The sequence below is a fragment of the Halomonas sp. YLGW01 genome (genome assembly GCF_014840935.1).
Taxonomy (GTDB): Bacteria; Pseudomonadota; Gammaproteobacteria; order Pseudomonadales; family Halomonadaceae; genus Onishia.
In genome coordinates, this window is record NZ_CP062005.1 from 2147215 (window position 1) to 2203255 (window position 56041).

The window sequence follows — 56041 nt, forward strand, 5'->3', positions numbered from 1 at the left end:
GATCTGGTGATCGGCGTGGGTGGCTGCGTGGCCAGCCAGGAAGGCGAGGCACTGCGCAAGCGGGCGCCCCACGTCGACATGGTGTTCGGTCCCCAGACCCTGCACCGCCTGCCGACCATGCTCGATACACGCAACAAGAGCGCCGAGCCGATTTCGGTGGTCGACGTGACCTTCCCGGAAATCGAGAAGTTCGATCACCTGCCCAAGCCCACCTCTGACGGCGCCACCGCCTTCGTCTCGATCATGGAAGGCTGCTCCAAGTACTGCACCTTCTGCGTGGTGCCCTACACCCGCGGCGAGGAGGTCTCGCGGCCCTTCGAGTCGGTGATGGACGAGGTCATTCACCTGGCCGATCAGGGCGTGCGCGAAATCAACCTGCTGGGGCAGAACGTCAACGCCTACCGCGGCGAGAACCAGCTCGGCGACGAGATCGACCTGGCCGAGCTGATCGCCTGCGTGGCCGCCGTCGAGGGCATCGACCGCATCCGCTTCACCACCTCCCACCCGGTGGAGTTCTCGGATTCGCTGATCGAGGCCTATGGCGAGATCCCGGAACTGGTCAGCCACCTGCACCTGCCCGTTCAGGCCGGCTCGGATCGCGTCCTGGCCGCCATGAAACGCGGTCACACGGTCGAGGAATACGTCGACAAGCTCGAACGCATCCGCGCCCTGCGACCGGAGATCAGCTTCTCCTCGGACTTCATCATCGGCTTCCCTGGCGAGACCGAGGCCGACTTCGAGGCCACCATGGACCTGATCCATCGCATCGGCTTCGATCATTCCTTCAGCTTCGTCTATTCGGCCCGGCCGGGGACTCCCGCCACCGAACTCGACGACGAGACCCCTGAGTCGGTCAAGAAGGAGCGACTGGCGATCCTTCAGGAGCGCCTCAACCAGAACGTGATGCAGATCAGCCGCCGCATGGTGGGCAACGTCGAGCGCATCCTGGTCACCGGCTTCTCGCCCCGGGACCCGGGCCAGCTGACCGGCCGCACCGAGAACAACCGGGTGGTCAACTTCCGCGCCCCCAACCCGGCCGAACTGATCGGCCACTTTGTAGACGTGGAAATCACCGAGGCCCTGCCCAACTCGCTGCGCGCCGAGCTGGCCTCCCCCGCCTGCTACTGAGCCCGCATCCTCCTTCCGGCGCCCCCCGATCTCGCTCGGGGGCGCCGCGAGCATTGCCCCCGGGTCATCCCGGGCAGTAAGCTGCCGTCATCCTTCTCCAACGCATGGGATCCTCACGACTTGAGCCAGACAACCTCTCAGGCCAATCGCATCATCACCCTGACCCTCGAGCCCAATGACCCGCGGCGCCTGGCCAACCTGAGCGGCCAGCGTGACGAACACCTCAAGCTGATCGAGGAGCGCCTGGGGGTGACCCTGCGCAACCGCGGCAACAGCTTCCAGCTGGCCGGCCCCGCGGCACGCGCCAAGGCCGCCGCCAACGTCCTCGAGCGCCTCTATCGCGAGACCGAAGCCAGCGACCTCACGCCGGACATGGTGCATCTCTTCCTGCAGGAATCGGGCCTCGAGGCCATCGAGGAAGACGAGGACGGCATCGGCGACGGTGACCTGCTGCTGCGCACCCCCAAGGCCCTGATCAAGCCCCGCGGTCAGAACCAGCAGAGCTATGTCGCGAGCATTCGCGCCCATGACATCAACTTCGGCATCGGCCCGGCCGGTACCGGCAAGACCTATCTCGCCGTCGCGGCCGCGGTGGAGGCCCTCAATCGCCAGGAAGTGCGCCGCATCCTGCTGGTTCGCCCCGCAGTCGAGGCCGGCGAGAAGCTGGGCTTCCTGCCCGGCGACCTGGCACAGAAGATCGATCCCTACCTGCGCCCGCTATACGACGCCCTCTACGAGATGATCGGCTTCGAGCAGGTCAATAAGCTGATCGAGCGCCAGGTGATCGAGATCGCCCCGCTGGCCTACATGCGCGGTCGCACCCTGAACAATGCCTACATCATCCTCGACGAGAGCCAGAACACCACCCGCGAGCAGATGAAGATGTTCCTGACCCGCATCGGCTTCGGCTCGACCGCCGTGATCACCGGCGACGTGACTCAGGTCGACCTGCCGAAGGGCCAGAGCTCGGGGCTGATTCAGGTGCTCGACGTGCTCAAGGATACCCAGGGCATCGGCGTCACCCATTTTGCCGCCAAGGACGTGGTGCGCCATCCGCTGGTCCAGCGCATCATCGAGGCCTACGATCACTTCGAGGCCGAGCAGGAAGCCGCCGAACGCCAGCGTCGCGATGAACGCGAGGCCCGTCGTGAGGCACAGGCCGAGGAACGCCAGGCGCGTCAAAGCCAGAATCAGAGCCCTGCAAACTCCGGGGAGTCATCATGATCAGTGAACCTCCGCCAGTCACCGTCGATCGCCAGGTCGCCCTAGAGGCGGCCGATGCCATCGCGGTGCTGCCCTCCCAGGTCGACCTCGAGTGCTGGATCAGCGCGGTGCTCGACCAGCATGAAGACGAAACGCGTCAGGAGCTGACGGTGCGTTTCGTCGAGGCCGACGAGAGCCAGACCCTCAATCGCGATTATCGTGATCGCGATCGCCCGACCAATGTGTTGTCCTTTCCCTTCGAATCGCCGCCGGGCCTGACGCTTCCGCTGCTCGGCGACCTGGTCATCTGTCATGCCGTGGTGGCCCGCGAGGCCCGCGAACAGGACAAGCCACTGGCGGCTCACTACGCTCATATGGTGATTCATGGCACCTTGCATCTGCTGGGTCATGACCATATCGAGGAGGAGGAAGCCGAGCGTATGGAGGCCCTCGAACGGCAGATCCTCTCAGGCTTCAATATTCCAGACCCCTATGCGGCCGACCGCCATCTCGACCTTGGTTCCGAGGAAAAGAGACCCCACGCATGAGTGAAGATCGATCGAGTAGCCAGGCCAACAAGTCCTGGTTCGAAAAACTGTTCACCGCCTTCAGTTCCGACGCCGACGAGCCCAGTTCCCGCGATGAGCTGCGAGAGTTCCTGCGCGAGGCCGGCCCGCGGCTCCGCCTCGACCAGGACGCCCTGACCATCATCGAGGGCGCCCTGCAGATCAGCGATCAGCAGGTGCGCGAGGTGATGATTCCCCGCTCCCAGGTCACCGCCATCGCGGCCGATCAGCCGCCGGAGGACTACCTGCCGGTGATCCTCGAGACCGGCCACTCCCGCTACCCGGTGGTCGGCGAGAACCTCGACGAGGTCAAGGGCCTGTTGCTGGTCAAGGACCTGCTGCCGCTGATCAGCAAGAGTCAGGAGAATCGCGACAGCTTCGATCTCACCCACATCCTGCGCCCGGCCATGTTCGTGCCGGAGTCCAAGCGTCTGAACAGCCTGCTCAAGGAGTTCCGCGAGACGCACAATCACATGGCCGTGGTGGTCGACGAGTACGGCGGCACCGCGGGCATCGTGACCATCGAGGACATCCTCGAGCAGATCGTCGGCGATATCGAGGACGAGCACGATACCGACGAGGAAGAAGACATCCGCGACCTGGGGGACGGCAGCTATGCGATCCGCGCCCTGACCCCGATCGAGGACTTCAACGAGCGCTTCGCCACCGACTTCTCCGACGAAGAATTCGACACCCTCGGCGGTCTGGTGATGCAGAGCTTCGGCCATCTTCCTCGTCGCGGCGAGTTCGCCGAGCTCGGTAACTGGCGCTTCACGGTGCTTAACGCCGACAACCGCCGCATCCGCCTTTTGCAGGCCGAGCAGGCCGACCGACAACACGCTGAGGCGAGTCACGCCTGACGGATCGCCCGCCCGATCCTCAAGGACGCTGCATGGACGCCACAAGAGAGCAATGATGAGTGAACGACGCCTGAGTCCGGCGCTCGGCTACTTGGCCGCGCTACTCGCCGGTGGACTGACGACCCTGTCCGCCGCCCCCTTCGCCCTGTGGTGGCTGGGTCCGGTCGCGGTGGGCCTTGTGTACCTGGGCATCCAGGCCCTGACACCGGGCCAGGCGGCCCTCAGGGGCTGGAGCTACGGCCTGGGCCTCTTCGGCAGCGGCGCCTCCTGGGTCTATGTCTCGATTCATGATTACGGCTACACCAGCATGCCGCTGGCGGTATTGCTCACCGCCCTGTTCGTCGCCGCCATGGCGCTCTTCCCCGCCGTGACCCTCTGGCTCTATCGGCGCCTTGCCGGGCCCCGCCTGGCGGCCCTCAGCTTCGCCGGGGCCTGGGTGCTCGGGGAGGTGCTGCGCACCTACCTGTTCACCGGCTTCCCCTGGCTGCTGATCGGCACCTCCCAGGTGGACTCTCCCCTGGCGGCCTGGGCGCCGGTCGGCGGTGTCTATCTGCTGTCGCTGATCACCGCCCTGACCGGCACCCTGGGCGTCGAGGCGCTGCGTCGCCGCCTGGCACCGGCGGCGATCATCGCCGGCTTGTGGCTGATCCCCCTGGCGCTGCCCGGACAGTGGACACGCCCCGCGGAGGCCCCCACCCAGGTGGCGATGCTGCAGGGCAACCTGCCCCAGCTGACCAAGTGGAGCGCAGAGGGGCAGCGTCAGGCTTGGAACACCTACAGCACCATGACCGTCGAGGTGGCGGAGGGCACAGACCTGATCGTCTGGCCCGAGGCGGCCCTGCCGATGTTCGAGGACCAGGCCCGGCCACTGCTCGAGCGTGTCCAGGCTGGCCTCGCACCGGAGACCGCGCTGCTGACCGGCATCCTGCAGCGCGACGCGGGCGGCTATTTCAACAGCGTGATCGGCGTCGGCGCCGCCAGCGGACAGTATCGCAAGGCGCACCTGGTGCCCTTCGGCGAATACCTGCCGCTGGAGCCCCTGCTGAGCGGCCTGATCGCCTTCTTCGACCTGCCGGCCCCGGCGATGACGCCGGCCCAAAAAGACCAGGCGCCGATCCAGGCCGCCGGCCTCACGATCGGCAGCGCCATCTGCTACGAGATCGTCTATGCCGACCTGGTGGCAGCCCGGGCCCGGAACGCCGACATCCTGCTGACGGTGTCCAATGACACCTGGTTCGGTGATTCCCTGGGGCCGTTGCAGCACCTGCAGATGGCCAGACTCAGGGCCCTGGAGAACGGCCGCTACGTGATGCGCGCGACCAGCAACGGCGTCACTGCCATCATCGATGACAAGGGACGCATCACCGCTCAGGCGCCCCAGTTCACCGCTACCGCCCTGACTGGCGAGGTGCGTGCGATGCAGGGCAGTACCCCCTTCACCCGCACCGGCAGCTGGCCGGTCTGGCTCCTCGCCACCCTGCTCGTGTTGCCGGGGCTTGCCCTCTCGCGGCGGCGACGCCTGGCGACCTGAGCCCGCCGCGCTCCGTGAACCGCTGACACCCGTCGGACACTGCCCCAGAACACAAGGAGGCCCGCCTATGGCGGGCCTCGTGGTGTCAGGCATAGAACCCTGACAGGGGCTCACTGTCAGGGCTCACTGTCAGGGCTCACTATCAGGGCTCACTATCAGGGCTCAGGTGCCCACTTGAGGCTCAGGAGCCTGCCTCCTCCTTCGGCGCCACCTGCCCCAGCACCTCGGGGATGGTCTGACACACATAGCGTCCCGGCGCCGGCTCGAGAATCGGCAATTCTCCCTCCCCGGGCTGGCGCGCCGGCACCATCTTCTCGGCATCCGCATAGCCGTTGTCGGTCATCCAGGCCTGCCAGTGCGGCCACCAGGAGCCTTCATTGAAGGTGGCGCCGTCAAGCCAGGCCTCCGGCTCCGGCGGCAGGTCGTCATTGGTCCAGAACCCGTACTTGTTCTTGTGCGGCGGATTGACGATACCGGCGATGTGCCCGGATCCCCCCAGCACGAAGGTGACCGGCCCCTTGGGCAACTGGGTGCCGCCATAGGTGCTGTTCCACTTGGCGATGTGATCCTCGCGGGTGGACACGAAATAGCTCGGCGTGGAGATCTTGCGCAGGTCGATCTTGACCCCGTCCAGCTCGATCCCGCCGGGCTCGATCAGGCGGTTCTCCAGGTACATGTTGCGCAGGTACCAGCCATGAGTCCCCGCCGGCAGGTTGGTGCCGTCGGTGTTCCAGTACAGCAGATCGAAGGGCGCCGGCTGCTCGCCCTTAAGGTAGTTGCTGATATAGAACGACCAGAATAGGTCGTTCTCGCGCAACAGGTTGAACGAGAAGGCCATCACCCGGCCATCCAGGTAGCCGTCGGCTTCCAGCTGTCGCTCGATGCCCTGCAAGACCGGCTCGTTGAGGAAGACGCCGATCTCGCCGGGATCGCGGAAGTCCTGCAGGGTGGCCATGTAGGTCACCGAGCGCACCTTGCGCCCGCGGCGCGTGCTGGTCAGATAGGCCACCGTCGAAGCGGTCAGGGTACCGCCGATGCAGTAGCTCAGCAGGTTGACCGATTTCTCGCCACAGGCCTGCTCGATGGCGCTCATCGCCTCGATGGGGCCGAGCTGCATGTAGTCGGCCCAGGTCATATCCCGCTGCTCGGGACCGGGATTGCGCCAGGAAATCAGGAAGACGGTGTGGCCTTGATCGACCAGCCACTTCACCAGGGAGTTGTCCTGGCGCAGATCGAGAATGTAGTACTTGTTGATCCAGGGCGGCACGATCAGCAATGGCGTCTTGAAGGACTGCTCGGTGCTCGGGGTGTACTGGATCAGCTGCATCAGCTCGTTCTCGAAGACCACCGCGCCCGGCGTCACGGCCACGTTCTCGCCGATCGTGAAGGCGCTGCGATCGGTCATCTTGACGTTGATGCCTTCCGCCGAGTTGGCCAGGTCCTCGCGCAGCTGCGCCAGCCCCTCGATCAGGTTCTGGCCCTTGGTCTCCATGGTCAGACGCATCACCTCCGGGTTGGTCGAGGCGAAGTTCGAGGGCGAGATGGCACTCAGGTACTGACGGGCATAGAACTCCAGGTTGCGCCTCTGGGACGCGGGCAGGTTATCGAGGTTGCCGACCATGTCCTCGACCAAGCGCGAGAACAGCAAGTACTGCTCCAGGAGCCCTCGGTAGAAGGGCTCCTTCCGCCAGGCTTCGTCCTTGAAGCGTCGATCGTGACGGCCCGGCTCGATCAGCGGCTCGGTCTCCTCGCCGGCCAGGTCTCGCCACCCCTGCTGCCAGAGCTGCATCTGATCCTGGGCGAGGCGCAGCTGGGCATTGACGAGCGCCTCGGGATCGCTGATCAGGGCCTCGACGCCGGCGCGAAAGCTCTCGCGCATGTCATCGTAGATGCACTTGCCGGCCTCTCCGGGCAGCATCCGCGCCAGCATGTCCTGCATCAGCACCTGATATTCCTGACCAATCACTTCTAGCTGCTCGGTCCATTCCTGAAGTTCGGACGCCGACTGCGTTTGAAAACCTGACTGCATTGCTCACTCCTGTGATCGAAGCCCTGCGTGATTCCACACCTGCTGGTCAATCCCTTTGCCACCCAAGGCCCTGGCATCACCCGCATCTCGGGGTCTCCTGCATGCCTCATGCCCGGTGATCGAGAAAGGTGGCCGTCCTCGCTGCCATTCTTGTATCACATACGCTGCTTCATACACGCTGTCTCAAACACGCCAATGCCCGGAAGACGCAGGGCGTGTTCCGGACATGGGCGACACGAGGTCCAGCGGGGAGACCTCTTCTGCCAGCGGGTTCAGGAGGTCTTGCGTCCGCCTGTGCCGCCAGTCTTGCTGGATGTGGTGCTCTTGGCACTGGCCGAAGCACCGCGCTTGCTCGTCGCGCTGGAAGACGGCTTGGCTGCCTCCTTCGGCGCCTGTGCAGTGGCTTGTGTGGCCTGCGTAGCCTGTTGAGCGGCCTGCTCGGTGGCGGCAGCCATCCTTTCACTGGCCGCCTGCGTCGCCGAGGTGGCCTGCTGGCCGGCCGTCTCGGAGATGTCGGTCAGAACCTTCTCCATCTCGCGCTTGAACTCGAGACTCAACTCGGTCATCGCCTCGGCGTCCTTGAGCAACTGGGTGGAGAGCTCGTTCATCATCTCCGTCTGGCGGGTGCCGAAGTCGCGCATGGCCTCGGGATCCTTGACCTCGCTGGCATCCCGCAACCGTTCGGTGCCCAACTGACTGTAACGCTTCATGGACTCGAGCTGGAACTGGGTCAGCTTCTCCATGTTGTCGAGCATCAGGCCATTAATCTTGCGCATCGGTGCGAAGAAGCCCTCGGCCTGCTCCGTGAACTCGGTGAACGTCTTGTCCTGCATGGCTTCATCCTCCATGGGTCATCGGGGTGGGCGCACGCCCTGATTGCTGCACTGCACAAAGCGTAGTCCTGGACGCGCGCCCATGCAATAGGCCGCACTACTTCTTGCGATGCGACCGGGAACTAGCGCTGGCTGGCTCGTCGGCCGCCTTGCCCGTATCGGCCGTGTTGCTCCCTTCACTCCCTTCACTCTCATCACTTCCACGGGGCTTGCTGGAGGCCGCCTGAGCCTGACGCAGCATGTCGAGCATCATCTGCTGATAGTTGCCGAAGCTGGTCATGCTCTGAGAGAGGTTTTCCTGGAAATTGCCCTTGAGCGAGTCCTGGAAAGCGGGGGGCATGAAGGGGGTCTTGAGGAAGGGCTGGAGCAGGCTCATGGGATCATAGCCCTCGGCACCGGCGTCCATCTGTTGCTGGATGCGAGACATCAGCTCATTGTGGAACGCCTCCACATCGGGCAGGCCCAGAGACTGGCGGAATTCGGCAGGCGTGAGGTCAAACTCGAGATGAATCTTCATGGACATAGCCAGACTGAGGAATTTCATCTCAGTCTAGCAGCCAAGGGGCCGCCATGCGGCCCCCGCCCCCTCAACGCAGGTGAGGGGTGTCGACAGTGACGTCGAGGTTCTGCGCCCGGTGACGCAGCAGATGATCGATCAGCGTCAGCGCCATCATGGCCTCGGCGATCGGGGTGGCGCGAATCCCCACACAGGGATCATGGCGTCCCTTGGTCACCACCTCCACCGGTGCACCGTGCACATCGATGGAGCGCCCCGGCAGGGTGATGCTGGAGGTCGGCTTGAGGGCCAGGTGCGCAATCAACGGCTGGCCCGAGGAAATCCCGCCCAACACGCCGCCGGCATGGTTGGAGAGGAAACCCTCAGGGGTCATCTCGTCGCGATGCTCGCTGCCCCGCTGGGCGATGGCCGCGAAGCCATCGCCGATCTCCACACCCTTGACCGCATTGATGCTCATCAGGCCATGCGCGAGTTCGGCATCCAGGCGATCGAAGACCGGCTCACCGAGCCCGGCCGGAACGCCCTCGGCCACCACGGTAATCTTGGCACCCACCGAGTCCTGATCACGACGAAGCTGATCCATGTAGGCTTCAAGCTCCGGCACCCGGTCGGGGTCGGGGCAGAAGAAGGCGTTTTGCTCGACCGATGCCCAGTCCTTGAACTCCATGGTCAGTGGGCCGAGCTGGCTCATGTAACCGCGCACGCTGATGCCCTGCGCCGCCAGATACGCCTTGGCAATGGCCCCGGCGGCCACGCGCATGGCGGTCTCCCGGGCGCTGGAACGCCCACCGCCCCGGTAGTCGCGGCGACCGTACTTGTGGTGGTAGGTGTAGTCGGCGTGAGCCGGACGGAACTGATCCTTGATCTTCGAGTAGTCCTTGGAGCGCTGATCGGTGTTCTCGATCATCAGGCCGATGGCGGTGCCGGTGGTGACGCCCTCGAAGACCCCGGACAGGATCCGTACCTGATCCGGCTCACGACGCTGGGTGGTGTGGCGCGAGGTGCCCGGCCGGCGGCGATCGAGATCGCGCTGCAGGTCGGCCTCGCTCAAGGGGATGCCCGGCGGGCAGCCGTCGACGATGGCCCCCAGCGCGGGGCCGTGGCTCTCGCCGAAGGTGGTAACAGTAAACAGCTTGCCGAAGGTATTACCGGACATTGACGTTCCTCAAGGCTCTGGTATCAGCGGTTCAGGCGAAGAATGCGGCATAGGCGTCGAGTTCCTGGGCGGTCAGCACGAAGACGCCCTGCCCCCCGCGCTCGAACTCCAGCCACAGGAAAGGCACCTCCGGGAAGGCCGCCTCGAGGTGGCGATCGGAGTTGCCGACCTCGACGATCAGCACGCCCTCGTCGGTGAGCAGGCCCCTGGCCTCGCGCAGGATGCGACGCACGATATCCAGGCCGTCATCACCGGCACCCAGCGCCAGCGCCGGCTCGTGGCCGAACTCGGCCGGCATGGTGGCGAGGTCCCGGGCATCCACGTAGGGCGGGTTGGAGACGATCAGGTCATAGCGCTGGCCGCCCAGACCGTCGAAGACATCGGAGGCCACGGCCCGCACCCGCGCACCGACGTCATGGCGGGTGATATTGGCCTTGGCCACCTCGAGGGCATCGGCGCTGATATCGGCCAGGTCGACCTCGGCGGTCGGCAGGTTAAGGGCGGTGGCGATGCCGATGCAGCCCGAGCCGCAGCACAGATCCAGCACCCGGGCCGGCGGCTCCTCGGGGAACCAGGCGGCGAAACCATGCTCGATCAGTTCGGCAATCGGTGAGCGAGGAATCAGCACCCGTTCATCGACATTGAACGGCAGGCCCGCGAAGAAGGCCTCACCGAGCAGGTAGGGCAACGGCCGGCGCGTCTCGATGCGCGCACGCACCAGCCCGACGATGCGCCGACGCTCCATGGGCAGCAGCCGCGCCTCGAGCACGGAAGGATCCACGTCCCAGGGCAGGTGCAGGGCACCCAGTGTCAACGCCACTGCCTCGTCCCAGGGCGAGGCGGTGCCATGGCCGAAGAACAGGCCATGGACATGAAATTCGCTGGTCGCCCAGCGCAGGCAGTCGCGCAGGGTATACAGGCCCTCGGCGATCTCGCGATCATCGAGAGTCAGGGTCGAGTCGGCATCGGGTCGGGAAGCGGCCACGCGTCGTCCTGTGATTGGTCGAATGGAGAGTCAGCCTAGAATTGTACCCGGCCCGCCGCCCGGTTCACAGTCGCCACCAAGCCGCTATACTGAGCCGTCATTTACCCATTCGACATAATCCACGGGGAGCAACATGAGTCAGCGCCGCGGCCACCCGGACGACGACGAGGTTTCGCTGTTTCGCCAGGCCCTGGCCGAGGCGGGCGTCAAGCCGATGCGCTCGAATCGGGCCGACCCGGGCAAGCCCCGGGAGCGTCGCCGAGAGGCCCTGGCCGAACGCCGCGCCGCGGCCCTCGAGGCCGACAGCTACCAGCTCAGCAGCCGGACCAGCGACGGTCGGGTCGAACCGGTACGCCCCTCCGAATGGCTCGACTTCACCGTCCCCGACCTGCCCCAGCGCACCCGCAGCCAACTGAAACGCGGGGCCATTGCCTGGGAAGCGGGCCTCGACCTGCACGGCTACACCGTCGACGAGGCCCGTGCCGAGCTCGAGAGCTTCCTCGCCGAAGCCCAGGCCCAACGCGCCCGCTGCGTGCTGGTCGTCCATGGCAAGGCACGCAGCGCCAGCGGGCCCGACGCTTATCCAGTGATCAAGAGCCACGTCAATGCCTGGCTACGGGAATGGCCGAGCGTGCTGGCCTTCTGCTCGGCACGGGAACTGGACGGCGGCAGCGGCGCCGTCTACGTGCTGCTGCGCCGCCGCGAGGGTCGCTAGGAGCCGGTGGGCTCGCCAGGCTCGGGAGTCTCCGACGACGATTCCAAAATGCCCTCGGGGCCAGCCCCGGCCGCCGGCGTGACCACGGGCGTCTCGACCGCCCCGAGGCGCCGAGCGCTCGCCCGGTTCGATGCGGGGCCCTCGAAACGCTCGATGGCTTGTTCCGCCAGATGATGACCCAGCTGGATCAAGGCCTCGGCACGATGAAACTCGTAGGCCCCACAAACCGTCTTGGGAATCTCGATCAGCACGTCCGGTGGATAGCCCGCCACCTTGTACTTGGCAAGTGCCGCCTGGGTGATATCGAAAGAGGCCAACATCATGTCGAGCTTGCCCCAGGCACGCTGGCTGGCGGCCTGAGGAGTCTGGGCCTCCTCGCCGTCCTCAGTGCCGTTGCCATTCCCGTTACCGAAGCCTGTGTTGAACAGGCGCTGAGCCCGGCCACGCACCCCGTCTACCCAGCCGGCAAAGCCCCGCCCCTCGGCTTCCAGGGCTTCTTCACGCGCCAGCTCCTCGGCCAGCTCCTCGGCGGGCAACAGCTCTTCCAGGGTGACCGGGCGCGGGCTGTGAGCCGTGGCGTTGACCGCCACCACCAGATCGGCCTGCGCCGAGACGGTGGGAATGATCGGCAGGGGGTTCATCAGGCCACCATCGACCAGCACCTGATCGCCGACATGCACCGGAGTGATGATACCGGGCACGGCGATGGAGGCCCGGATCGCCTGCAGCAGCGAGCCGCTCTGGAACCACACCTCGCGCTGACGCACCAGATCGGTGGCCACGGTGGTCACCGGCACCGGCAGATCCTCGATGCGCGTCTCGCCGATCAGGCTGGCGAGCTTGCTCATCACCTTGTTAGCCCGCATCGCGCCCATCGGGCTCCAGGTCACATCGACCAGCTTGAGCACATCGAAATAATCCAGCTGGCACACCCAGTCACGGTAGGCGGAGAGCTTGCCGGCGGCATGGATCCCCCCCACCAGCGCTCCCATCGAGCAGCCCGAGATGGCCACTATCTCATAGCCCCGAGCCTCGAGCTCTTCGATCACGCCGATATGGGCATAGCCCCGCGCCCCGCCGCTGCCCAGTACCAGAGCGACCCGCTTGCCTAGTTTTGCCTTGCCGTTCATCGCGCCCCTCCTGGCCAGGACTGTCCCCGGCCACTCACTGCTCGACCCTCATGCAAGCGGCCATCTGCCACCATTGTGCGATGCTTACGGCCACCTCGGCCAGCGCCTCGCGCTCGAGGTGAAGGTGATGACCGCCCGGCAAAACCCGGCGCTCGAGTCCCGCCAACGTCGCCCGCGCCTGTCGGGCGCTCGCACGCTCGCCAAGGATGCCCTTTTCGCCCTCGATCAACAGCGTGGGCGCCTGGATCGCGGCGATCAGGCCCTCCACCTGCTCGGGACAGAAGCGCACCAGCGAGGGACGCATCAGGCGGCCATCGGTTCGCAACCGGACGTGACCATCGTCCAACCGCTCGAGATTCCGCTCGACCAGCGGCCAGGCCGTCTCGGTATCGATGGGCGTCACGCCACCCGCGACCCGGGCGGCGACGGCACTCTCGATATCAGCATAGCGTGGCGACGGCGAGCTGCGCCGGCGATGGCTCAGCAACCCCTTGCGCAGCTGCAGCGCGGTGTCCCGTCCCGGTGTGCTCAGGGTCCCCAGGCCGTCGATCAGCATCAGCCGCTCGACTCGCTCGGGAAGGGCCGCGGCCAGCAGACAGGCCACCCCGGCCCCCATGGAGTGCGACAGCAGCGGCGCCGACTCGAGCTTGAGACTCGCCATGGCATCGAGGACATCATGGCAGTAGTCCCAGATGGCATAGTCGACGCCCGGGGGGTGGCGCCGTGAGTGACCATGGCCCGCGAAATCCAGCGCCACGATACGAATGCCGAGCGTCTCGACCAGCAAGGGCGCCAGGCGGGAAAAGCTCGCTGCGTTATCGAGCCAGCCGTGCAGGGCCAGCCAGGTCGGCGCCTCGGGCTCGCCCCAGGCCAGGGCCGCCAGGCGGCCTTCATCCAGGTGCAGTTCGGTCGGGCTCATCAGCAAGGCTCCAGCAGACGGTCGAGGGTGGCACACAGGGCCCGCCGACAGGCCTCGGGGTGCTCCATGGGAAACATATGGCCGCCAGGCACCAGCGTGATCGGAATACCATGGCGGCGGAGCCGGCGACAACGACGAGCGGTCAGCAGATCCGACTCGCGGCCGGCCAGCAGGACCAGCGGCACCTCGAGCCGCCCGGGCAGGTCACGCAGATGATCGGGCAGGTGACGGAAGATCGCCACCTCGGTGTCGGGGGAAAAGGCCAGGGCCACCCCGCCCTCGTTTCGTTGTGTTGCAGCGCCAGCAAGGTAGTCATCGAAGGCCTCGGTGGTGAACTGTTGAAACAGCCCCTTGCGCCGCAGATCCTGGCGCATCGCCTCGCGATCCGGCCAGTACGCCCGGCGACCCCGGCTACGCCCCGCCGGGGTGACCCGGTCGACCAGCCCGGTCCGCTTGGCGAATTTCATGGCCAATGCATCCAGCCCCAGCATCAACGGCGGATCCAGGGCGACCACGCAGCGAAAGCGCTCGGGCGCCTTCTCGGCGGCCATCGCCATCAGCACCCCGCCCATCGAATGCCCGACCCCGATCACCGGCTCGCCATCGTCGGGCAGCCTTGCCAGCAGCTCGTCCCGCAGCGCTAGCCAGTTGCGTCCCACCGGAAAACGCGGGTGATGACCGAGCTGCTCGAGGGCAGAGACGGCGAACCGCTCGTTCAGTGGCGCCAGCAGGCTTTCATAGCTGCGCCCGGTGAAGCCATTGGCATGGGCAAAGACCAGCGGCGGCTTGGCGACCACATCATCCGGCCGACCGAGTGAGGCTGCATCGGCTGGAACAGCATCTTGTCGCTGGGGCATGGCATCATCCTGGTCAGTGGCAACTAGCAAGCTAACGGCTTACCATCCTAATCTACCCGCAGCGGGGTCAATTTAAAACGGATGTTTGATTTCCCGACATCCCTTCGTCCTGCCAGCTCGGCAGAGCGGTCCTGCAGCCCAACAGCCTTTTTTGGAGATCCTCTTGTCCCAGCCGCGCCCTCCTCGAGACACTCGCCTGCGCAACGCCCTCTTCTTCGCCGCCGTGATCGCGGCGATCGCCGTCGGTCGATGGCTGGCGGCCTAGGGAGCGTATCGCGCATGAACCTTCTCGCGGTCTTCCAGCACACCCTCAACGTCACCCTGCCGGTGTTCGCCATGGTCTTCATCGGCATCGGCCTCAAGCGCGGTGGCTGGATCGATCCAGCCTTCGTCTCCACCGCCTCGGCACTGGTGTTCAAGGCCACCATGCCGACCCTCGTATTCATGAGCATCGTCCAGGCCGACCTCGAGACAAGCCTGAACCCGAGCATGCTGGGCTACTTCGCCCTGGCCACCCTGGCCAGCTTCGCCCTGGCCTGGGCCTGGGCCCACTTCCGCGTGGGCCGCGCGGATCGTGGGGTCTATATCCAGGGGGCCTTTCGCGGCAACTGCGCCATCGTCGGACTGGCCCTGGCGGCCAGCATGTATGGCGACTACGGCCTCTCGGCCGGCGGGCTACTTCTGGGAGTGGTGATCATCAGCTACAACGCCCTGTCGGTGGTCGCACTCACCACCTTTCAGGATGGCCAAGCGACGAACTGGCGCAGCATCCTTGGGCAAGTCGCCAGGAACCCGCTGATTCTCGCCGTGGTAGCGGCCCTGCCGGTGGCGCTATCGGACGTGGCGCTGCCGGCCTGGCTGCTGACGACCGGCGACTACTTCGCCTCCCTCACCCTGCCGCTGGCCCTGATCTGCGTGGGAGCGACGCTTTCCGTGAAGGCCCTGCGCAACGACAGCACCACCGCCACCAGCGCCAGCCTGATGAAGATGGTGGTGCTGCCGATACTGGCGACGGCCGGCGCCTGGTTGGCCGGTTTCTCGGGCCGTGAGCTGGGGGTGATGTTCCTGTTCTTCTCAAGCCCCACCGCTGCGGCAAGCTTCGTGATGGTCAAGGCGATGAACGGCAATGCGCGGCTCGCCGCCAACATCATCGCCATCAGCACCCTGCTCGCCAGCCTGACCGTCACCGGCGGCGTGTTCGGCCTGCGCGTGGCCGGGCTGATCTAGCCTGGCTGATGAAGACGGCCCTACTGGGCCTCGCCCGCCCCCTCGGCGTCGGCCCGGATCACCACCTCGAACTGTTCGATCCCGCCACCCTCGCCGAAGGCCTCCTTTGGCATGGGGTTGGCGTGGGCGCGCTTGAAGTCGTCACTGCCGACCCAGGCGCGAAAGGCGTCCTGGCTCTCCCACTCGGTCTCCACCACATAGGGTGCCTGGTTGCCCTGAGGTCGCAACACCCGCATGGCCAGGAAGCCGGGCTGCTTGTCGATCTCGCCGGCCCGGGTGCGGAATCGGGCCTCGAACTCCTGCTCGAAGCCCGGGGCCACGTGAATGCGGTTGTTGACCATGAACGTCATGGGCGCTCCTGGGGGAATAAGTGAGGGAAAATGACGGGGAATAGGGGTGGCGTAGATGAGGCGCCGCTGGCGGGCGGCGCGCAGGATCAGACGCTCTGGCGAGCACACTATCGAGAGTGTCAGTGTCGCCCGGGCGCGTCGAGGCTGATGAAGCGGGCACAGCCGGCGGCGAAGACGTCGCTCTCGAGCCGGGCGATCGCCGCGGTGGGAAACCCCAACCCCGGCGCTCGCGGCCCATCGGTGAGCTGCGCCGTCAGCACGCCGACCAGGGGCATGTGGCTGACCAGCAGCAGCGGTCCCGGGGTCTGTTCCTGGGTTTCGATCAGCCAGTCGAGGATCGGTCCGACCGGGTCGTCCGGGGTGATGATCGGCAGCGTCTCGACCACGACGCCCAGGCGGTCGGCCATCAGCGTCGCGGTCTCCTGGGCGCGTCGATAGGGGCTGGCCAGCACCCGCGGGGTGGCCAGTTCTTCATCGGCGAGGCGTTGCGCCAGCCAGTCGGCCATGGCAGCTCCCTCACGGCGGCCCTCTTCGGTGAGTGCACGCTCGGCATCCGGGCGGCCGGGGGCGGCCTGGCCATGTCGCATGATCCACAGAGTCTCGTGCATCTTTTTTATTCCTCCAGGCGCCAGGCCTCTTTGACGTCCTCGCGGGACAGGGTGAACTCGACGTCGCTGCTCTGCTCGCCCTGCATCAGCATCTTGGCCATGTCGCGGGCCGGCACCTGATTGAACAGCACCTGATAGAGCCCCTCGGCCAGCGGCATGTAGACGCCCTCCTCCGAAGCCTTGTCGTGCACCAGTCGCACGGTATTGACGCCCTCGGCGACCTGCCCCAGGGCATCGACGGCCTCCTCCAGGGTCCTGCCCTCGCCGAGAGCATAGCCGACCCGATAGTTGCGGGAGAGCTTCGACGAGCAGGTGACGATCAAGTCGCCGACGCCGGAAAGCCCCAGAAAAGTCATGGGATTGGCTCCCAGGTGCACGGCGAAGCGGCTCATTTCGGCCAGGGCGCGCGTCATCAGCATGCTGCGGGTGTTCTCCCCCATGCCCAGCGCCGCGGCCATGCCGGCGGCGATGGCATAGATGTTCTTCAGGGCCCCGCCCAGCTCGACGCCGAAGCGGTCATTGTTGGCATAGACCCGAAAATAGGCACAGCCCAGCACGCTCTGCACGCGAGCCCGGGTCAGGGGGTCGTCGCTTGCGATCACGGTGGCGGTCAGCTGCTTGTCGGCGACCTCAGAGGCGAGGTTGGGGCCGGAGATCACCCCCAGATGCGGGAAGCCGGTCTCCTCCTCGAGGACCTCGCTCATCAGCTTGAAGCCCTCGGCCTCGATGCCCTTGGTGGTGCTGACGAGGATCTGCTCCGGAGACAACCAGGGACGCGCCTGACGCACCACCGACCGGAAGGCCTTGGAGGGAATCGCCACCAGCACCAGCGTGGCACCGGTGAGCACCTCCTCCATGTCGGTGGAGGCCGTGACGGCCGGATTGATGGCGTAGTCCGGCAGGTAGTGGCTGTTGCGATGGTCACGGTTGATCTCGTCCGCCAATTCGGCATCCCGCAACCACTGGTGAACCTGGGCCCCATTATCGGCGGCGATGCTGGCAAGCGCCGTTCCGAAGCTGCCGCCGCCGAGCACCGCGACCTTCAAGCGATCATCTGACATTCTCGATCCATTGACGAGTGATAGATCCGCTCATTGTAACGAAAAGCGGAGAGGCCGAAATGCCTCTCCGCTCGGGAGCTATTTGGCCGGGGCACGCTGTCGAGACACCCTGCCCCACTTGGCTCAGTCGATCATCGGCACCAGGGTGTCGATGCTGGACCGGGCATCGCCAAACAGCATGCGCGTATTCTCCTTGAAGAACAGCGGGTTCTCGATGCCGGAGTAGCCGGTACCCTGGCCGCGCTTGCAGACGAAGACCTGCTTGGCCTCCCAGACCTTGAGCACCGGCATGCCGGCGATGGGGCTCGCGGGATCCTCCTGGGCCGCCGGATTGACGATGTCGTTGGAGCCGATGACGATCACCACGTCGGTCTCGGCGAAGTCATCATTGATCTCGTCCATTTCCATCACGATGTCATAGGGCACCCGCGCCTCGGCGAGCAGCACGTTCATGTGCCCCGGCAGTCGCCCCGCCACCGGATGGATACCGAAGCGTACGTTCTTGCCGGCACTGCGCAGCTTGCGGGTCAGCTCGCTGACCGCATTCTGCGCCTGGGCCACCGCCATGCCATAGCCCGGCACGATGATCACACTGTCGGCATCGTTCAGCGCGCTGGCGACACCGCCGGTATCAATGGCCACCTGTTCGCCCTCGATCTCGGCCGCCTCGCCCTGGCTGCCACCGAAGCCGCCCAGGATCACGTTGACGAAGTTGCGGTTCATCGCCTTGCACATGATGTAGGAGAGGATGGCCCCCGAGGAGCCCACCAGGGCGCCGGTGACGATCAGCAGATCATTGGAGAGCGTGAAACCGATGGCCGCCGCCGCCCAACCGGAGTAGCTGTTGAGCATGGACACCACCACCGGCATGTCGGCGCCGCCGATGCCCATGATCAGGTGCCAGCCGACGAAGAATGCCAGCAGCGCCAGCAGCAGCAGGGTCCAGAAGCCGGCACCGTTCAGGTAGGCGATGGCCAGCACCAGCGACAGAATCGCCGCCCCGGCATTCAGCCAGTGACCGCCCGGGAACTGGCGCGGCTTGCCATCGATCTTGCCGGCGAGCTTGCCGAAGGCGATCACCGAGCCGGTGAAGGTCACCGCGCCGATGAAGACCCCGAGCACCACCTCGACCTGCAGGAAGGTCAGCTCGGCGGGCGTCTTGTGCGCCAGGGTGGCGGCGAAGGCGGAAAACCCCTCAGTGCCGGACTCCGCGAGCCGCGCGGCCAGTACCCGGCGTCGCTCCAGATCGGCGTTCCAGCCGACGAAGACGGCCGCCAGGCCGACGAAGGAGTGCAGCGCCGCCACCAGCTGCGGCATCTCGGTCATCTCGACCTTCCTGGCCACCACGGTGCCGATAGCGGCACCGATCAGCATCATTGGGATCAGCCAGCCATAACCGCCGATGCCCGGGCCGAACATGGTGGCAGCCACTGCCAATGCCATGCCGACGATGCCATACCACACCGCCCGCTTGGCCTTTTCCTGATTGCTCAAGCCCCCCAGCGAGAGGATGAACAGGACACTTGCCGCGATCGCCGCGGCAGAAACGAACTCTTGACCCAGCATTTCGACTCTCCGCGATTCAGGATTTCTGGAACATGGCCAGCATCCGGCGTGTCACCAGGAAGCCACCCACGATATTGATGGACGCGATCAGCACCGAAATCCCGGCCAGCAGCCCCACCAGCCAGTTGCCCGAGCCGACCTGCAGCACGGCGCCGAGGATGATGATGCCGGAGATGGCATTGGTCACCGCCATCAGCGGGGTATGCAGCGAGTGGCTGACGTTCCAGATCACCTGGAAACCGACGAAGCAGGCCAGCACGAAGACGATGAAATGCTGCATGAAGGAGGCCGGCGCCACCTGGCCGAGCAACCACATCAGCACCCCGCCTGCCGCGAGCAGGCCGACCTGACGCTTGGTCTGGGCGACGAAGGCGGCATGCTCGGCGGCCTTCTTCTCCTCGTGGGTGGGCTCCTTCTCCTTCGGCTTGGGCTTGGCCGCGCCGATCGCCTTCACCTTGGGCGGCGGTGGCGGGAAGGTAATTTCCCCCCCGTGGGTCACGGTGGCGCCACGGATCACGTCGTCTTCCATGTCATGATCGATCACGCCGTCCTTCTCGGGGGTCAGATCGGTCAGCATGTGGCGAATGTTGGTGGCATAAAGCAGCGAGGACTGTGTCGCCATCCGCGACGGGAAGTCGGTATAGCCGACCACGATCACGCCGTTGTCGGTGACGATGCGCTGATCGGGTACGGTCAGATCGCAGTTGCCGCCCTTCTCCGCGGCCAGGTCGACGATCACCGAGCCGGGCTTCATGGCCTTCACCATGTCCTCGAGCCACAGCTTGGGCGCCGGCTTGCCGGGAATCAGCGCGGTGGTAATGACGATGTCCACCTCAGGGGCCTGTTCGCGGAAGCACTCAAGCTGCTTCTCGCGGAACTCGGGGCTAGAGGGCGCCGCATAACCGCCGCTCTCGGCACCATCCTGACTGTCCTCGAAGTCGAGAAACAGGAACTCGGCGCCCATGGACTCGATCTGCTCGGCCACTTCGGGCCGCACGTCGAAGGCCCGCACCACGGCCCCGAGGCTGGTCGCCGTGCCGATGGCGGCGAGCCCCGCCACGCCGGCACCGACCACCAGCACCTTGGCCGGCGGCACCTTGCCCGCGGCGGTGACCTGGCCAGTGAAGAAGCGGCCAAACTGGTTGCCGGCCTCGATCACCGCCCGATAGCCGGCGATGTTGGCGGTACTCGACAGGGCATCCATCTTCTGGGCCCGCGAGATGCGCGGCACCATGTCCATGGCGACGACGGTCGCACCCTGAGAACGACAGCGCTCCAGCAGCGCCTCATTCTGGGCCGGCCAGAAGAACGAAATCAGTGTCTGGCCGTCATGCAGCCGATCGGCTTCCTCGTCCGTGGGCTCGCGCACCTTGATCACGGTGTCGGCCTGCGCCCAGAGCGCCTCGGCATCCTCGACCACGCGCACGCCGGCCTCGCGATAGGCCGCATCGGCGAAGCCCGCGGCCACGCCGGCTCCGGCCTCGACCAGGCACTCGTGGCCGAGTTTCTGGATCTGCTGCGCGCTCTCGGGGGTCAGCGCGACGCGCGCTTCCCCCGGGGCCCGCTCCTTGGGTGCTCCGATCTTCACTCTATGCCTCCCTGTCGCGACGCTCGTCGCGAAGTTGGCCGCCATGCTGGGGCGGGAATGAATCGATGTCAGCAGGAATCACCGGCGCTAACGCCCAAGGACGTACGGACGCTGTTGATTCACTGCCAGTTCGCAATCTTTTTAGGAAGCAACAAAAATGCCAGGGATTGCAAGAAAAAACCTTTATAAAGAGATAGTTATGCCATATATAACATCACTGTTATATTTCATTCGACATTTAAGCCACTGATAAATAACGAAAAGCTCACCACTCCAAACCTCGCTAAATCATTATGAATGCCATAACAAAAGCCTTATTGCCGATCTAGCACTGACAGTTGGCACCGCTAACCGACGTGCCTAAGCAACTGCCTTCGGCCTCATCAGAACTGCTGTACCACCTCCCGCGTCGAGGCAATACGCGCGTAATGACTGCCCAGCAGCGCCAGGCTGAACCGCTGGACGTCATCGGCAGACCAGCGGCGCCCTTCATCATCATCGAGCGGAAAACTCGCACAGGCGTCGGCGACCACCACCACCCCGAAGTCGAGGCAATGGGCATGGCGCGCGGCCGTGGAGACGGCATGACCGGTGGCGACACCGGCCACCACCAGCCGCGACACGCCGTGGCGGCGCAACCAGGTGTCGAGGTCGGTGCCAATGAAGGGGCTCTCGACGTGCTTGGTGACGACACGCTCCCCGGCCAGGGGCATGGCGCAGGCCTTGAAATCGGCCCCGGCATGGCCGGAGCGATAGGGGGAGCCGGGGGTATGGGAGAAGTGACGCACGTGAACGATGTGTCCATTACCGCCGCGCCAGCAGGTCAGCAGCTCATCGAGCCGGTCATCGAGGGCCGGGTTGCTGTGCGCGCCGTGAAGATCGACGTCATCGATGGCCTGCTGGATATCGATCAGCAACAGGGCCGCTGCATCGTCCCTGGCGTCACAGAGACGCAACCGTGCATTGCTTGACTGGCGCACCATGACCACCTCCGTCGACTGCCCTGAACTGAACAGCCCGGAACTGAAGTGCTCTGGACCGCATTGCCCCCTGCAAGCATAGATGCTCGCACGCCAGGTCGCCCTGCAATGCAGCATGAGGCTCTCAACGCTCTGGCCATGATGACCATCGAAACGACGACGCCTCCCACGGCACCAGGCCGGGGAAGGCGTCTTCCAAGGGGACAGCGTCTGAACGCTGAGGCAGGACCTGAACGCTGCCTGCAGGCAGCACAGGCTATCGGCTATCAGGTCAGCCGATCCGATCAGGCAGGCGTATCGCCGACATGGCGACGAATTCGCTCGGCATTGGTGCGCAGCAGCGACAGCAACACGTCCTGGTAGTCGGGGCGGGTGGCGTAATCGTCCAGGGTGGCAATCAACGCCTCCGGAGACACGTCGCCTTCGTCGGCCAGCTGCGCCCGACGCGAGCGCAGTTCAGCATAGGCGCCATGGGTGTTCAGGTTCTTGAGATAGGCGCGCACGGCCTCCTGAACACTGTCGAAGGACTGGTAGCGGCCGCTGCTGGCCCGCATGCCGAAGAGGTTGTTGTTCTGACGCGCCAGACGCGAGGTGCCCCAGCCGGATTCCTCCACGGCCTGCACCGCGACCATCTCCAGCGGCAGCGGTGCGACGCGCTTGAGCAAGGCCTGGCTGATCTCGCCCGGCACGCAGTCCAGCGCATACTCCACGCACAGGGCCGCCACCCGCTCACGTTCGGCAGCATTCAAGGGCGCCTTCCGCTCGTTCAGCGCCAGCAGCCACTCGCGGCGGGCGGCCAGGCGCGAATTCTCGACCTCGACGATCGGCACCAGCACCTCGAGGAAGGCATCCTTGCGCTGTGGCCCCGCCGGCCACTGGCGAAGATCCGGCAGCCGAGCGTCCGAGGCCGGCAGCTCGACGCCGGCCTCATCCGGCGCCACGGGGTGAGAGACCGCCATCGGCGGCATGGCCACGACGCCCAGACTCAGGATCAGCAGCGCCGCCGGCCAGGGCCGACGACGCTGGAACGACGATAGGAAAGACGAAGGTAACAGGTAGCGCATCATCAGGACTCCGCTAATGCTCGATCAAGACCGCCGTTCCACGACGGTCCTTGAACACGGTGCCCCTTTGCAACGTCCGGGGCACTACGAAAGGGCCATGGCAAGACGTGTCCGACCAGGCCCGGTGACACTTTGCGGGCAAGCCTATCAGGCATTGGCCGAATCACCGAGAATTATTGCACTGCACAAAATAAAAAACCCTGCCAGGCGGACCTGGCAGGGTTGGCGATGACTCACCACGCGCGTAACAGGTACGCGCGATCAGCACATGGCGCTCAAGCCATCAGCAGCGCATTGAGGCGCTTGACGTAGGCGGCCGGATCATCGAGATGACCGCCCTCGGCGATGATCGCCTGGTCGAGCAGGATGCGCGACAGATCGCTGAAGGCCTCGCCTTCGGCGCCTTCCAGACGACCGACCAGCGCATGCTCGGGGTTGAGCTCGAGGATCGGCTTGACCTCCGGCATCGGCTGGCCGGCGGCCTCCATGATACGACGCATCTGGAAGCCCATCTCGTGTTCCGGCAGCACCACGCAGGCCGGGGAGTCGGTCAGGCGATGGGTGACCTTGACCTCCTGAACCTCTTCGCCCAGGGCCTCCTTGACGCGCTTGACCAGGTCTTCCTTGGACTTGGCGGTCTCTTCCTGTGCCTTCTTCTCGTCCTCGTCCTCGATCTCGCCCAGATCCAGTTCGCCCTTGGCGACGTCGACCATGGACTTGCCGTCGAACTCGGTGAGGTGGCTCATCAGCCACTCGTCGATGCGATCGGAGAGCAGCAGGACCTCGATACCCTTCTTGCGGAAGATCTCGAGATGCGGGCTGTGCTTGGCCGCATTGAAGCTATCGGCCACGATGTAGTAGATCTTCTGCTGGCCTTCCTTCATGCGCTCGACGTAGGCCGCCAGCGACTGATCCTGGGTCGCGCTGTCGGTGTGGGTCGAGGCGAAGCGCAGCAGTGCGGCGATCTTGTCGCGGTTGGCATGATCCTCGGCCGGGCCTTCCTTCAGCACCGTGCCGAAGGTGTTCCAGAAGGTCTGGTACTGCTCGTCGTCCTTGGCCAGCTTCTTGAGCATGTCCAGGCCACGCTTGGTCAGAGCCGCCTTCATCTTGTCGACCTGCGGGTCCTGCTGCAGCAGTTCGCGGGACACGTTCAGCGACAGGTCCTTGGAATCCACCACGCCCTTGATGAAGCGCAGGTACAGCGGCAGGAACTGCTCGGCGTCATCCATGATGAAGACGCGCTGCACGTAGAGCTTAAGGCCACGGGCTCCATCGCGCTCGTACAGATCGAAGGGCGCGCGGCCCGGCACGTACAGAAGGCTGGTGTAGTCGAGCTTGCCCTCGACCCGGTTATGGCTCCAGGTCAGCGGGTCGCTGAAGTCATGGGAGACATGCTTGTAGAACGCCTTGTACTCATCGTCGCTGATCTCGGCCTTGGGGCGCACCCACATCGCCGTCGCCTCGTTGACGGTCTCCCAGGTGGTGACCTCGCTACCTTCGACCTCATTGCCCTCGTCGTCCTTGGCGGTCTCGGTCTTGGGCATGCGCACCGGCACTTCGATGTGATCGGAGTACTTGCGCACCAGGTTCTGGAGGCGGAAGTCGTCGGCGTATTCCTGGGCGTCTTCCTTGAGATGCAGGACGATCTCGGTGCCACGCACCTCGCGGTCGATATCGGCGATGGTAAATTCGCCCTCGCCCTTGGAGCGCCACTCGACGCCGGCATCATGGGGCTGGTCGGCACGGCGGGTGCGAACACTCACCTCATCGGCGACGATGAAGCCGGAATAAAAGCCGACGCCGAACTGGCCGATCAGGCGCGCGTCCTTCTGCTGCTCGCCGGAGAGCTGCTTGAGGAAGTCGGCGGTACCGCTCTTGGCGATGGTGCCGAGGTTCTGGATCACCTCGTCGCGGCTCATGCCGATGCCGTTGTCGCGCACGGTCACGGTGCCGGCCTTGGCATCATGCTCGATCTCGACACGCAGTTCGCTGTCACCTTCGTAGAGCGCATCGTTGTCCAGGGCCTGATAGCGCAGCTTGTCGCAGGCATCGGCGGCGTTGGAAATCAGCTCACGCAGGAAGATCTCCCGGTTGGAGTACAGGGAGTGAATCATCAGATTCAGCAGCTGCTTGACTTCGGTCTGGAAGCCCAGGGTTTCTTCATGGGTGACGGTAGACATGTAACGAGTCCCTCATCGATCTCAGCATTGGGAGCGGTTGCCTAGGGCAACGCGCCGGTATCAGGTGACGTGACCGAGATATGGGGCTCTGGATGGGCTTTTCAAGCCTGCCGAATCAACTGGATGGCATCGATTCGACAAATCAGGCAAGGCGACGCTGAATCATGTGGTGTCCAGTCGATGGCTAATCACCACGACCGGCGCGCCAGGCGTGATAAGGCGCCAGGTGACGATCGACCCGGGTCAGCAGCCAACCGACGATCAGGGCATCGTCAGCAAGCCCCAGCAGCAGGACGACATCGGGGATCAGGTCCAGCGGCGACAGCAGGTAACCCAGCGCCGCGGCCATGAAGCCGATCGCCGCCCAGGGCACCGGCCGATAGCGCCCCGTCAGCACATCCCCAAGCATCGGCAAGAACGTTTTAAGCGCGCGGCCGATCCGCGCAAGCGACCGACCGCGCCGGCCCAGCCACCCCCTGCCTGATGGTGATCCTGCCATGTTGCTCTCCCCCATTGCCCCGTTTGCACTTACCGACGTCCAAGACGCGATGGTGAATCCTCACGACCAGTATACCCGGCCTATTACTCCGCCTGAGTTTCAGAACCTGTCGGAAGCTGGCGACACTACTCAACGGCCTATGCATCGGCGAAGATGGACTCAAGTGGCACGACTCAGGAGATTCTCGAATGCGACGCCCTTTTCCCTTCCGGCATTGGCCGGTACTGCTGGCAAGCCTGGCACTGAGCCTGCCACTGAGTCTGTCCGTCGACACCGCAAAGGCGGATGCGAATCAGGATAGCGCCATGCGCGAGGCCCTGGCCGCGGCCAGGGCGCAGGAATTCTCGCGCATCGATGAGACGGCCCTCGATGGCCATGTTCTCGAAGGCTACGTGGACTACCACCGCCTGCTCGCCCGCCTGCCCGATGCGCCGGCATCGCAGGTGCAGGCCTTCCTCACCCGTCACGACGACTCGCCGCTGGCCGACTGGATGCGCGGCGAAGCGATCAGCCGCTACGGCGAGGCCGGTCGCTTTGAAAGCCTGCGCGAGATCGCCGACGGCGAGCCCCGCGGCACCCCCCGCCGCTGCTACTACTATACCGCCCTGCTCGATACCCGGCCTCGGGACGCCGCCGAGGGTGGCCGCGCGCTGTGGCGCGTTGGTCGCTCCCAACCCGAGGCCTGTGACCCGCTGTTTCGCACCCTTCGCGAGCGCGGCGAGATCGGGGCCCTCGAGATCTGGGAGCGCCTGACGCTCGCCTGGCAGGCCGGCGAGACCGGCATGGTGAGCTACCTCGGCCGTCAGCTGGGCAGCGCCTGGCAACCCGGGCTCGATGCCCTCGAGCGCTTGCAACAGGACTTCTCGGCGATCACTCAGGTGCCGACGTCGATCGGTCCCGAGGGGCGCGGCACCAGCGCGCTCTTTGCCGCCGCCATGCACGGCTTCACCCGTGCCGATACCGAGGCGGCCCTGGAAGCCTGGCGCAAGGTCGCCCCGCATGTCGCACTCGGTGCCGCCGAGCGCCATGCCATCGAGCACGACCTGGTCTTCTACTCCCTGGTCCGGGAGATCGACAACAACCGGGGCTGGGTGGATGCCACCCTGCCCGGCCTTCAGGACACCGACCTGCTGGAACTCAGGGTGCGCACCGCCTTGGCCGAAAGCGACTGGTCCGGCGTCATCGACTGGGTGCATCGGCTGCCGGACGCACCGCGCCGCGAGGCCCGCTGGCAGTACTGGGTGGGCCGCGCCCTCGAGCAGCTCGGCAACCCCAGCGGAGCCACCCAGGAATTCCAGGCCGCCGCCGGTGAGCGCAGCTTCTTCGGTTTCGCCGCCGCCGACCGCCTCGAGGTTCCCTATGCGCTGAACCTGGAGCGGGTCAGCTACAACGCGGCTTACCGCGAGCGCATCGCCGAGTGGCCGGTGGTACAACGCACCGAGGCCCTGATTCGCATCGGCGAGCCGGGGCTTGCCAACAGCGAGTGGTTTGCTGCCGCGCGGCGCGCCGATGAGGCCAAGGCCAAGGCCCTCGCCGACTACGCCGCCTACCGGGGCTGGCACGCGCGAGCGGTGCAGACCACGATTGCTGCCGGCCTGTGGGATGCCCTCGACTGGCGCTTCCCCGAGGCCTATCGCGATGACTTCATGCACTGGGGCAACCGCCATGGGACTGACCCCTACCTGCTGATGGCCATCGCCCGCCGCGAGAGCGCCTACAATCCGACGGTGGTCTCCCCTGCCGGTGCCCGTGGCCTGATGCAGCTGATGCCGGCCACCGCCCGCGAAGTCAGTCGTCGATTGGGGCTCGAGGACCCCGGCCCCTATGGCGTGCTGAACCCCGAGACCAACATCCAGCTGGGCAGTCGCTATATCCAGGACATGATCGCCCGCTACCGGGGCAACCGGCTGGCCGCCACCGCCGCCTACAACGCCGGCCCGAATCGCGTCGACCGCTGGCTCGAGGATGCCCCGCGGGAGTTTGACCTCTTCGTGGAGAGCATTCCCTTCCACGAGACCCGCCAGTACGTCCAGGCGGTGATGGCCTACCGGGTGATCTTCGAAAGCCTCGCCCAGGGCGGCGAGACGCAGGAGGTGGCCCTGCTGACTGCCGCGGAGCGCGGCGGGCGCTACGATACCTCGCTGCTCGCCCGGCAATAGACCGCGTGCCGAGCGCGCCCTCGGCACGCCAGACCCGACAAGTCTGACCCGAGAAGTCAGAACGACAAGCCAGACACACCACGGGCCCGCTCTGGCGGGCCCGTGGTGTGTCTGGGCTGGCTGATAGGTCGTTCGACGCGTCAGACGGGACGCTGAGACAGCGCCAGCTTGAGGCCAAAGGCCACCATCACCGCCCCGGTGGCACCGTCCAGGGTGCGGGACACGGCTCGCCGGGCCAGCCAGTGACCGGCCCGGCCGAGCATCACCGCGATGCCGATCTGCCACAGGTTGGCGATCAGGAAGTGCACCCCGGCGAGCCACAACGACTTGGCCAGCGCCGGATCGCCCGGGGCGATGAACTGAGGCAGAAAGGCCATGTAGAAGACCACCGTCTTGGGGTTGAGCACATTGGACAGGAAGCCCTCGCGCAGCGGCACCCAGCGCGACACCGATTGCCGCTCGACCGCGCAGCCCGCCACCGGCAGAGGCGTGCCCCGGCGGGCGCTCGCTAGACTCTGCAGGCCAAGCCATATCAGATAGGCCGCCCCGGCGAGCTTGAGCGCCGAGAAGGCCCAGGCCGACTGCAGCAGGATGACCGAGATACCAAGCGCCGAGACAGTGGCGTGCACGAAGAGTCCGGCACAGATGGCCAGACTGGTCAGCACCCCGTCACTAAGGCCACCGCGGGTGGTGTTGCGAATCACCAGCAGGGTATCCACCCCGGGACTGATCGTCAGCAGGGTGATGGCGACCAGAAAGGGCCAGAACTGGGCATCGAAGAACATGGGCGGCGGGCCTCCTTGCCGGGCGGGATCACCCTTGAAGGGCGAATGGACTGTGGCCGGGGCATGCCCGGCCACGGATCAGTTGAAGATGCCGCGCTTGGCATGCTTCATCGAGATCTGGTCGTTGAGGGTCCAGAAATCATAGAGCACGCCCAGCAGGAAGAACCCGCCGGTCAGCAGGTAGAGGATGCCGGTCAGCCACTTGCCCATGTAGAAGCGATGCAGGCCGAACACGCCGAGGAAGGTCAGCAGCACCCAGGCCAGCGAGTAGTTGACCGGGCCGGCCTGATAGCGGAAGTCGGCCTCCCGATCCATGCTCGGAATGAGAAACAGGTCGATCAGCCAGCCGATACCCAAGAGGCCCAGGGTGAAGAACCAGATGGTGCCGGTCACCGGCTTGCCATAGTAGAAACGATGGGCGCCGAGGAAACCGAAGATCCACAGCAGGTAGCCGATCAGCTTGCTGTGGGTGTCGCTGGGCGCGCTGCTCAGTGATGCCATGTCAGATACCTCGTCAGAATGCGAAACATGTAACCCGCCGATCGCCGGCGCCAGGCGCCGGCGTCGAGACTCAGATGACGCCCAGCTCGCGCAGGCGCTCCTTGAGGTAGCTGTCGGCGGTGTGACGCTCTGACAGCACCACTTCCGGCCGCGGGTGCAGGAACAGCGGCAGGGACAGACGCGACTGGAAGCGCGCGGGACCACTGGGATTGACCACGCGGTGGGACGTCGAGGGGAAGTGCCCACCCGAGGCCTCCTGGAGCATGTCGCCGACGTTGATGATCAGCTGGCCCGGATCGCAGGGAACCGCCAGCCACTCGCCCTCGCGGGTCTTCACCTCGAGCCCGGGCTCGTTGGCCGCCGGCAGCACGGTGATCAGGTTGATGTCCTCATGGGCGGCGGCACGCACCGCGCCGGGCACCTCGTCGCCGGCCAGCGGCGGATAGTGCAGGACCCGCAGCAGGGTCTGACCGCTCTCGGCGATCATCCGCGACAGCGGCTCCCGATAGTGGCTGGCCACCTCGGGCGGTGTCTCGGCTTCGATCCAGCCAAGCAGAGTCGAGGCCAACTCTTCCGCTCGACGATAATACTCCATGATGTCGTCGGCCAGGGCCTCGGGCAGCCGGCCCCAAGGATAGACGTGATAGTACTCCTTCAGGTCCTTGACCGTGCGACCCTTGGCGGTCTCGGACACCTCGGGCGGGAAGTAGCCATCCTGGCGCTCGGGGTCGAAGCGAAAATCATGCTTCTCCTCTCCCTGGAAGAAGTCGTGCCATTGGCGATAGATGGATTCCACCAGCTCGGCGGAAATCGGGTGATTGCGCAACACCCCGAATCCCGTCTCTCGCAGCGAGGCGACGAAGCGTTGGGGGGCGTCGGCGGCGGTGAAATCGACGTTCTGGACGGGCATGGTAATTCCATCTAAAGTGATTTTGCGGGCATTCAGGCATGCCGTTCAGCGGGTATATTGACCCAACTCGGCTGCCGATGCATCTCCGCAACGTGGGTGGGTGTATGGGTATGTTGCAAGTTGTTTGCCGTGGACTGATTCCTTCGACATTCTCCCTTTGCGCGTCTTCCTCACACGCCCCGCGTATTGAAGGGGGTCATGTCGGGCTTGGTCCGACACCCCCGGCATCATCATTACGTCAGGTAAGGAAAATCAAAAATGGCAACTGGCACTGTCAAGTGGTTCAACGACACCAAGGGCTTCGGCTTTATCTCTCCGGATGACGGCGGCGACGACCTCTTCGCCCATTTCTCCGAGATCCAGGCCGAGGGCTTCAAGTCCCTACAGGACGGGCAGAAGGTGAGCTTCGACGTCACCCAGGGCAAGAAGGGCCTCCAGGCCGCCAACATCAAGCCCGTCAGCTAACGACGCGCCTGCCCCTCGCCAGTTGCTTGCACTGCACCTCGGCAGACGGCAGCAGAGGGTTCGCAGCATCGGGGGCTCAGGTTCCCGATGACTGAACAAGGGTCCACGCGAGTGGACCCTTTCCTTTAGACGCTGGCCTCCGTTCTCACCCTCGAAAGCCATCGTTCATGACGATCAGGGCTGCTCGAGGGCCTCGCCGGCATCATGCAGCATGTCCTCCGGCGTCTTGCTCTCAGCCTCCTTGAACTGCTGATCGATCTCCTGCTGAGCCTCCTCGAACCGGCGCTCGGTCTCGGCCATGAAGGCCTCGATCTCAGACTCGCTGGTCTCTCCCGGCGCCACGTCCAGGTTTTCGCCCTCATTGAGCATAGCGTCGATCTCGGCGCCAGACGGCGCAGCGGGGGTCGCGGCGTCGCCTGGGTCGGTCATCGGCTCACCAGACATGGCTTCACCGGACATGGATTCGCCGGTCAGCGGCTCATCAAGCATGGACGGCTGCACGTCTTGGGTATCGTCACTTGTCGCGTCTTCGCTTGCAGCGTCGACCATCCCGGTCGAGACCGACGCGCTGTCTGCCGCCTCATCCTCGGCGCCTACCGGCGCGCTCGCGGACTGTGCCCCGGTGGCCGCGGCGCTGTCATCACCACTCGCCTCGACACTCGCTTCAGCGCCGCTCTCGACCGGCTCGCCGCTGGGCTGGTCGGCGCCCGCCACCTCGGCGGGCGCCGGCTCGTCGCCATTGCCACATCCGGCCAGCCCCAGGCTCATCACCAAGACCAGCAGCAGGGACCTGTATGGCGTCTTCATCATCTTCAACGTCCTCTCATCGTAGTGTGGGGGCATTCCAGCAAAGGGCAGGAACCGGCGCAAGGCGCCAACTCATTCGCGGGCTCACTTCCCAATATCCTCGGCCCAGACCTCGGGGTGACGGGCGATAAAGGTCTCCATCAGGGTGCGGCACTGAGCATCATCACGCACCTCAAGCTCGACGCCAGCCTGACGCAGTGCGTCCTCGGCCCCGAGGAAGGTCCGGTTCTCACCGATCACGACCTTGGGAATGCCATACAGCTGAATGGCTCCGCTGCACATCGGACAGGGCGAGAGGGTGGTATAGAGCACCGACTCTCGATAGACTGCTGCCGGCTGGCGCCCGGCATTCTCGAGCGCATCCATCTCGCCATGAAGCACCACGCTACCGCACTGCTGGCGCTGGTTGTGGCCGCGACCGATGATGGTCCCCCGATGCACCAACACCGAGCCGATCGGCACCCCGCCTTCCTCGAGTCCCAAGCGTGCCTCGTCGATCGCCGCCTGCATGAAATCGTCCATCGTCTCTCTCTCTTGAGGCTGAGTGGGCATATCGTCGGACACGCTCAGGTCGCGAACAGCTGGCCGTCGATATCGCGAAACGCCTTGAACTCCAGCGCATTACCGCTGGGGTCATAGAAGAACATGGTCGCCTGCTCGCCTGGCTGTCCCTGGAAGCGCACATAGGGTTCGATCTCGAAGCGCACTCCGGCCCCGGTCAGACGGTCGACCAGCGCCTCCCAATCGGCCATCTGCAGGACCACGCCGAAATGCGGCACCGGCACCCCATGGCCATCCACCGCATTGTGATGGCGCTGCGGGGTCATCTCCGGGTTGAGATGGCAGACGAACTGATGGCCGAAGAGGTTGAAATCGATCCAGGTATCGCTGGATCGCCCCTCGGGACAGCCCAGCAGATCGCCATAGAAACCACGCGCCTCATCGAGGTCGCGCACCTGCACGGCCAGGTGGAAAGGGGTCAGCATCGGACAGCGCTCCTTGTTGTCATCACCAGTTGTCATAACCAGTTGTCATAACCAGTTGTCATCATGGGCTCGGCGCCGCGGGCGTCAGCAATGGACAGTCACGCGGAGCCAGCAGGTCGATGGCGCCCGGCGTCAGGCCCACCTCAAGATGTGCCAGGCGATGGGGTTCACCATCCAGGGTCAGGGTCAGCGGCTGATCGGCCATCACGCGAATCCGGTCGGCCTGCCAGTATTCCACGTAGTCTCCGCTTGCAGGGAGACGTCTCAGCTCGGCTAGCATCTGGCGCATCCCGGCAAGCGAGGAGAACTGCCGAACCGCCAGCACCTCCAGCAGGCCATCGTCGAGACGGGCCAGCGGACTCAGGCGCTGCCCTCCCCCCGCCTGGGCACCGTTGCCGATGGCCAGCAGGAAGAGCTCTCGATGGCCCTCGCCCCCCGGCCAGCTCAGCCGGGCCGGGCAGGGCCGAAAGCGCCAGGCCTTGAGCGCCCCCATCAGCGAATAGGCACCACCGCCGAGCAGACGCTTGAGGGTCTTGGGGGTGGAGGCCGTGATCTCGGCGCCGAAGCCTGCCGACAGCATGTTGAGAAAGTGATGCTCTCCGAGCCGCAGCACGTCCACGGGATGCGGAGTGGCGTCGAGCGAAAGCGAAAGCGCGGCCTCCAGGTCCTCGGGAATGCCAAGGCCCGTGGCCAGGTCATTGGCGGTGCCCATAGGCAGCACGCCCAGGGCGGGACGGGCCTCTCGGGACAGTCGCATCAGGCCATTGACGGCCTCGTTGACGGTGCCATCGCCACCGGCTACCAGCAGCCGAGATACCCCGTCCGCCCCCGCCTGGCGGGCGAATTTCCCGGCATCACCAGCTTCCCAGGTTACCAGGACCTCGAGCCGGGCTCCCTGCTGGCGTGCCGTTTCCACCGCCTGGCGCAAGACCGGCGATTGAGCCGATTTGCCGTTGACCAGCAGGCGTAATAAAGGGGAATCAGAATTCATGGGGCTCATCTTACACCGTCGCCATGGCTGGCGGCGACGCATGGAGAGCTCAAAAGGTTGGCAAAGGCCAGCCAATAGGAAACCATGGCGTGGCATCGACTGCTGCGCCGGATGACCGCCCTTCCCCGGCCCCGGACAAGGACGTAACGACGAGGAGACATCATGATCGAGCCGGCCTTTCTGCTGGTCGCATTTCTCGGAGGGCTCGGCGCCGTCGCGCTGAGACTTCCACCCTTGGTCGGCTTTCTGGCCGGGGGCTTCACGCTCAATGCGCTGGGCTACCAAGAGACGCCCCTGCTGACCACCCTCGCCAACGTCGGTGTGACCCTGCTGCTGTTCACCATCGGCCTCAAGCTCGATGTGCGCACCCTGCTGCGCCGCGAGGTCTGGGCCGGCGCGTCCTTGCACCTGGCCGGCTCGACGCTACTGCTGGGCGGCGCCCTGGGGCTGTTCGGGCTGGTCGGTTTCACGCTGCTGGACGGGGTCCCCTGGCAGACACTGGCGCTGCTCGGTTTCGCCCTGTCGTTCTCCAGCACCGTCTTCGTGATCAAGGTACTCGACAAGCGCAGCGAGACCCAGACCGCCTATGGGCGCCTGGCGATCGGCGTGCTGATCATGCAGGACATCTTCGCGGTGGTGTTCCTGACCGCCTCCACCGGCGAGTTGCCGAGTCCCTGGGCGCTGTCATTGCTGCTGCTGATTCCTGCCGCTCCACTACTGCAGCGACTGCTCGACCACATGGGACACGGCGAGATGCAGATGCTCTGCGGCATGCTGATGGCACTGGTGCTTGGCTATGGCCTCTTCGATGCCATGGGGATCAAGGGCGACCTGGGGGCCCTGATCGTGGGCCTGCTGCTGGCACCCCATCCGGCCGCCCAGAATTTGGCTCGCTCGATGTTCAGCCTCAAGGAACTGCTGCTGGTGGGCTTCTTCCTGACCATTGGCATGACTGCCATGCCCGATCTCGAGATGCTGGGCCTGGCGCTGCTGCTGGTGTTGGTGATCCCCCTCAAGGCCCTGCTCTATCAGCTGACCTTCATGGCTTTCAGGCTGCGCCTGCGCACCTCGGTGCTGGCCTCGCTGGGGCTCGCCAATTACTCGGAGTTCGGGCTGATCGTCGGCGCCCTCGCGGTGGGCCAGGGCTGGCTCGATGAGAAGTGGCTGGTGGTGATGTCGCTGGCGGTGGCGATCAGCTTCGTGCTGGCCTCTCTGCTCAACGGCGCCAGCGAGACCCTGTATCGCCGCTTCGCCGACCTGCTGCCCGAGCGTCTGACCGAGGAGCTGGATGGCGTCGAGCATGCCATCGAGGTCGGCAATGCCGAGGCCGTGGTCATGGGCATGGGACGCATCGGGCGCAGCACCTACAAGCGGCTGCAGAAGCAGTACGGCCTCAAGGTGCTGGGCATCGACAGCAACCCCCACAGCGTCAAGCGCCTCCAGGAGGAGGGCTATCACCTGGTGGAAGGCGATGCCCTGGACTCGGACTTCTGGGACAAGCTGATGATGTCACCGACCCTGAAGCTGGTGGTGCTGGCCATGCCGCACCATGCGGGTAATCTCTTCGCCCTCAAGCAACTGCACGACCGGGACGAGTTCAGGGGCCAGATCACCGCCATCGTCGAGTACCCCGACGAGATCAAGCCGATTCAGGCCCTGGGTGCCAACGCCGTCTATCACATCTATGACGAGGCCGGCCGGGCACTGGCCGACAGCGCCGCCAAGGAGGCCGGCCTGATCACCGATGTCGATCAGCTGGGTTGACTCACCCTGCCCGACCAACAAAACGGGCCGCCCATGGGGCGACCCGTTTGTAACTGGCGCGATCTGTCAGGCCATGACCGGCATCGCCGACAACGACGCCGATCGAGGCGTCACTCGGCCAGCGCCTTTTCGATCACCTCGAAGACGTTGGGCGAGAGCTTCTCGGCGCGGATGCGCTCGAGCTCGGCCTTCATCAGCTCCTGACGCGCCTCGTCGAAGCGCTGCCAGCGGGTCAGCGGCGTGATCAGGCGCGCGGCGATTTCCGGATTGAGCCGGTTGAGCTCGATCACCACATCGGCCAACAGCCGATAGCCGGCGCCGTCGATGCGGTGGAAGTTGACCCGGTTGCTGGCGAAGGCGCCGATCAGCGCACGCACCTTGTTCGGGTTCTTCAGCGAGAACGCCGGATGCTCCATCAGGAACTTGACGCGCTCCAGGGCATCGGCCTGGGGCCTGGTCACCTGGATGCTGAACCACTGATCCATCACCAGCGGATCGTGCGCCCACTTCTCGCCGAAGGCACGCAGTGCCGGGTCGGCCAGGTCGTTCCGCGAGCTGTGGGTCAGCAGCGTCAGGGCCGCGCGCACGTCGGTCATGTTGTGATCGGCATCGAACTGCGCCTGAGCGAGGGCCAGCGCCTCCTCGTCCTCGATCGCGACCAGGTACGACAGCGCCACGTTCTTGAGGCTGCGCGCGGCGATCTGCTCGGGCTCCGGTGCATAAGGCGCGTCGAGCCGGTTGGCACGGTACACCGCCATGAACTCGTCACGCAGGGCAAGCGCCAGCGACTGCTTGACGAAGGTACGGGCGGCATGGATGGCATCCACATCGACGACCGGCTGCTGCTCGGCGATGTAGGCCTCCGACGGCAGGGTCAGCATCTCGGCGAGCACGGCCTTGTCGTCGGTCTCCCCGGTCAGCAGGGTGCGGAAGGCGTCCGTGACGCGCACGTCCATGACCTTCTCGACCCCGTTACGATGCGCCGCGATCAGGTCATCGAGGGCCAGCATGGCCAGGCGCTGGCCGGCATCCCAGCGGTTGAAGCCATCGGAATCCTGCTGCAGCAGGAAGGCCAGGTCTTCGCGGCTATAGGGAAAGCGCAGCTTGACCGGCGCCGAGAAACCGCGCAGCAGCGACGGCACCGGGGCCTCGGCCAGCTCGGTGAAGACGAAGTGCTGCTCGTGCTCGCGCAGGTGAATCACGGTGTCGGTGCCCACCGCCTCACCATCGAGGGTCATCTTGAGATCCTGGCCGGACTTGGTGCCGACCAGTCCCAGGCGGATCGGGATATGCAGCGCGACCTTGTCCGGCTGTCCCGGGGTCGGCGCCGTGCGCTGACGCAGGATCAGGTGGTACTCGGCCTTGGCATAATCGTACTCACCGTGGGCGTCGATCTCCGGTGTCCCGGCCTGGGAGTACCAATGCATGAACTGGGTCAGGTCGAGGCCCGATACTTCGCTCATGCAGCCGACGAAGTCCTCGATGGTGGCCGCCTGACCGTCGAGGCGCTCAAAATACAGATCCGAGCCGCGGCGGAACAGCTCCCAGCCCAGCAGGTTCTGCAGCATGCGCACCACTTCCGCACCCTTCTCGTAGATGGTCAGGGTATAGAAGTTGCCGATCTCGATGTAGTGATCGGGGCGGATCGGGTGGGCGGTCGGCCCGGCATCCTCGGCGAACTGGGCGGTGCGGAACATCGACACATCCTCGATGCGCTTGACCGGCGCCGAGTTGGTATCCGCCGAGAAGCTCTGGTCACGGAATACCGTGAAGCCTTCCTTGAGGGAGAGCTGGAACCAATCGCGGCAGGTCACGCGGTTGCCCGACCAGTTGTGGAAGTACTCGTGGGCGACGATGCTCTCGACGCGCTGGAAGGCCGCATCGGTGGCGGTATGCGGGTGAGTCAGCACCGCCGCCGAGTTGAAGATGTTGAGCCCCTTGTTCTCCATGGCGCCCATGTTGAAGTCATTGACCGCCACGATCATGAACAGGTCAAGATCATACTCGCGCCCATAGGTCTCCTCGTCCCACTTCATGGCACGCTTCAGGGAGGCCATGGCGTGGTCGGTCTTGGACAGGTTCTCTTCCTCGACCCAGACCTGCAGGGTGACATCGCGGCCGCTCTGGGTGGTGAAGTGATCCTCGACCTTCTTCAGATCGCCGGCCACCAGGGCGAACAGGTAGCTGGGCTTGGGATGCGGATCTTCCCAGGTCACGAAGTGACGATCACCGGGTAGCTCACCGGATTCCACCGGGTTGCCGTTGGACAGCAGCACCGGCAGGGTCGCCCGGTCACCGATCACCGTGGTCGAGAAGGTCGCCATCACATCCGGGCGATCCGGGTAGAAGGTGATGCGACGGAAGCCTTCCGCCTCGCACTGGGTACAGAACATGCCGCTGGACTGATAGAGCCCCTCCAGCGCGGTGTTGGCCGCCGGGTCGATCTCGACCTCGGTGTCGAGCAGGAAGCGGGCCGGCACCCGGTGCACGGTCAGCGAGACATCATCCTGTGCGTATTCGTCCGCGTCGAGCTCCTCGCCGTCGACGGCGATGCGCTTCAAGGCGAGCTGTTCGCCATCGAGCACCAGCGGCAGGTCACCGGCCTCCCGATGGGCAGGGTGACGCTCCAGGTGCAGACGCGCCGAGACGCGGGTCGCGGAGGACGCCAGATCGAACTTCAGCTCGGTATGAGTGACGCGATAGGCGGGCGGTTGGTAGTCATGCAGGTAGGTCGGCTGCATCGCAGACATCGAGGAAGGCTCCTGTTCTGTAATCGCCGATCATTGTACGGCGCCAGCGGCAACCAGCTCAAAGTCGGCGGGAAATCGGGGGCATGACCCGGGGCGACAGGGTCGGCGAGATAATGGTGTAGACCGGGATCGCCTCGCGAGGGGCGGGGCGGGTGCCGATCCAGAGCGCGAGGCCCAGCAGCGAGACGATGACGCAAAGCTTGATGACGCCGGAGAGCGGGCTGATGACCAGCGCGCCGATCGAGAAGACCAACATCAGCATCGCCAGTCGCTTGGCATGGCGGGGAATCGCCCGCTGACGCTCCCAGGCCGTCAAGGGCGGACCGAAGCGAGGGTGTCGTCGGATCCAGGCGGCGAAGCGCGGCGAGCCCTTGGAGCCGGCCCACACCGCGACCAGCATGAAGCAGGTCGTCGGCATCAGCGGCAGGAAGGCGCCGATCACACCGAGCCCGAAGCTCGCCAGCGCCAGCAGGCGATAGGCGATGCGGCGCGCAGTGGATCGAGACATGTCCGGGCTCCTGCTCACGGTCGAATACGGGCAACTAGCCAAAGCTTAGCAGCGATGCCCTTATTGAACCCGATCGGCGCCGGGAACGGAAATCGCCTGGCTCTATGTGCCATCTGGCCACACTCAATGGGACACCCGGGCGGTCAGCGACGATTCGGCTCGAGGACGCCGCCCGGTCGTGACCGTCATTGGTCAGTCGCGGAAGTTATTGTACTGCAGCGCCAGATCCGGGCCCTGCTCGCTCTTCAGCAGGGCGATGACCTGCTGCAGGTCATCGCGCTTCTTGCCGGTGACGCGCACCTTGTCACCCTGAATCTGGGCCTGGACCTTGAGCTTGGCATCCTTGATCTGCTTGACGATGGCCTTGCAGTCCGGCTGCTCGAGTCCCTGCTTCAGCTTGACCTCTTGGCGTGCCTTGACGCCGCCGAGCTCCGGCTCCTGCTCGTCCATGCAGCGGGCATCGATGCCGCGGGCAATCAGCTTGGCGCGCAGCACGTCGATCATCTGCTTTAGCTGGAAATCGGCCTGCGCCTCGAGGGACACGGTGTCGTCGTTGAGGGTGAAACTGGCGTCGACGCCGCGGAAGTCGAAGCGGGTCTGCACCTCGCGGTTGGCCTGATCCACGGCATTCGTGGCTTCGTGCTTATCGAACTCGGAAACGATATCGAAGGAGGGCATGAGAGCATCCTGGCGATGAAGGAAAGGAGTGCGATTCTAGAGCACCGAGACGGGCATTTCACCCGTCTCTCGACCGCTTCAGCCGTTGGCCACCAGCATCGGCGAGGCGATCAGCGACTTCTCCATCTGCCAGGCCGCGCAACCATCCGCGTAGTAGTCATCGAGCCAGCGCCGCAGCCCGAAGCCCATGCGCCGATAGAGTGCGCGAGCGCGTCGGTTATCGGCACGCACCTCAAGGGTCAACCACTCGCAGCTACGATCTCGCGCCTCGCTTTCCAGCGTATCCAGCAGGCGCCGCCCGACTCCCTGCCCCTGGATCTCGGGATGCACGCAGAAGGAATAGAGCCTGGCCGCACGGCTGTTGCGACGCAGCAGCAGGGTCGCATAGCCCACCAGGCGCTGCGCTTCATCCTCGGCTACCCAGGTGAGGGCGTGAGCCCGGCTCAGCAGATGAGCCAACTGCCGGCGGCTGAAGTGATCGGTCTCGAAACAGAGCTGTTCGAGCTGGCAGAGTGCGGCGAGGTCACCCGGCTGAGCCGGGCGCAACAGGGCGGTCATGTCGAAGAATGCCTTGAGTATGTGAGGGAGATTTTGCGACGCATGTAACCCAGTGTCACCGCCTTGGATGATGAATTTATTTCACCATCTACGCATATTGTCTTGATCCACTTGCACGCGCATGCTGACCGCAAGAAATTACCTTTGGCCGTGCTCAAGGAGAGCCTGCCCATGCCCCTGCAAATCGTCGTCGACCGTCTTGCCGACTGGCGGCCCTACTTCCCAAGCGATGACCTGATCACGGCAGATGACTACCTGGCCGAGGCGCAACCGGCTCAGGCTCAGGCCCCGGAACAGGAACAAGAACAGGAACAGGGCGCGGCCACCCATGTCATCAATCTGTCCGCTGAGCTCGACTACCTGGAGAGCGGCTACTACGTGTCGCTGCTCGCCCAGGCACGCGGCCAGCGAGTGCTGCCAAGCGTCGAGACCCTCAATCAGCTGTCGCGCAAGGCACTAATCGATCTGCAGCTCGAGGCCCTGAGCCCTCTGCTCAACGACCTGGCGCGTCGTGGCTCGCTGAACGGCGACAGTGTGACCCTGCGCGTGTTGTTCGGTGAGTGCCTGCATCCGGCGCTGTCAAAGCTGGCTCGCAAGCTCTTCGAACGTCTGCCCTGCCCGCTGCTTGAAGCGCGCTTCACGCGCCGCCAGGATCTGTGGCGACTGTCACGGCTCAAGCCATTGCGCCTCACCGCGCTCGCAGGCGACGAACAGGACCTGTTCGCCAGCGCCCTGAACCGGCACTCGCGCAAGGTCTGGCGCACTCCCAAGGCGCGCCGGCGCTATCGTTTCGACCTGGCGGTGCTGATCGACCCGCAGGAGGCCCTGCCCCCCAGTAACCGCGGTGCGCTCAAGGAGTTCATCCGCGCCGGGCGCAGACTGGGCATCGATGTCTCGCTGATCACCAAACGCGATGCGGGTCGCCTGGCCGAGTTCGATGGGCTTTTCATCCGTGAGACCACGAGCCTCGATCATCATACCTACCGCATGGCACGACGCGCCGAGCATGAGGGGCTGGTGGTCATCGACGACCCGCGCTCGATCCTTCGCTGCACCAACAAGGTGTATCTGCACACCCTGCTGCGCACCCGCGGCATCGCCACTCCCGACGGCATTTTGCTGAATCGTCATGACCTGCCCCAATTGGCCGAGAAGACCGCAGGGCTAAGCTTCCCGATGGTGCTCAAGGTCCCCGATGGGTCTTTCTCCCGGGGCATCGTCAAGATCACCTCCGCGGAGGCGCTATTGACCGAGGCCGAACGGCTTTTCGCCTCTTCGGCCCTGCTGTTGCTGCAGGAATGGCTGCCCACCGACTTCGATTGGCGAATCGGCGTGCTCGACGGCCAGCCCCTGTTTGCCAGCCGCTATTATATGGCCCGCGGTCACTGGCAGATCTATGACCATTCCAAGGGCAAGACCAGAAGCGGCGGTTTCAGCACTCACGCGCCCGAAGACGTGCCCGCCGCCGTCATCAAGGCGGCGCTCAAGGCGACCCGTCTGATCGGCAACGGCCTCTACGGCGTCGACCTGAAGCAGGTCGGCGACCGAGTGGTGGTGATCGAGATCAACGACAACCCCAATATCGATGCCGGCGTGGAAGACGCCTTGCTGGGACGTTCCCTCTATGACCGCATCCTCGCGGTGTTCCTGGAACGCATGGAGGCCAGCCGACGCCTCGGCGGGTGAGGCATCGGCTGCTAGGATGGGCGCCTTCTGATCATGGACCGCCCGCTCAAGGCCCGTCTTAAGGAAAGTCCCCCATGACCGACACCCCCTCTGCCCAGACGCTCCTGCGTGATTACCTGACACAGGTTGCCCGCAGGGGCCAGCCCGTGACCTACCGCCATGCCTGTAACGCCCTGGGGATCACCCCGCCTGGCATGATTCAGACCCTGGCACGGCTACTGGAAGACAGCATGCGTGATGACGCCAGGGCCGGTCGCCCCTTCCTGGCCGCACTGGTGGTCAGCCAGTCACGGGAGCGCCGCGACCTGCCGGCCCCGGGCTTCTTCGCGACCGCCCGTGCGCTCGGTCGTCTCGACGACGAGGCGGCAGCCGAAGTCGATCAGACAGCGACCCTGGACACGGCTCGGCGGTTCCACGAGCAGGAACTGGCGGCCGTGCGCACCACCTATGGCTGATATTCGATCCTATGACTGATACCGGACAGAGAGCCTGACACTCGGCTGGCTGCCTGCTAGCAGCAAGGACCTCGTCCTGCCACCTGATTCCCCTGTCTCGGCAGGGGGAGTCAACTCATATTGTGGAAGCCGAACGGGGTGGCTATACCGAAGGGTGGAATCCCTCCCCTGCTGCTTGATCGAAAGAGGCTGCCCCATGTCGCTCGCTTCCTCGCCTCCTCAGACACACGCCTTGTTCCCGATCGCGCCCCGCTCCCCGCAACGTCCCGGGCATCTCCTGGCAGGACTCTGGCTGCTCGGCGCCCTGTTGACCTTCGGCCTGGGCCCCGCCGCGGCACAGGTCGAGCCGCCGACGCTGACCATCGGCACGGCAAGTCCCAGCGGGGTCTACTATCGCACCGGCCGCGCCATCTGCCGCGTGATCGAGGTGCCCTGCCTGGCGGTGGGAACAGGAGGCTCGGTGGCCAACCTCGAGGCCGTTCGCGAGGGGCGTTTACCGATGGCCCTGGCGCAGTCCGACGCCCAGTACCGGGCCGTGAAGGGGCTGGAAGAATTTGCAGGTGCAGGCCCCGACACGGATCTGCGGTCAGTCTTTTCCCTGCACAGCGAACCCTTCACCCTGGTGGTACGCCGCCGCGCCGGTATCGACCGCTTTCAGGACCTGCCCGGCCATGCCATCAACCTGGGCAACCCGGGGTCGGGGCAGCGTGGCACTATGGAGGTGGTCATGGACACCGTCGGCTGGACGCGGAGCGACTTCGCCCAGGCCAGCGGCCTGCCCGCCGACCAGCAGGCCTTCGAACTCTGCCACGGTAACATCGAGGCCATGGTCTATACCGTGGGCCACCCCAACCGCAGCGTCGGCAACGCGATTCGCCTCTGCGATGCCCGCATCATCGGTGTCGAGGGTGACGTCATCGAGGCATTGCTGGCTGCACACCCCTACTATTCTCGAGCCACCATCCCGGCCGGCCTCTACGGCCCCGACCAGCCGGCGATTGCCACCTTCGGCGTGCGCGCCACCCTGATCGCCTCACGCGACACCGACCCCGGCCTGGTCTATGACACCGTCAAGGCCGTCTTCGAGCACCTTCCCCGCTTCAAGGATCATCATCCCGCTTTCGCGGAACTCACGCCGACGCTCATGATTCAGGAGGGGCTCAGCGCTCCGCTGCACGAGGGCGCCCTGCGCTACTACCGCGAGCAGGGCTGGCTCGACTGACTCAGAGGCTCGGGCCCGGGTTCAGAAGAACCGGTTCAGAAGAATCGGTTCAGATGAATCGGCGGTTCCAAGGCTTCAGGCGCATCAGGGGATCAGTACCGCCGCCCCACTGAGCCGGCCGTGGCGCAAGTCGGCGAGGGCCCGATTGGCCTCACTCAAGGGATAGGCCGTGGTTTCGGTGTGGATCGGCACTAGGGGGGCGAGACGCAGAAATTCCACGCCGTCGCGCCTGGTCAGGTTGGCCACCGAACGCAAGCAGCGCTCCTCCCACAGCAGGCGATAGGGAAAGCACGGGATGTCCGACATGTGGATGCCACCGCAGACCACCGTACCGCCCGGTCTGACTCGCGAAAGCGCCAGCGGCACCAGTTCGCCGACCGGGGCGAAGATGATCGCGGCATCCAGCGACGCGGGGGGCTCCTGGTCGCTGTCCCCCGCCCAGCAGGCCCCCAGGCGCCGGGCGAAGGCCTGGGCTTCCTGGTCACCGGCTCGCGTGAAGGCATAGACGGCGACGCCCCGGGCAACGGCCAGCTGGGCGAGGATATGCGCCGCGGCACCGAAACCGTAAAGACCCAGGTGACGGATGCCCTCGCCGGCGAGCCGATAGGCCCGGTAACCGATCAGCCCGGCACACAGCAGCGGTGCCGCGGCCTCGGGCGCGTAGCCGGTGATAGGAAAGCAGAAATTCGCGTCGGCCACGCAGTACTCGGCGTAGCCGCCGTCGCGGGTATAGCCGGTGAACTCGGCCCGGGGACAGAGGTTCTCGCGACCGGCCAGGCAGGCCTCGCAGGCGCCACAGGTCCAGCCAAGCCAGGGCACGCCGAGCCGCTCCCCCAGCGCGAAGCGCGTCACGCCCGGGCCAAGCGCCGTCACCTCGCCGACGATCTCGTGGCCCGGCACCAGCGGCAGCTTGGGGTCGGGCAGCTCGCCATCGACGATGTGCAGGTCGGTACGACACACCGCACAGGCCAACACCCGAAGCTGCACCTCACCGGGGCCCGGCAATGGCCGCGGCAGGCGCCGCGCCACCAGAGACTCGCCCGGACGCACCAGGCACATCGCCGACATCGTCTCACTGTGGTCTGTGGTCTTCGCCATCGCCTCTGCCTCCGCTTCCGACACCCCGCTCCCAGATAGCCGCCGCGTCACGCATGACAGGCGCTCCATCATGACAGCGACACCTCACAGCATAGCCCGGCGGTGGCTAGCTCACGGTCAAGGTGACTCGGCAATAGGACAGGAACGAAAGGCAGAAGGCAGGGCCCCCGAACCACGTCAGCCGGCCGCCGCTGCATGTGCAGATCGACGGCCGGCGCGGCTGGGGCCAGACGGGCTCAGGCGAGTTCGACTTCGTAGCCAGTAAACTTGCGCAGGTTGATGACGCCGGTATCGAGGATCAGGTACTGCCCCTTCAGCCCCATCAGGGTGCCGGCGACCTCGGGGGTCTTGTCGAAGTTGTGGGAGACGATCTTGCGGGGAAACTCGAGCACCGGGTAATCGAGGCTGACCGGCGCATCATCCAGAACGCGAATGGCGTCATCGCCGAAACGCTCGCGCAGGTTGGCAAGCCCACCCTCGAGCCTGGCCAGCAGCCGGTCACGCTCACCGATGAGATCCATCGGCTCGACATCGCCCTTGAGCATGGCACGCCAGTTGGTGCGATCGCTGACCTCTTCCTTGAACAGCATCTCCACGAAGCCCGACTGCTGACGCGTCTGGACCTCGAGAATCGGCAGCGCCTGGATGGCGCCCTGATCGAGCCAGCGGGTCGGCACCTGGGTACGCCGGGTAATGCCAACCTTCAACCCGGACGAGTTGGCCAGGTAGACCACGTGGGGCTGGAAGCAGTGACGTTCGGCCCACGCAGGCTCACGGCAGGTGCCGGCGAAGAAGTGGCAAGTCTCGGGCTTCATGATGCAGGTATCGCAGCTGGCCAGGCGCTTGAAGCAGGGGTAACAGTGGCCCTGGGCGAAGCTCTTCTTGGTTGCACGGCCGCAATGGGTGCAGGCGATGGCGCCGGTCCAGGTGAGCCGCAGTGGCTGGCCCAGGCGCTCATTAAGAGGCAGGCGCGCCTCGTCGAGACACAGCGCGTAGTCTGCCGGCTCCCCCGTCGCTCCGGGGGCAATGGCCATCTTGCTCAGACAGCCGCGGGCGGCGGTGTCGATCAGTTCACCCACGTGAGGGTTTCCTCGCCGTCGCTGCCACGCTCATCGCCACTCTCACCGCCACCGTCGCTGCCGCAGCCCGAGCGATCCAGATAGCCGACCCGCTGGTCGGGCGCCACGCCATGTTCGGCCTCATACTTGATCACGGCCTCGAGGCACAGCTCGACCTGCTCGGCGGTGAGCACCCGGCCATCGGGCCATTTGCGCAGGGACACCGCCTGCTTGAGGCTGTCATAGATGGCCGGCGTCATCTGCTCCACCATCCTGTCGAAGGTCATCTCGCTCATCTCAATCTTCCTGTTGTGACATAGGGAGTGCCATCACCATCGCGTCAGGCCCTGCGGGCACGGCGCGCATCATACCAGCCCAGCACCAGGCCCACGACCAGACCACCCAGGTGAGCCTCGTTGGCCACGTTGCCGAAGCCCACCAGCCCGGCCAGGTCGGTCATGGTGAAGACCATCCAGCCCAGCATGAACACCACCAGCATCTGGGGCACGAAGAAGCCACTGTGCGGTGCCCAACGCGACATCAGCCATACATAGCCGAGCAGCGCATAGACCACCCCGGACATGCCACCGAACAGCACGGTGCCGGTGGCGTACTGAGCCAGGTTGCCAGCGATGGCGCTGATCAGGGTGAGGGACAGCATGACGCCGGCGCCGCGCAACGCCTCGACCTGACGGCCGAAGTACCATACCCACAGCAGGTTGAAGATCAGATGCATCCAACCGAAGTGCAAAAGCGCCGGGGAGAACAGCCGCCACAGCTGCCCCGAGCCCAAAGTGTCGGCCAGGGTACCGAGGCTCAGGCTGCCGCCCGCCACGGCCACCGGCACGATGGTCAGCATGGCCACCACGATGTCGCCGAGCAGGCCCATCAGGGCAAACACCAGCAGGCAGACCGCCAGCAGGCTGGCGGTCACCGGTGCCAGGGCGAAGGGACGCGTCAGCGGTGAGGCCGAGAGCCTGCTCCTGGCGGCGTGACCGGCAGGCATCAATGCCTCGCCGCGCTGCCAACGTTCCAGTAGCCGGGTGAGCTCGTCGAACTGGGCGGGATCCGCCAACCACAGGGTGTAGCCGTCCTCGTCCTCGGTGAAGCGATGGCCGATGCGGTGAGCCCACAGGGCCTGGCGCAGGGCTCGGGTATCGGTGTCTCGGGGCAGCATGAGCACCTTCAACATGCAGGGTTCCTTATCATGCCGATGGAGAATGGGGGGCGTCGATACGCCACGAAAGGCGCCATCAGGCCAGTGTAACGGAATCCACAAAGAAAAATCCGGCGGAGGGGGCCGCCGGACAAAAGCAAGGGATCATTCAAGGGAACAACCTTGAGATACACCTCACGGGAAGAAGTTCATGCGCGTTGCCTAAAATAATGTAGCACTTTGTCAATAAAACGTAACAAAACGTTCGTCCGCCGCTATTCAATCGAAATCGATCTCCCAGGGCCTTGGCATGGCCTGCTCGTCCTGGGGCACCCTGAGCCAGACGAAGTGATTGGCGTCCAGGCGCGCCTCGCCGCTCCAGCGGTAGGCCACCAGGCGGCCGAACTTGACGGCGCTGTAGTCGAGACAGGCCACGTTGGGCGCCGGCAACGCCGGGATGCCCTCGCACCAGTAGTGGCCGATGAAGAGCGGCGGCTCCTCGGGGCCGTAGTAGCTCAGGCGGGCGCGTTCGCCGTCGCTCAGCGGGCGAAGCTCCAGATCGCCGGGCAAGTTATCCGGCTGAAAGACCACATCGCCATAGGTCTGCGGATAGCGCGCCCAGAAGTGGGTCCGGAAGCTGCGGCGCCTGAAGCCGTCTCCGGAATGAATCTCCAGGTTATCGGGCAGGGTGAGGTGGCTCCCGCGAGTCAGCCGATCCATGATCGCGAAGGCCTTAGTGCCGTGGACCGCCGACTCGCGCAGGAAGGCATCGTCCATGCACCCGTCAGGGTGATCCTCGCGAAAGGTGTCGATCAGGGCCTGGTCCCAACAGGCGTGGACCACCCGCAGGCCGTCCCGCTCGAGGAACAGCGGGATCTGCATGAACCAGGCAAGGGTATCGTCCCACTCGTTCAGATAATCGCGGTACTGCTCGAGGGTGTCCTTGATGATGCGGTTATGACGCGGCGTATGGGCACGCAGGAAGCCGCCCTCGGGGTCGCGGCGGCAATAGGCCAGGGCGTTGTACTCATGATTGCCCATGACGATATGCGCCTCACCGGCCTCGACCATGCGCCGAGCGATGGTCACCGCCAGGCGGATGCGGGGGCCACGATCGATCAGGTCGCCAAGGAAGATCACCCGCCGTCGGGGATGACGATAGACGCCCCGCCGACGGTGATAGCCGAGCTTCTCGAGGAGCGCCGCCAGGGTAGCGCCGCAGCCGTGCACGTCACCGATCAGATCATAGCCTTCGATGCCATCGCTCAGGGTCATTTCAATCCCCCAGCCGGCTGCTCCAGCCGAGCTTGCTGCGACAGACCTCGTAGAAGTTATGACCCAAGGGATGCACCAATTTCAGGCGCTGGGGCTTCCTGCGCACATAAAGGATGTCGTCGGGCTTGGACACCACACGGGTCTGACCGTCGCAGCTGACGTGGGGGTAGGCTTCGTTGGTCTCGCCGATATGAATGCGGATCTCGGCGCCCGCATCGACCACGATGGGCCGGCTCGACAGGGTATGGGGAAACATCGGCACCAGGGTGATGGCATCGATGCTGGGGTGCACGATGGGCCCCCCGCCGGAGAGTGCGTAGGCGGTAGAGCCGGTGGGGGTGGCGATGATCAGGCCATCGCTGCGCTGACTGTAGACGAACTGGCCATCGATGAAGAGCTCGAACTCGATCATGCGCACCGCCTTGCCGGGATGCATCACCACGTCGTTGAGCGCCTCGGCACTCCCGACCAGGGCATCGCTGCGATAGACCTCGGCATCGAGCAGGAAGCGCTCCTCGATGGTGTAGCGCCCGGCCAGCACCTCGCCAACCTTGTCCTCGAGCTCACTGGGCGAGATATCGGTCAGAAAGCCCAGCCGGCCACGATTGACCCCGAGCACCGGGGTACCGCTCTGGCACAGCGCTCGCGCCGCGCCGAGCAGACTGCCATCACCGCCGACCACGATCACCAGGTCGCATATCTCACCGAGCATCGGCCGGCTGGCTACCTGCTGGCCGTGATCCAGCATCACTGTGGCGGTGCGATCCTCGAGGATGACGTGATAGCCGCCTTCATCGAGGAAACGGATCAGTCGCTTGAGGGTATCCACCACCTTGGCACTACCCATGCGGCCGATCAGGCCGATGTTCTTGAAGGTTGTCATGCGCACTCCCGCCTCAACGAGCCGCCATTATGCGGACTCCCGGCGGGAGCGGCAAACCAGCCCACGGAACACCCTCAAGCCAGCGGCGAGACCGGCAGGCGGCGACGGCGCACCCACCATTCGTTGATGGCGAGCGAGGCCAGGATAATGGCACCGCCCAACGCCAGGCGCGACAGATCGGCATCCCGGTTCCAGAGCACCAGGTTGACCACCAGCCCCGCCGGCACCAGGGCGTTGTTCATGATCGCGAGTGCCCCGGCATCGACCTTGGTTGCGCCCTTGTTCCACAGGAAGTAGCCGAGCCCCGAGGCGACCAGGCCCAGCCAGGCCAGCACGCCCCACTGCAGGCCAGTGGTGGGCAGCTTGCCGGGGTTGCCGAACAGGGTGAAGGCCACCACCACCAGCGCCAGCGCCCCCAAGTAGAACCAGCCGAAGATGCTGTACTGAGGCACCCCGTCATTCAGGCGAACGGCCAGATGGCGGTAGGCGACCTGCCCCAGCGCGAAGCACAGGTTGGCCCCCTGCACCACCAGGAAACCGAGCCAGAAGCCACTATCCACGCCCTGATAGCGGATCACCGCGGCTCCGGCCACGGCAAGCGCCGCACTGAGCAGGTAGAATGGCGTGAAACGTCCGGCCAGGGCATCGTCGATCAGGGTCACGTAGAGCGGCGTGAAAATGGTGAACAGCAGCACCTCCGGCACCGACAACAACAGAAACGACTGATAGAAGAAGATGTACATCAGCCCCAGCTGCACGGCGCCGATCGCCATCAGCGCCAGCTTGTGACGATGCGCCAGCAGCCGAGGCTTCAGAAACGGCAGGAACACCAGCGTGGCCAGCACGATACGCACCAGCACCGCGAAGTAGCTGTCGACCTGACCGGACAGATAAGCGCCGATCAACGAGAACGAGAAAGCCCACAGGGCCGTGACGCCCACCAGATAGCCCATTGGTTAACTCCTTGAGGATATGAAGTTGACAAGCATTATACGCGTGCGCGCCCTGCTACCAAGCATCTGTCGTCTGAAATTTTCGCCACGCTCCGGCGCCGCCTCTCAGTGCGACTGGTCCGGCGAAGGGCATGGCCGCGTCACGGTCAGCGAGGAAGGCAATGTACTGCGCTTTCACGAGGAGGGCCACTTCGCGCTGGCGGGACAGCCGCACGAGGTCGCGTTTCGCAATGTCTATCGCTGGGAGCTGGAAGGGGATCGCTTGCGCCTCTTTCACGAACGGCGTGGCCGCGAGGCGGCCGTCTGGCTGTTCGACCTGATCGAGGCTGACGACGGCAGCGGCCTGGTCGCTGCTGAACCTCACCTGTGCGGCGCGGATCGCTACACGGCGCGGCTCGCGATCATCGAGGACGGTTTCAGCCTCGACTGGACCATTCAGGGCCCTCGCAAGGACGAGGCGATCGCCTACCGCTATTTCGTTCGCTGAGCCCTCATTTTCGCAATGCCCGCTGCATTGGCTAGGCGGCGGCATGGCGGCTGAGCGACGTCGCCGGCCCCTTGCCCTCGCGACTGACCGGTTCTCTTGACCGGTTCTCTTATGACGGTCTCAGCGCCATTTCAGCGATTCCGAATGCGCTGGGTTATCGGCATGGGAGTCATCGCTCAACACCTCGGCGGCGTCCTGGGCCAGCGGGCTCGTCAGGTACTCCTCGAGCTTGGCCTTAGCCTCGTCGCCGAACAGGATCTCGCAGGCTTCCCTGAGGCCGGGGGCGTTACGAACCTCCTCGGCGCTCACCACCAGCGAGATCTTCGAGCGCCGGCGCAGGAAGTCCTCGAGCCGGGTGATCATCTCGCGACGCTGAGCCTGTCGAATCTCGCAGCGCAGGTACTCGGTACCCTCGATCAGCACCTCGGCCTGACGCGGGTCTTCGCGTATCTCCTCGAGCATGTCCAGCGCCTGGGCGCCGTACCGTCGCCACAGCCGGGTGCTCAGGGCCTCGTGATGATGGGATGCCATGGCGTCCAGCCTCATCAGGCGTGCCTGATGGAAGAACTCCTCGCGCACCTCCCGACCCGGCTCGCCGTACCAGACAAAGTCCGCATAGGGCACCTCGACGCCAAGCTCCTGTACCGCCGCGACGACCTCGTCGCCGACGTTGAGGCAGTCGGTCAGCTTACCGCCGAAGATGCTCAGGTGGTGAGTGGAGGCATCGATATCGATGACATGCTTTCGAGAGAGCTGCAGGAAGTCCCGGTCGCCCCCCGAGCTCGCCTTGACCGCCAGCGGCCGCACGCCGCAGCGGGTGGAAATGATGTCGTCGCGGGTCAGCGGCGCCTGAAGAGTCAGCCGCTTGTTGATGTTGTCCAGCACGAAGCGGATATCATCGTCGGTGACCTGCACCTCGGGGCTGTCGACGCGGGTATCGGTGGTACCGATGCAGGTACGCCGCCCCATGGGAATGACGAAGAACAGCCGGCCGTCATCGGCGAAGAAGGCCAGCACCCGCTGATGCTCGCTGAGTTGCGGCACGATCAGGTGAATGCCCTTGGAATAGACGTGCTGGTGCTCGGTGCTCTCACCGCTCAGGGCGTTGTGCTGATCCACATAGGGTCCGGCGGCATTGATCAGCACCCTGGCGCGAATCTCGAAGGTCTCGCCGGTCATGACATCGCGTGCCTGGGTGACCCAGTCTTGACCGTCCCGCTTGGCACCCAGCGACTCGACGTAGTTGGCCGCCGCACAACCGCGGTCCATGGCGCTGCGCACGAAGTTGAAGACGAAGCGCGCGTCGTTGTCGTGCAGGTAGGCATCGGAATACTCGAAGCCGCCGACGCTGCCGGCGATATCGACGATTGGCTCGCGGTCCTTGATGCCGGCCGGCGACAGGTAGTGCGGGATCCTGGTGAAGCCATTGCCGATCAACCAGTACAGCCAGCTACCGGCCCACAGGTAGCGCGGGTGATAGCGAAAGCCGCCGGCGATGGTGGTCAGGAAGCGGATCTCCTTAACCGTCGAAGGAAAGTGCTTGATCAGGTGGTTGCGGCTCTTGCACAGCTTCCTGACCAGCGGGAAGTCATGGCTTTCCATGTACTTGATGCCGCCCCACACCAGGTTCGAGGAATGCATGCTGGTGCTGCCGGCGAAATCGCCCCGGTCAATCAGCGCCACCCTGACGCCCTTGCCGGCCAGCGCCGCCGCCGAGGCCGCGCCGTTGATGCCTCCCCCGATGACCAGGACATCGAAGTTCTCTTGCTGCTGACGCTCGATATTGTGCTTGCGCAGTTGCATGATGCCGTGCCTTTGTGAAGTGACGAAGCAGCGACGGCGGCCAGGCCGTCGAGGGAGACACTACGACAGGTCGCAGCGGCGGGAGATGTCGATGCCCTGTCGGCACCTCCCATGCTTATGCCCCCGATGAAGCAATATAGGGAGTCACCCCATGCAAAGAGGCTTACTCCAGCGGTGCATCCCAGGCCTTGGACAAGGCCACCGCCCGGTGCCAGCGCTGATAGAGGGCGGCGCGATCTGCCTCCGGCATGCCGGGCTTGTAGCACTGGGCGAGCTGCCACTTGGCATCGATCTCGGCGCGATCCTTCCAGAACCCGGTCGCCAGCCCGGCCAGGTAGGCGGCACCCAAGGCGGTGGTCTCGGTGATCCGCGGCACCTTGACTGGCACCCCCAGGGTGTCGGCCTGGAACTGCATCAGGAAGGTATTCACCGCCCCGCCGCCGTCGGCCCGCAACTCTTTTAGCGGGATGCCGGATTCATCCACCATGATCTCGACAATATCGCGGGTCTGATAGGCAATGCTCTCGAGCACCGCCCGGGCGATATGGGCCTTGGTGGTACCCCGCGTCACGCCGAGCAGGGTGCCCCGCGCGTAGGGATCCCAGTGCGGCGCACCGAGTCCGGTCAGGGCAGGCACGAAATAGACGTTGTCATTACCCGACAACGAGAGCGCCATGCGCTCGGTATCCGCGGCATCATCGATGATGTTGAGCTCGTCGCGCAGCCACTGAACCGCCGCACCGGTGACGAAGATCGCCCCTTCCAGGGCATATTCCACCGGCTCGTCGCCGATCCCCCAGGCGATGGTCGAGAGCAGGCCGTGCTGGCTGGCGACCGGCTGGGTACCCGTGTTCATCAACAAGAAGGACCCGGTGCCATAGGTGTTCTTGGCCATGCCCTCGCCGTGACAGGCCTCACCAAACAGCGCGGCCTGCTGATCGCCGGCGATGCCGGCCACCGGCACCCGCGCGCCGAAGAAGGCCTCGGGGTCGGTCTCGCCGAAGAGCGAAGACGACGGCTTGACCTCGGGAAGAATGGCTGCGGGGACCTTGAGCAGGTCCAGCAACTCGTCATCCCATTCGAGGTGATGGATGTTGTACATCAGGGTGCGCGAAGCATTGGACACATCGGTGGCGTGCACTCGCCCGCCCGTGAGCTTGTGAACCAGCCAGCTGTCGATGGTGCCGAAGGCCAGCTCGCCGCGCTCGGCGCGCTCGCGCAGGCCGGCGACGTTGTCGAGCAGCCAGCGAACCTTGGTACCAGAAAAGTAGGGGTCGCAGATCAACCCGGTCTTGGCGCGGAAGGTCGCCTCCAGCCCCTCCTCGCGCAGGGTCTCGCAGATGCCCGCCGCTCGGCGGTCCTGCCAGACGATCGCCCGATGCACGGGCTCGCCGGTCTCGCGATCCCACAGCAGGGTGGTCTCGCGCTGGTTGGCGATGCCGATACCCTCGATCTGGGTCGGCAATATGTCGGCCCGGTTGAGCGCCTCCTCGATGACCTGATGCGTCACGCTCCAGATCATCTCGGCGTCATGCTCGACCCAGCCGGGCTTGGGGTAATACTGGCGGAACTCCCGGTAGGCCTTGCCCCGGGCGATGCCGTCATGATCGAAGACCAGCACCGTCGAGCCGGTCGTGCCCTGGTCGATGGCCAGGATATAGCCCTTGTTCATGCAATTTCCTCACCGCCGCCTCGTCCCGCGAGCGGGACGAGGCGGCGTCATGCCGGTTGACGATGGTTCCCTCGATGACTGTCCGTCGAGATCGGCCTTACTGCTGCCAGGACTTGATCAGCTCGTCGTAGGGGACGGTAGTGCCCTTTGGCATCTCGTTGTCGAGCTTGGCCTTGGGCGCGCCGGGCTGGGAGAGCCAGTACTCCGGATCGCGTTCCTCGTTGAGCTTGGGCTCGAAGGTCGCGAACACCTTCGCCCGAGCCAGCCGCGCCATGATGTTGTCGAGATCGCCCGCCAGGTTGTCCAGGGCCTCCTGAGGCGTGACATCGCCACTGACCGCGGGGGCCAGGTTCTGCCACCACAGCGGCGCCATGCGCGGATAGTCCGGCACGTTGGTGGAGGACGGCGTCCACTTGGACTGATCCGGGCTACGATAGAACTCCACCAGGCCGCCCAGCTTGGGTGCCATCTCGGTCATCTCCTCGGAGAAGATGTCGGAGCGGCGGATCGGCGTCAGGCCGGCGATCAGCTTCTCCAGCGACACCGTCTTGGCGGTGGTGAACTGGGCGTACAGCCAGGCCGCGGTGCGACGATCCTCGGGGGTGGAATCGAAGAAGGTCCAGGAGCCCACGTCCTGATAGCCGACCTTCATGCCCTCTTCCCAGTAGGGACCCGCCGGGGAAGGCGCCATCCGCCACTTGGGGTTGCCTTCGTCATCGGTGACCGGCACGTCGGGGCTGGTCATGTCGGCGGTGAAGGCGGTGTACCAGAACATCTGCTGGGCGATCAGGCCCTGGGCGGGCACCGGCCCGGCCTCGCCGAAGGTCATGCCCTGGGCCTCGGGCGGCGCATAGTCACGCAGCCAATCGACCATCTTGGTGACCGCGAACACCGAGGCCGGCGAGTTGGTCGCCCCACCCCGGCTGACGCTGGCGCCGACCGGGCGACTCTCTTCGTCGACACGGATGCCCCAGTCATCCACCGGGTTGCCGAAGGGCACACCGGGGCTGCCCATGCCGGCCATCGACAGCCAGGAGTCATGGAAGCGCCAGCCCAGCGACGGGTCGCGGCGCCCGTAGTCCATGTGACCGTAGACCTTCTGGCCGTCGATCTCGCCGACCTCGTTGGTGAAGAACTCGGCGATGTCCTCGTAGGCGGTCCAGTTGGTCGGCACGCCCAGATCGTAGCCATAGATGTCACGGAACTGCTTCTGCAGGTCCTCGCGCTGGAACCAGTCGTAGCGGAACCAGTAGAGGTTGGCGAACTGTTGATCCGGCAGCTGGTAGATGTCGCCGTCCGGCCCGGTGGTGTACTGGATGCCGATGAAGTCCTCGAGATCCAGGGTCGGCAGGGTGTAATCCGCCCACTCATTTTCCATCGCCTTGGACAGGTTGATGGTGGTGCCGTAGCGGATATGGGTACCGATGGCATCCGAATCGTTGACGTAACCATCGTAGATATTGCGACCCGATTGCATCTGGGTCTGCATGTTGTTGACCACGTCCCCCTCACCGATGATGTTGTGGGTGAGCTCGATGCCGGTCAGCTCGGAGAAGGCCTCGGCCAGGACATCGCGCTCGTAGACGTGGGTGGTCAGGCCCTCGGAGACCACGTTGATCTCCATGCCGCGGAAGGGCTCGGCGGCCTTGGCGAACCATTCAAGCTCGGCGATCTGCTCCTCGCGGCTCAGGGTCGAGTCCTGGAAGTGCTCGTCCAGCAACCGCTCGATGACGGCCTGGGTGTCGTGGTTATCGGCGTGCAGCGAACCGCTGGCCAGCATCACGCCAGCCGCCAGCGCAGAGAGTCGCATTCTTGTCGGTATCATAATGACCTCTTCTTATTGAAGTGCTTGCTTGAAGGAGTGACTCCTTCCACCCGGATCATCCCCAGCGGATCAGCACCAGCAACCACAGTGCCGAGCCCGCCAGGGCCCACCAGATACTCAGGGGCGTGAACCCCACCACCGCCAGGTGCAGGTAGGCGGCAGACAACAGCCCGATAAAGAGGCGATCCCCGCGTGTGGTCGAGATCGGCAGGAACCCCTTGCGCTCGACCGTCGGCTGCACGACCTCCCATACGGTCATCCCGGCGAGCATCGCCGCGATGACCGAAAAGAAGACGGTGGTCGGCAGCGTCCAAACCATCCATTCCATGACGCGCCCTCCTCAGGTGCGGCCCAGGGCGAAGCCCTTGGCGATGTGATTGCGAACGAAATAGACCACCAGGATGCCGGGCAGGATGGTCAGCACCCCCGCCGCCGCCATGGTGCCCCAGTCAATACCGGAGGCCGTCTTGGTGCTGGTCATCACCGAGGCGATAGGCTGCGCGTTGGTCGAGGTCAGGGTGCTGGCCAGCAGCAGCTCGACCCACGAGAACATGAACAGGAAGAACAGCGTCACGCCGATCCCGGAGCGGATCATCGGGATGAATATGCGCACGAAGAAGCGCGGGAAGCTGTAGCCGTCGATGAAGGCCGTCTCATCGATTTCCTTGGGCACGCTGCTCATGAAGCCCTCGAGAATCCAGATGGCCAGGGGAATGTTGAACAGGCAGTGCGCCAGCGCCACCGCGATGTGGGTATCGAACAGCCCCACGGTGTAATAGAGCTGGAAGTACGGCAGCAGGAAGACCGCCGGCGGCGCCATCAGGTTGGTCAGCAGCCAGAAGAACAGATGCTTGTCGCCGATGAAGCGGTAGCGGCTGAAGGCATAGGCGGCGGGCAGGGCGACCAGGATACTGATCACCATGTTCATCAGCACATAGGTCAGTGAGTTCACGTAGCCCATGTACCAGGTTTCGGTGGTGAAGATCTTGCTGTAGTGCTCGAAGGTGAAGTCTTCCGGCCACAGGGTGAAGCCGCCGAGGATCTCGGTATTCGA

54 protein-coding genes (2 of these 54 running past the window's edge) are annotated in these 56041 nt (G+C 65.1%); 14 read left to right on the plus strand and 40 right to left on the minus strand.

Annotated features, from left to right (window positions below; all coding sequences use genetic code 11):
- From miaB to lnt, 5 genes are all read left to right on the plus strand, one after another.
- On the plus strand, positions 1 to 1128 hold the 3' portion of the coding sequence (miaB, locus tag IEJ03_RS09930; RefSeq protein ID WP_192034706.1) for a tRNA (N6-isopentenyl adenosine(37)-C2)-methylthiotransferase MiaB. Its footprint begins 222 nt before the window's first position; only the last 1128 of its 1350 coding nucleotides appear in the window; its start codon lies beyond the left edge, outside the window; the stop codon is at positions 1126 to 1128.
- A 120-nt stretch (positions 1129 to 1248) separates the two neighbouring features.
- Positions 1249 to 2352 carry a PhoH family protein gene (locus tag IEJ03_RS09935; RefSeq protein ID WP_192034707.1) on the plus strand — a complete coding sequence of 368 codons (1104 nt, stop codon included), beginning with the start codon at positions 1249 to 1251 and terminating at the stop codon, positions 2350 to 2352.
- Positions 2349 to 2879, plus strand: coding sequence for an rRNA maturation RNase YbeY (ybeY, locus tag IEJ03_RS09940; RefSeq protein WP_192034708.1), 531 nt, complete (start codon positions 2349 to 2351; stop codon positions 2877 to 2879). The genes IEJ03_RS09935 and ybeY overlap by 4 nt, the downstream gene beginning before the upstream one ends.
- Positions 2876 to 3757, plus strand: coding sequence for a transporter associated domain-containing protein (locus IEJ03_RS09945; protein ID WP_192034709.1), 882 nt, complete (start codon positions 2876 to 2878; stop codon positions 3755 to 3757). Before ybeY ends, IEJ03_RS09945 begins: the two co-directional genes overlap by 4 nt.
- Positions 3758 to 3812: 55 nt before the next feature.
- Positions 3813 to 5288, plus strand: a complete 1476-nt coding sequence (lnt, locus tag IEJ03_RS09950; RefSeq protein WP_192034710.1) for an apolipoprotein N-acyltransferase — start codon at positions 3813 to 3815, stop codon at positions 5286 to 5288.
- 181 nt (positions 5289 to 5469) lie between these two features.
- On the opposite strand, the gene phaC is transcribed toward lnt, so the two are convergent.
- The 5 genes from phaC to prmB all read right to left on the minus strand — a co-directional run bounded on the left by phaC (position 5470) and on the right by prmB (position 10808).
- The gene (gene phaC, locus IEJ03_RS09955; protein WP_192034711.1) at positions 5470 to 7317 is read right to left on the minus strand and encodes a class I poly(R)-hydroxyalkanoic acid synthase; all 1848 of its coding nucleotides are present in this window, start codon (positions 7315 to 7317) and stop codon (positions 5470 to 5472) included.
- Positions 7318 to 7589: 272 nt separating this feature from the next.
- Positions 7590 to 8150: a phasin family protein gene (locus IEJ03_RS09960; protein WP_192034712.1), complete on the minus strand. Its 561-nt coding sequence runs from the start codon at positions 8148 to 8150 to the stop codon at positions 7590 to 7592.
- 97 nt (positions 8151 to 8247) lie between these two features.
- Positions 8248 to 8667 carry a hypothetical protein gene (locus IEJ03_RS09965; protein WP_192034713.1) on the minus strand — a complete coding sequence of 140 codons (420 nt, stop codon included), beginning with the start codon at positions 8665 to 8667 and terminating at the stop codon, positions 8248 to 8250.
- Between the two features lie 70 nt (positions 8668 to 8737).
- Positions 8738 to 9823 carry a chorismate synthase gene (gene aroC / locus IEJ03_RS09970; RefSeq protein ID WP_192034714.1) on the minus strand — a complete coding sequence of 362 codons (1086 nt, stop codon included), beginning with the start codon at positions 9821 to 9823 and terminating at the stop codon, positions 8738 to 8740.
- Positions 9824 to 9854: 31 nt separating this feature from the next.
- Complete coding sequence (prmB, locus tag IEJ03_RS09975; protein ID WP_192034715.1) at positions 9855 to 10808, minus strand: 50S ribosomal protein L3 N(5)-glutamine methyltransferase; 954 nt, start codon at positions 10806 to 10808, stop codon at positions 9855 to 9857.
- Positions 10809 to 10941: 133 nt separating this feature from the next.
- Between prmB and IEJ03_RS09980 the strand changes: the two genes are divergently transcribed.
- A complete protein-coding gene (locus IEJ03_RS09980) occupies positions 10942 to 11523 on the plus strand; it encodes a Smr/MutS family protein (RefSeq protein ID WP_192034716.1) in 582 nt (193 codons plus the stop codon).
- On the opposite strand, the gene IEJ03_RS09985 is transcribed toward IEJ03_RS09980, so the two are convergent.
- From IEJ03_RS09985 to IEJ03_RS09995, 3 genes are read right to left on the minus strand one after another with little or no spacing between them, the layout of a single operon-like run.
- Positions 11520 to 12653, minus strand: coding sequence for a patatin-like phospholipase family protein (locus IEJ03_RS09985; protein WP_192034717.1), 1134 nt, complete (start codon positions 12651 to 12653; stop codon positions 11520 to 11522). The two genes, IEJ03_RS09980 and IEJ03_RS09985, sit on opposite strands and share 4 nt — an antisense overlap.
- Before the next feature lie 34 nt (positions 12654 to 12687).
- Positions 12688 to 13572, minus strand: a complete 885-nt coding sequence (locus IEJ03_RS09990; protein ID WP_192034718.1) for an alpha/beta hydrolase — start codon at positions 13570 to 13572, stop codon at positions 12688 to 12690.
- Positions 13572 to 14429, minus strand: a complete 858-nt coding sequence (locus IEJ03_RS09995) for an alpha/beta hydrolase (protein WP_192034719.1) — start codon at positions 14427 to 14429, stop codon at positions 13572 to 13574. The genes IEJ03_RS09990 and IEJ03_RS09995 overlap by 1 nt, the downstream gene beginning before the upstream one ends.
- A 279-nt stretch (positions 14430 to 14708) precedes the next feature.
- On the opposite strand from IEJ03_RS09995, the gene IEJ03_RS10000 reads away from it, so the two are divergent.
- Entirely contained in the window at positions 14709 to 15656 is a 948-nt protein-coding gene (locus IEJ03_RS10000; protein WP_192034720.1) for an AEC family transporter, read from the plus strand.
- A 20-nt stretch (positions 15657 to 15676) separates the two neighbouring features.
- On the opposite strand, the gene IEJ03_RS10005 is transcribed toward IEJ03_RS10000, so the two are convergent.
- From IEJ03_RS10005 to IEJ03_RS10045, 9 genes are all read right to left on the minus strand, one after another.
- A complete protein-coding gene (locus IEJ03_RS10005; protein ID WP_192034721.1) occupies positions 15677 to 16006 on the minus strand; it encodes an antibiotic biosynthesis monooxygenase in 330 nt (109 codons plus the stop codon).
- 119 nt (positions 16007 to 16125) lie between these two features.
- Complete coding sequence (sixA, locus tag IEJ03_RS10010; protein WP_192034722.1) at positions 16126 to 16614, minus strand: phosphohistidine phosphatase SixA; 489 nt, start codon at positions 16612 to 16614, stop codon at positions 16126 to 16128.
- A gap of 5 nt (positions 16615 to 16619) precedes the next feature.
- A complete protein-coding gene (locus IEJ03_RS10015; RefSeq protein WP_192034723.1) occupies positions 16620 to 17675 on the minus strand; it encodes an NAD(P)H-dependent glycerol-3-phosphate dehydrogenase in 1056 nt (351 codons plus the stop codon).
- Positions 17676 to 17798: 123 nt separating this feature from the next.
- On the minus strand, positions 17799 to 19241 hold the full coding sequence (locus tag IEJ03_RS10020) for an NAD(P)(+) transhydrogenase (Re/Si-specific) subunit beta (RefSeq protein WP_192034724.1): 1443 nt from the start codon (positions 19239 to 19241) through the stop codon (positions 17799 to 17801).
- Between the two features lie 16 nt (positions 19242 to 19257).
- A complete protein-coding gene (locus IEJ03_RS10025; RefSeq protein WP_192034725.1) occupies positions 19258 to 20829 on the minus strand; it encodes a Re/Si-specific NAD(P)(+) transhydrogenase subunit alpha in 1572 nt (523 codons plus the stop codon).
- Between the two features lie 383 nt (positions 20830 to 21212).
- Complete coding sequence (locus IEJ03_RS10030; protein ID WP_192034726.1) at positions 21213 to 21812, minus strand: isochorismatase family protein; 600 nt, start codon at positions 21810 to 21812, stop codon at positions 21213 to 21215.
- A gap of 281 nt (positions 21813 to 22093) precedes the next feature.
- Positions 22094 to 22876 carry a glucosaminidase domain-containing protein gene (locus IEJ03_RS10035; protein ID WP_242457931.1) on the minus strand — a complete coding sequence of 261 codons (783 nt, stop codon included), beginning with the start codon at positions 22874 to 22876 and terminating at the stop codon, positions 22094 to 22096.
- Between the two features lie 272 nt (positions 22877 to 23148).
- Positions 23149 to 25053, minus strand: coding sequence for a molecular chaperone HtpG (htpG, locus tag IEJ03_RS10040; protein WP_192034727.1), 1905 nt, complete (start codon positions 25051 to 25053; stop codon positions 23149 to 23151).
- A gap of 184 nt (positions 25054 to 25237) precedes the next feature.
- A complete protein-coding gene (locus IEJ03_RS10045) occupies positions 25238 to 25552 on the minus strand; it encodes a DUF1232 domain-containing protein (RefSeq protein ID WP_242457932.1) in 315 nt (104 codons plus the stop codon).
- Positions 25553 to 25740: 188 nt separating this feature from the next.
- Between IEJ03_RS10045 and IEJ03_RS10050 the strand changes: the two genes are divergently transcribed.
- Complete coding sequence (locus tag IEJ03_RS10050) at positions 25741 to 27711, plus strand: transglycosylase SLT domain-containing protein (RefSeq protein ID WP_192034728.1); 1971 nt, start codon at positions 25741 to 25743, stop codon at positions 27709 to 27711.
- Positions 27712 to 27851: 140 nt separating this feature from the next.
- Here the strand turns inward: IEJ03_RS10050 and IEJ03_RS10055 are convergent, their stop codons facing one another.
- The 3 genes from IEJ03_RS10055 to IEJ03_RS10065 all read right to left on the minus strand — a co-directional run bounded on the left by IEJ03_RS10055 (position 27852) and on the right by IEJ03_RS10065 (position 29907).
- Positions 27852 to 28496, minus strand: coding sequence for a LysE family translocator (locus IEJ03_RS10055; RefSeq protein WP_192034729.1), 645 nt, complete (start codon positions 28494 to 28496; stop codon positions 27852 to 27854).
- Between the two features lie 78 nt (positions 28497 to 28574).
- The gene (locus IEJ03_RS10060; protein ID WP_192034730.1) at positions 28575 to 28997 is read right to left on the minus strand and encodes a TM2 domain-containing protein; all 423 of its coding nucleotides are present in this window, start codon (positions 28995 to 28997) and stop codon (positions 28575 to 28577) included.
- Positions 28998 to 29067: 70 nt separating this feature from the next.
- A complete protein-coding gene (locus IEJ03_RS10065) occupies positions 29068 to 29907 on the minus strand; it encodes an isopenicillin N synthase family oxygenase (protein ID WP_192034731.1) in 840 nt (279 codons plus the stop codon).
- 258 nt (positions 29908 to 30165) lie between these two features.
- Between IEJ03_RS10065 and IEJ03_RS10070 the strand changes: the two genes are divergently transcribed.
- Positions 30166 to 30372 carry a cold-shock protein gene (locus tag IEJ03_RS10070; protein ID WP_192034732.1) on the plus strand — a complete coding sequence of 69 codons (207 nt, stop codon included), beginning with the start codon at positions 30166 to 30168 and terminating at the stop codon, positions 30370 to 30372.
- A 174-nt stretch (positions 30373 to 30546) separates the two neighbouring features.
- On the opposite strand, the gene IEJ03_RS10075 is transcribed toward IEJ03_RS10070, so the two are convergent.
- From IEJ03_RS10075 to yegS, 4 genes are all read right to left on the minus strand, one after another.
- A complete protein-coding gene (locus IEJ03_RS10075; protein ID WP_192034733.1) occupies positions 30547 to 31182 on the minus strand; it encodes a hypothetical protein in 636 nt (211 codons plus the stop codon).
- An 81-nt stretch (positions 31183 to 31263) separates the two neighbouring features.
- Positions 31264 to 31701 (minus strand): nucleoside deaminase, encoded by a 438-nt coding sequence (locus tag IEJ03_RS10080; protein ID WP_192034734.1) that lies wholly within the window; start codon positions 31699 to 31701, stop codon positions 31264 to 31266.
- A 44-nt stretch (positions 31702 to 31745) separates the two neighbouring features.
- Complete coding sequence (locus IEJ03_RS10085; RefSeq protein WP_192034735.1) at positions 31746 to 32165, minus strand: VOC family protein; 420 nt, start codon at positions 32163 to 32165, stop codon at positions 31746 to 31748.
- 61 nt (positions 32166 to 32226) lie between these two features.
- Positions 32227 to 33156 (minus strand): lipid kinase YegS, encoded by a 930-nt coding sequence (gene yegS / locus IEJ03_RS10090; RefSeq protein ID WP_192034736.1) that lies wholly within the window; start codon positions 33154 to 33156, stop codon positions 32227 to 32229.
- 162 nt (positions 33157 to 33318) lie between these two features.
- Here yegS and IEJ03_RS10095 point away from each other — a divergent pair, with 162 nt between their 5' ends.
- Entirely contained in the window at positions 33319 to 34920 is a 1602-nt protein-coding gene (locus IEJ03_RS10095; RefSeq protein WP_192034737.1) for a cation:proton antiporter family protein, read from the plus strand.
- Between the two features lie 110 nt (positions 34921 to 35030).
- Here IEJ03_RS10095 and pepN read toward each other — a convergent pair whose 3' ends face one another.
- The 4 genes from pepN to rimI all read right to left on the minus strand — a co-directional run bounded on the left by pepN (position 35031) and on the right by rimI (position 39414).
- Positions 35031 to 37670, minus strand: a complete 2640-nt coding sequence (pepN, locus tag IEJ03_RS10100) for an aminopeptidase N (RefSeq protein ID WP_192034738.1) — start codon at positions 37668 to 37670, stop codon at positions 35031 to 35033.
- Positions 37671 to 37728: 58 nt separating this feature from the next.
- A complete protein-coding gene (locus IEJ03_RS10105) occupies positions 37729 to 38178 on the minus strand; it encodes a YbaN family protein (RefSeq protein WP_192034739.1) in 450 nt (149 codons plus the stop codon).
- 192 nt (positions 38179 to 38370) lie between these two features.
- The gene (locus tag IEJ03_RS10110; RefSeq protein WP_192034740.1) at positions 38371 to 38856 is read right to left on the minus strand and encodes a YajQ family cyclic di-GMP-binding protein; all 486 of its coding nucleotides are present in this window, start codon (positions 38854 to 38856) and stop codon (positions 38371 to 38373) included.
- A gap of 78 nt (positions 38857 to 38934) precedes the next feature.
- A complete protein-coding gene (rimI, locus tag IEJ03_RS10115) occupies positions 38935 to 39414 on the minus strand; it encodes a ribosomal protein S18-alanine N-acetyltransferase (RefSeq protein WP_192034741.1) in 480 nt (159 codons plus the stop codon).
- A 171-nt stretch (positions 39415 to 39585) separates the two neighbouring features.
- Here rimI and IEJ03_RS10120 point away from each other — a divergent pair, with 171 nt between their 5' ends.
- From IEJ03_RS10120 to IEJ03_RS10130, 3 genes are all read left to right on the plus strand, one after another.
- Complete coding sequence (locus IEJ03_RS10120) at positions 39586 to 41100, plus strand: RimK family protein (protein ID WP_192034742.1); 1515 nt, start codon at positions 39586 to 39588, stop codon at positions 41098 to 41100.
- Positions 41101 to 41174: 74 nt separating this feature from the next.
- Positions 41175 to 41555, plus strand: coding sequence for a hypothetical protein (locus IEJ03_RS10125; RefSeq protein ID WP_192034743.1), 381 nt, complete (start codon positions 41175 to 41177; stop codon positions 41553 to 41555).
- Positions 41556 to 41751: 196 nt separating this feature from the next.
- Entirely contained in the window at positions 41752 to 42777 is a 1026-nt protein-coding gene (locus IEJ03_RS10130; protein ID WP_192034744.1) for a TAXI family TRAP transporter solute-binding subunit, read from the plus strand.
- A gap of 84 nt (positions 42778 to 42861) precedes the next feature.
- On the opposite strand, the gene IEJ03_RS10135 is transcribed toward IEJ03_RS10130, so the two are convergent.
- From IEJ03_RS10135 to IEJ03_RS10165, 7 genes are all read right to left on the minus strand, one after another.
- Complete coding sequence (locus IEJ03_RS10135) at positions 42862 to 43875, minus strand: zinc-dependent alcohol dehydrogenase family protein (protein WP_242457933.1); 1014 nt, start codon at positions 43873 to 43875, stop codon at positions 42862 to 42864.
- Between the two features lie 236 nt (positions 43876 to 44111).
- Positions 44112 to 44909: a DUF2797 domain-containing protein gene (locus tag IEJ03_RS10140; protein WP_192037277.1), complete on the minus strand. Its 798-nt coding sequence runs from the start codon at positions 44907 to 44909 to the stop codon at positions 44112 to 44114.
- 32 nt (positions 44910 to 44941) lie between these two features.
- Positions 44942 to 45229, minus strand: a complete 288-nt coding sequence (locus IEJ03_RS10145; RefSeq protein ID WP_192034745.1) for a DUF1315 family protein — start codon at positions 45227 to 45229, stop codon at positions 44942 to 44944.
- Between the two features lie 44 nt (positions 45230 to 45273).
- On the minus strand, positions 45274 to 46125 hold the full coding sequence (locus IEJ03_RS10150) for a rhomboid family intramembrane serine protease (RefSeq protein WP_192034746.1): 852 nt from the start codon (positions 46123 to 46125) through the stop codon (positions 45274 to 45276).
- 243 nt (positions 46126 to 46368) lie between these two features.
- Positions 46369 to 47364 carry a metallophosphoesterase gene (locus IEJ03_RS10155; RefSeq protein ID WP_192034747.1) on the minus strand — a complete coding sequence of 332 codons (996 nt, stop codon included), beginning with the start codon at positions 47362 to 47364 and terminating at the stop codon, positions 46369 to 46371.
- A gap of 1 nt (position 47365) precedes the next feature.
- Entirely contained in the window at positions 47366 to 48247 is an 882-nt protein-coding gene (locus IEJ03_RS10160; RefSeq protein WP_192034748.1) for an NAD(+) kinase, read from the minus strand.
- 74 nt (positions 48248 to 48321) lie between these two features.
- Positions 48322 to 49200, minus strand: coding sequence for a carboxylate/amino acid/amine transporter (locus tag IEJ03_RS10165; protein WP_192034749.1), 879 nt, complete (start codon positions 49198 to 49200; stop codon positions 48322 to 48324).
- Between the two features lie 25 nt (positions 49201 to 49225).
- Here IEJ03_RS10165 and IEJ03_RS10170 point away from each other — a divergent pair, with 25 nt between their 5' ends.
- Entirely contained in the window at positions 49226 to 49687 is a 462-nt protein-coding gene (locus IEJ03_RS10170) for a DUF6314 family protein (protein WP_192034750.1), read from the plus strand.
- 120 nt (positions 49688 to 49807) lie between these two features.
- On the opposite strand, the gene IEJ03_RS10175 is transcribed toward IEJ03_RS10170, so the two are convergent.
- From IEJ03_RS10175 to IEJ03_RS10195, 5 genes are all read right to left on the minus strand, one after another.
- Positions 49808 to 51490: a glycerol-3-phosphate dehydrogenase/oxidase gene (locus IEJ03_RS10175; protein ID WP_192034751.1), complete on the minus strand. Its 1683-nt coding sequence runs from the start codon at positions 51488 to 51490 to the stop codon at positions 49808 to 49810.
- Between the two features lie 163 nt (positions 51491 to 51653).
- A complete protein-coding gene (gene glpK, locus IEJ03_RS10180; RefSeq protein ID WP_192034752.1) occupies positions 51654 to 53162 on the minus strand; it encodes a glycerol kinase GlpK in 1509 nt (502 codons plus the stop codon).
- 97 nt (positions 53163 to 53259) lie between these two features.
- Entirely contained in the window at positions 53260 to 54987 is a 1728-nt protein-coding gene (locus tag IEJ03_RS10185) for an ABC transporter substrate-binding protein (RefSeq protein ID WP_192034753.1), read from the minus strand.
- A gap of 55 nt (positions 54988 to 55042) precedes the next feature.
- Entirely contained in the window at positions 55043 to 55315 is a 273-nt protein-coding gene (locus tag IEJ03_RS10190; RefSeq protein ID WP_192034754.1) for a DUF2160 domain-containing protein, read from the minus strand.
- A gap of 12 nt (positions 55316 to 55327) precedes the next feature.
- Positions 55328 to 56041, minus strand: partial view of a carbohydrate ABC transporter permease gene (locus IEJ03_RS10195; RefSeq protein WP_192034755.1) — the 3' portion only. Its footprint extends 180 nt past the window's final position; the window shows 714 of its 894 coding nt (coding positions 181–894); its start codon lies off the right edge, out of view; it ends in the stop codon at positions 55328 to 55330.

What these genes read in the sequence shown, in the direction of transcription:
- IEJ03_RS10110 (WP_192034740.1), bottom strand. Translation starts at nt 38,856, where the DNA reads ATGCCCTCCTTCGATATCGTTTCCGAGTTCGATAAGCACGAAGCCACG.
- IEJ03_RS10060 (WP_192034730.1), bottom strand. Translation starts at nt 28,997, where the DNA reads ATGGCATCACTGAGCAGCGCGCCCAGCGACACCCACAGCAAGCTGATC.
- IEJ03_RS10135 (WP_242457933.1), bottom strand. Translation starts at nt 43,875, where the DNA reads ATGGCGAAGACCACAGACCACAGTGAGACGATGTCGGCGATGTGCCTG.
- IEJ03_RS10145 (WP_192034745.1), bottom strand. Translation starts at nt 45,229, where the DNA reads ATGAGCGAGATGACCTTCGACAGGATGGTGGAGCAGATGACGCCGGCC.
- IEJ03_RS10030 (WP_192034726.1), bottom strand. Translation starts at nt 21,812, where the DNA reads ATGGTGCGCCAGTCAAGCAATGCACGGTTGCGTCTCTGTGACGCCAGG.
- IEJ03_RS10095 (WP_192034737.1), top strand. Translation starts at nt 33,319, where the DNA reads ATGATCGAGCCGGCCTTTCTGCTGGTCGCATTTCTCGGAGGGCTCGGC.
- ybeY (WP_192034708.1), top strand. Translation starts at nt 2,349, where the DNA reads ATGATCAGTGAACCTCCGCCAGTCACCGTCGATCGCCAGGTCGCCCTA.
- IEJ03_RS09945 (WP_192034709.1), top strand. Translation starts at nt 2,876, where the DNA reads ATGAGTGAAGATCGATCGAGTAGCCAGGCCAACAAGTCCTGGTTCGAA.
- IEJ03_RS10015 (WP_192034723.1), bottom strand. Translation starts at nt 17,675, where the DNA reads ATGTCAGATGATCGCTTGAAGGTCGCGGTGCTCGGCGGCGGCAGCTTC.
- IEJ03_RS10105 (WP_192034739.1), bottom strand. Translation starts at nt 38,178, where the DNA reads ATGTCTCGATCCACTGCGCGCCGCATCGCCTATCGCCTGCTGGCGCTG.
- IEJ03_RS10130 (WP_192034744.1), top strand. Translation starts at nt 41,752, where the DNA reads ATGTCGCTCGCTTCCTCGCCTCCTCAGACACACGCCTTGTTCCCGATC.
- IEJ03_RS10120 (WP_192034742.1), top strand. Translation starts at nt 39,586, where the DNA reads ATGCCCCTGCAAATCGTCGTCGACCGTCTTGCCGACTGGCGGCCCTAC.
- IEJ03_RS10125 (WP_192034743.1), top strand. Translation starts at nt 41,175, where the DNA reads ATGACCGACACCCCCTCTGCCCAGACGCTCCTGCGTGATTACCTGACA.
- IEJ03_RS10075 (WP_192034733.1), bottom strand. Translation starts at nt 31,182, where the DNA reads ATGATGAAGACGCCATACAGGTCCCTGCTGCTGGTCTTGGTGATGAGC.
- aroC (WP_192034714.1), bottom strand. Translation starts at nt 9,823, where the DNA reads ATGTCCGGTAATACCTTCGGCAAGCTGTTTACTGTTACCACCTTCGGC.
- IEJ03_RS10080 (WP_192034734.1), bottom strand. Translation starts at nt 31,701, where the DNA reads ATGGACGATTTCATGCAGGCGGCGATCGACGAGGCACGCTTGGGACTC.
- IEJ03_RS09965 (WP_192034713.1), bottom strand. Translation starts at nt 8,667, where the DNA reads ATGAAGATTCATCTCGAGTTTGACCTCACGCCTGCCGAATTCCGCCAG.
- IEJ03_RS09990 (WP_192034718.1), bottom strand. Translation starts at nt 13,572, where the DNA reads ATGAGCCCGACCGAACTGCACCTGGATGAAGGCCGCCTGGCGGCCCTG.
- IEJ03_RS10045 (WP_242457932.1), bottom strand. Translation starts at nt 25,552, where the DNA reads ATGGCAGGATCACCATCAGGCAGGGGGTGGCTGGGCCGGCGCGGTCGG.
- sixA (WP_192034722.1), bottom strand. Translation starts at nt 16,614, where the DNA reads ATGCACGAGACTCTGTGGATCATGCGACATGGCCAGGCCGCCCCCGGC.
- htpG (WP_192034727.1), bottom strand. Translation starts at nt 25,053, where the DNA reads ATGTCTACCGTCACCCATGAAGAAACCCTGGGCTTCCAGACCGAAGTC.
- rimI (WP_192034741.1), bottom strand. Translation starts at nt 39,414, where the DNA reads ATGACCGCCCTGTTGCGCCCGGCTCAGCCGGGTGACCTCGCCGCACTC.
- IEJ03_RS10190 (WP_192034754.1), bottom strand. Translation starts at nt 55,315, where the DNA reads ATGGAATGGATGGTTTGGACGCTGCCGACCACCGTCTTCTTTTCGGTC.
- IEJ03_RS10000 (WP_192034720.1), top strand. Translation starts at nt 14,709, where the DNA reads ATGAACCTTCTCGCGGTCTTCCAGCACACCCTCAACGTCACCCTGCCG.
- IEJ03_RS10155 (WP_192034747.1), bottom strand. Translation starts at nt 47,364, where the DNA reads ATGACCCTGAGCGATGGCATCGAAGGCTATGATCTGATCGGTGACGTG.
- IEJ03_RS10175 (WP_192034751.1), bottom strand. Translation starts at nt 51,490, where the DNA reads ATGCAACTGCGCAAGCACAATATCGAGCGTCAGCAGCAAGAGAACTTC.
- yegS (WP_192034736.1), bottom strand. Translation starts at nt 33,156, where the DNA reads ATGAATTCTGATTCCCCTTTATTACGCCTGCTGGTCAACGGCAAATCG.
- IEJ03_RS10035 (WP_242457931.1), bottom strand. Translation starts at nt 22,876, where the DNA reads ATGATGCGCTACCTGTTACCTTCGTCTTTCCTATCGTCGTTCCAGCGT.
- IEJ03_RS09985 (WP_192034717.1), bottom strand. Translation starts at nt 12,653, where the DNA reads ATGAACGGCAAGGCAAAACTAGGCAAGCGGGTCGCTCTGGTACTGGGC.
- IEJ03_RS10150 (WP_192034746.1), bottom strand. Translation starts at nt 46,125, where the DNA reads ATGTTGAAGGTGCTCATGCTGCCCCGAGACACCGATACCCGAGCCCTG.
- IEJ03_RS10065 (WP_192034731.1), bottom strand. Translation starts at nt 29,907, where the DNA reads ATGCCCGTCCAGAACGTCGATTTCACCGCCGCCGACGCCCCCCAACGC.
- lnt (WP_192034710.1), top strand. Translation starts at nt 3,813, where the DNA reads ATGAGTGAACGACGCCTGAGTCCGGCGCTCGGCTACTTGGCCGCGCTA.
- IEJ03_RS10185 (WP_192034753.1), bottom strand. Translation starts at nt 54,987, where the DNA reads ATGATACCGACAAGAATGCGACTCTCTGCGCTGGCGGCTGGCGTGATG.
- IEJ03_RS09995 (WP_192034719.1), bottom strand. Translation starts at nt 14,429, where the DNA reads ATGCCCCAGCGACAAGATGCTGTTCCAGCCGATGCAGCCTCACTCGGT.
- phaC (WP_192034711.1), bottom strand. Translation starts at nt 7,317, where the DNA reads ATGCAGTCAGGTTTTCAAACGCAGTCGGCGTCCGAACTTCAGGAATGG.
- IEJ03_RS10165 (WP_192034749.1), bottom strand. Translation starts at nt 49,200, where the DNA reads ATGGGCTATCTGGTGGGCGTCACGGCCCTGTGGGCTTTCTCGTTCTCG.
- IEJ03_RS10070 (WP_192034732.1), top strand. Translation starts at nt 30,166, where the DNA reads ATGGCAACTGGCACTGTCAAGTGGTTCAACGACACCAAGGGCTTCGGC.
- IEJ03_RS09980 (WP_192034716.1), top strand. Translation starts at nt 10,942, where the DNA reads ATGAGTCAGCGCCGCGGCCACCCGGACGACGACGAGGTTTCGCTGTTT.
- IEJ03_RS10020 (WP_192034724.1), bottom strand. Translation starts at nt 19,241, where the DNA reads ATGCTGGGTCAAGAGTTCGTTTCTGCCGCGGCGATCGCGGCAAGTGTC.
- pepN (WP_192034738.1), bottom strand. Translation starts at nt 37,670, where the DNA reads ATGTCTGCGATGCAGCCGACCTACCTGCATGACTACCAACCGCCCGCC.
- IEJ03_RS10140 (WP_192037277.1), bottom strand. Translation starts at nt 44,909, where the DNA reads ATGGCCATTGCCCCCGGAGCGACGGGGGAGCCGGCAGACTACGCGCTG.
- IEJ03_RS10050 (WP_192034728.1), top strand. Translation starts at nt 25,741, where the DNA reads ATGCGACGCCCTTTTCCCTTCCGGCATTGGCCGGTACTGCTGGCAAGC.
- IEJ03_RS10055 (WP_192034729.1), bottom strand. Translation starts at nt 28,496, where the DNA reads ATGTTCTTCGATGCCCAGTTCTGGCCCTTTCTGGTCGCCATCACCCTG.
- glpK (WP_192034752.1), bottom strand. Translation starts at nt 53,162, where the DNA reads ATGAACAAGGGCTATATCCTGGCCATCGACCAGGGCACGACCGGCTCG.
- IEJ03_RS10005 (WP_192034721.1), bottom strand. Translation starts at nt 16,006, where the DNA reads ATGACGTTCATGGTCAACAACCGCATTCACGTGGCCCCGGGCTTCGAG.
- IEJ03_RS10085 (WP_192034735.1), bottom strand. Translation starts at nt 32,165, where the DNA reads ATGCTGACCCCTTTCCACCTGGCCGTGCAGGTGCGCGACCTCGATGAG.
- IEJ03_RS09960 (WP_192034712.1), bottom strand. Translation starts at nt 8,150, where the DNA reads ATGCAGGACAAGACGTTCACCGAGTTCACGGAGCAGGCCGAGGGCTTC.
- IEJ03_RS10160 (WP_192034748.1), bottom strand. Translation starts at nt 48,247, where the DNA reads ATGACAACCTTCAAGAACATCGGCCTGATCGGCCGCATGGGTAGTGCC.